The 56,574-nt window shown below is 63.8% G+C and carries 53 protein-coding genes and 1 tRNA gene; 31 read left to right on the top strand and 23 right to left on the bottom strand.

Features of this window, described 5'->3' with window-relative positions; translation table 11 throughout:
• Nucleotides 1–381: 381 nt before the first annotated feature.
• Nucleotides 382–738 carry a hypothetical protein gene (locus P9228_RS13930; RefSeq protein WP_278053919.1) on the bottom strand — a complete coding sequence of 119 codons (357 nt, stop codon included), beginning with the start codon at nt 736–738 and terminating at the stop codon, nt 382–384.
• Nucleotides 739–835: 97 nt separating this feature from the next.
• A complete protein-coding gene (locus tag P9228_RS13925; RefSeq protein WP_067004189.1) occupies nt 836–1,315 on the bottom strand; it encodes an MgtC/SapB family protein in 480 nt (159 codons plus the stop codon).
• Nucleotides 1,316–1,458: 143 nt separating this feature from the next.
• On the opposite strand from P9228_RS13925, the gene P9228_RS13920 reads away from it, so the two are divergent.
• A complete protein-coding gene (locus tag P9228_RS13920; RefSeq protein ID WP_164746634.1) occupies nt 1,459–1,626 on the top strand; it encodes a hypothetical protein in 168 nt (55 codons plus the stop codon).
• Between the two features lie 372 nt (nt 1,627–1,998).
• Here P9228_RS13920 and P9228_RS13915 read toward each other — a convergent pair whose 3' ends face one another.
• On the bottom strand, nt 1,999–6,840 hold the full coding sequence (locus P9228_RS13915; protein ID WP_278053918.1) for a winged helix-turn-helix domain-containing protein: 4,842 nt from the start codon (nt 6,838–6,840) through the stop codon (nt 1,999–2,001).
• 142 nt (nt 6,841–6,982) lie between these two features.
• Here P9228_RS13915 and P9228_RS13910 point away from each other — a divergent pair, with 142 nt between their 5' ends.
• Nucleotides 6,983–7,843, top strand: coding sequence for a DUF1194 domain-containing protein (locus P9228_RS13910; RefSeq protein WP_278053917.1), 861 nt, complete (start codon nt 6,983–6,985; stop codon nt 7,841–7,843).
• Nucleotides 7,844–7,987: 144 nt separating this feature from the next.
• Here the strand turns inward: P9228_RS13910 and P9228_RS13905 are convergent.
• Nucleotides 7,988–8,077 (bottom strand) — tRNA-Ser (locus P9228_RS13905).
• Nucleotides 8,078–8,480: 403 nt separating this feature from the next.
• Here P9228_RS13905 and P9228_RS13900 point away from each other — a divergent pair.
• From P9228_RS13900 to P9228_RS13885, 4 genes are all read left to right on the top strand, one after another.
• On the top strand, nt 8,481–9,107 hold the full coding sequence (locus P9228_RS13900; RefSeq protein ID WP_245434839.1) for a hypothetical protein: 627 nt from the start codon (nt 8,481–8,483) through the stop codon (nt 9,105–9,107).
• A 165-nt stretch (nt 9,108–9,272) separates the two neighbouring features.
• On the top strand, nt 9,273–9,593 hold the full coding sequence (locus P9228_RS13895) for a hypothetical protein (RefSeq protein ID WP_067002648.1): 321 nt from the start codon (nt 9,273–9,275) through the stop codon (nt 9,591–9,593).
• Between the two features lie 196 nt (nt 9,594–9,789).
• Nucleotides 9,790–10,779, top strand: coding sequence for a BMP family ABC transporter substrate-binding protein (locus P9228_RS13890; RefSeq protein ID WP_067325733.1), 990 nt, complete (start codon nt 9,790–9,792; stop codon nt 10,777–10,779).
• A gap of 70 nt (nt 10,780–10,849) precedes the next feature.
• A complete protein-coding gene (locus P9228_RS13885) occupies nt 10,850–11,305 on the top strand; it encodes a GNAT family N-acetyltransferase (RefSeq protein ID WP_278053913.1) in 456 nt (151 codons plus the stop codon).
• On the opposite strand, the gene P9228_RS13880 is transcribed toward P9228_RS13885, so the two are convergent.
• Nucleotides 11,300–11,707, bottom strand: a complete 408-nt coding sequence (locus tag P9228_RS13880) for a hypothetical protein (protein WP_095778792.1) — start codon at nt 11,705–11,707, stop codon at nt 11,300–11,302. The genes P9228_RS13885 and P9228_RS13880 overlap by 6 nt on opposite strands.
• A gap of 38 nt (nt 11,708–11,745) precedes the next feature.
• A complete protein-coding gene (locus P9228_RS13875) occupies nt 11,746–11,955 on the bottom strand; it encodes a SlyX family protein (protein WP_095826868.1) in 210 nt (69 codons plus the stop codon).
• A gap of 163 nt (nt 11,956–12,118) precedes the next feature.
• On the opposite strand from P9228_RS13875, the gene P9228_RS13870 reads away from it, so the two are divergent.
• The 6 genes from P9228_RS13870 to deoA are packed head-to-tail and all read left to right on the top strand — an operon-like array spanning nt 12,119 to nt 18,330.
• Nucleotides 12,119–13,651: an ABC transporter ATP-binding protein gene (locus P9228_RS13870; RefSeq protein ID WP_278053911.1), complete on the top strand. Its 1,533-nt coding sequence runs from the start codon at nt 12,119–12,121 to the stop codon at nt 13,649–13,651.
• Nucleotides 13,648–14,787, top strand: coding sequence for an ABC transporter permease (locus P9228_RS13865; RefSeq protein WP_278053910.1), 1,140 nt, complete (start codon nt 13,648–13,650; stop codon nt 14,785–14,787). Before P9228_RS13870 ends, P9228_RS13865 begins: the two co-directional genes overlap by 4 nt.
• Nucleotide 14,788: 1 nt before the next feature.
• Complete coding sequence (locus tag P9228_RS13860; protein WP_067002635.1) at nt 14,789–15,760, top strand: ABC transporter permease; 972 nt, start codon at nt 14,789–14,791, stop codon at nt 15,758–15,760.
• A 58-nt stretch (nt 15,761–15,818) separates the two neighbouring features.
• Nucleotides 15,819–16,211, top strand: coding sequence for a cytidine deaminase (gene cdd / locus P9228_RS13855; protein ID WP_067002633.1), 393 nt, complete (start codon nt 15,819–15,821; stop codon nt 16,209–16,211).
• Entirely contained in the window at nt 16,208–17,014 is an 807-nt protein-coding gene (locus P9228_RS13850) for a purine-nucleoside phosphorylase (RefSeq protein WP_278053908.1), read from the top strand. Before cdd ends, P9228_RS13850 begins: the two co-directional genes overlap by 4 nt.
• Nucleotides 17,014–18,330 (top strand): thymidine phosphorylase, encoded by a 1,317-nt coding sequence (deoA, locus tag P9228_RS13845; protein ID WP_067325762.1) that lies wholly within the window; start codon nt 17,014–17,016, stop codon nt 18,328–18,330. Before P9228_RS13850 ends, deoA begins: the two co-directional genes overlap by 1 nt.
• 8 nt (nt 18,331–18,338) lie before the next feature.
• On the opposite strand, the gene P9228_RS13840 is transcribed toward deoA, so the two are convergent.
• From P9228_RS13840 to P9228_RS13830, 3 genes are all read right to left on the bottom strand, one after another.
• Nucleotides 18,339–18,905 (bottom strand): TIGR02281 family clan AA aspartic protease, encoded by a 567-nt coding sequence (locus P9228_RS13840; protein WP_095800516.1) that lies wholly within the window; start codon nt 18,903–18,905, stop codon nt 18,339–18,341.
• A gap of 105 nt (nt 18,906–19,010) precedes the next feature.
• Nucleotides 19,011–19,640 carry a uracil phosphoribosyltransferase gene (gene upp / locus P9228_RS13835; protein WP_127246109.1) on the bottom strand — a complete coding sequence of 210 codons (630 nt, stop codon included), beginning with the start codon at nt 19,638–19,640 and terminating at the stop codon, nt 19,011–19,013.
• 119 nt (nt 19,641–19,759) lie between these two features.
• On the bottom strand, nt 19,760–20,734 hold the full coding sequence (locus P9228_RS13830; protein ID WP_095826745.1) for an adenosine deaminase: 975 nt from the start codon (nt 20,732–20,734) through the stop codon (nt 19,760–19,762).
• A 171-nt stretch (nt 20,735–20,905) separates the two neighbouring features.
• On the opposite strand from P9228_RS13830, the gene ubiE reads away from it, so the two are divergent.
• From ubiE to coaBC, 3 genes are all read left to right on the top strand, one after another.
• Nucleotides 20,906–21,682 (top strand): bifunctional demethylmenaquinone methyltransferase/2-methoxy-6-polyprenyl-1,4-benzoquinol methylase UbiE, encoded by a 777-nt coding sequence (gene ubiE, locus P9228_RS13825; RefSeq protein ID WP_127325050.1) that lies wholly within the window; start codon nt 20,906–20,908, stop codon nt 21,680–21,682.
• Nucleotides 21,683–21,695: 13 nt separating this feature from the next.
• Nucleotides 21,696–23,270: a 2-polyprenylphenol 6-hydroxylase gene (gene ubiB / locus P9228_RS13820; protein ID WP_278053906.1), complete on the top strand. Its 1,575-nt coding sequence runs from the start codon at nt 21,696–21,698 to the stop codon at nt 23,268–23,270.
• 73 nt (nt 23,271–23,343) lie between these two features.
• A complete protein-coding gene (gene coaBC, locus P9228_RS13815; RefSeq protein WP_278053905.1) occupies nt 23,344–24,816 on the top strand; it encodes a bifunctional phosphopantothenoylcysteine decarboxylase/phosphopantothenate--cysteine ligase CoaBC in 1,473 nt (490 codons plus the stop codon).
• On the opposite strand, the gene P9228_RS13810 is transcribed toward coaBC, so the two are convergent.
• From P9228_RS13810 to P9228_RS13785, 6 genes are all read right to left on the bottom strand, one after another.
• Nucleotides 24,813–26,240 (bottom strand): MFS transporter, encoded by a 1,428-nt coding sequence (locus tag P9228_RS13810; protein ID WP_278054078.1) that lies wholly within the window; start codon nt 26,238–26,240, stop codon nt 24,813–24,815. The two genes, coaBC and P9228_RS13810, sit on opposite strands and share 4 nt — an antisense overlap.
• A gap of 219 nt (nt 26,241–26,459) precedes the next feature.
• Nucleotides 26,460–26,936, bottom strand: coding sequence for a DUF992 domain-containing protein (locus P9228_RS13805; protein ID WP_095823451.1), 477 nt, complete (start codon nt 26,934–26,936; stop codon nt 26,460–26,462).
• 189 nt (nt 26,937–27,125) lie between these two features.
• Nucleotides 27,126–27,977, bottom strand: a complete 852-nt coding sequence (locus P9228_RS13800; protein ID WP_067002613.1) for a tetratricopeptide repeat protein — start codon at nt 27,975–27,977, stop codon at nt 27,126–27,128.
• A gap of 136 nt (nt 27,978–28,113) precedes the next feature.
• On the bottom strand, nt 28,114–28,377 hold the full coding sequence (gene rpsU / locus P9228_RS13795) for a 30S ribosomal protein S21 (RefSeq protein ID WP_040969057.1): 264 nt from the start codon (nt 28,375–28,377) through the stop codon (nt 28,114–28,116).
• A gap of 177 nt (nt 28,378–28,554) precedes the next feature.
• Nucleotides 28,555–28,941, bottom strand: coding sequence for an SET domain-containing protein-lysine N-methyltransferase (locus P9228_RS13790; protein WP_278053904.1), 387 nt, complete (start codon nt 28,939–28,941; stop codon nt 28,555–28,557).
• Between the two features lie 98 nt (nt 28,942–29,039).
• The gene (locus tag P9228_RS13785) at nt 29,040–29,798 is read right to left on the bottom strand and encodes an SDR family oxidoreductase (protein WP_278053903.1); all 759 of its coding nucleotides are present in this window, start codon (nt 29,796–29,798) and stop codon (nt 29,040–29,042) included.
• A 252-nt stretch (nt 29,799–30,050) separates the two neighbouring features.
• Between P9228_RS13785 and P9228_RS13780 the strand changes: the two genes are divergently transcribed.
• The 5 genes from P9228_RS13780 (at nt 30,051) to P9228_RS13760 (ending at nt 35,572) form a co-directional block, all read left to right on the top strand.
• Entirely contained in the window at nt 30,051–31,304 is a 1,254-nt protein-coding gene (locus P9228_RS13780; protein ID WP_067002609.1) for a sarcosine oxidase subunit beta, read from the top strand.
• Nucleotides 31,305–31,389: 85 nt separating this feature from the next.
• Entirely contained in the window at nt 31,390–31,686 is a 297-nt protein-coding gene (locus P9228_RS13775; protein WP_067002607.1) for a sarcosine oxidase subunit delta, read from the top strand.
• Nucleotides 31,683–34,691, top strand: coding sequence for a sarcosine oxidase subunit alpha (locus tag P9228_RS13770; protein ID WP_278053902.1), 3,009 nt, complete (start codon nt 31,683–31,685; stop codon nt 34,689–34,691). Before P9228_RS13775 ends, P9228_RS13770 begins: the two co-directional genes overlap by 4 nt.
• Nucleotides 34,684–35,268: a sarcosine oxidase subunit gamma gene (locus P9228_RS13765; RefSeq protein ID WP_278053901.1), complete on the top strand. Its 585-nt coding sequence runs from the start codon at nt 34,684–34,686 to the stop codon at nt 35,266–35,268. Before P9228_RS13770 ends, P9228_RS13765 begins: the two co-directional genes overlap by 8 nt.
• 85 nt (nt 35,269–35,353) lie before the next feature.
• A complete protein-coding gene (locus P9228_RS13760) occupies nt 35,354–35,572 on the top strand; it encodes a hypothetical protein (protein WP_278053900.1) in 219 nt (72 codons plus the stop codon).
• An 86-nt stretch (nt 35,573–35,658) separates the two neighbouring features.
• Here the strand turns inward: P9228_RS13760 and P9228_RS13755 are convergent, their stop codons facing one another.
• From P9228_RS13755 to P9228_RS13735, 5 genes are all read right to left on the bottom strand, one after another.
• Complete coding sequence (locus P9228_RS13755; protein WP_067325805.1) at nt 35,659–35,895, bottom strand: DUF680 domain-containing protein; 237 nt, start codon at nt 35,893–35,895, stop codon at nt 35,659–35,661.
• A gap of 160 nt (nt 35,896–36,055) precedes the next feature.
• Nucleotides 36,056–36,700, bottom strand: coding sequence for a TetR/AcrR family transcriptional regulator (locus tag P9228_RS13750; RefSeq protein WP_278053898.1), 645 nt, complete (start codon nt 36,698–36,700; stop codon nt 36,056–36,058).
• Between the two features lie 298 nt (nt 36,701–36,998).
• Nucleotides 36,999–38,036, bottom strand: coding sequence for a phosphotransferase (locus P9228_RS13745; RefSeq protein WP_278053896.1), 1,038 nt, complete (start codon nt 38,034–38,036; stop codon nt 36,999–37,001).
• A complete protein-coding gene (locus P9228_RS13740; RefSeq protein WP_277816115.1) occupies nt 38,033–38,518 on the bottom strand; it encodes a MaoC family dehydratase in 486 nt (161 codons plus the stop codon). The genes P9228_RS13745 and P9228_RS13740 overlap by 4 nt, the downstream gene beginning before the upstream one ends.
• 45 nt (nt 38,519–38,563) lie before the next feature.
• Nucleotides 38,564–39,379, bottom strand: coding sequence for an SDR family oxidoreductase (locus P9228_RS13735; protein WP_278053894.1), 816 nt, complete (start codon nt 39,377–39,379; stop codon nt 38,564–38,566).
• A 114-nt stretch (nt 39,380–39,493) separates the two neighbouring features.
• On the opposite strand from P9228_RS13735, the gene P9228_RS13730 reads away from it, so the two are divergent.
• The 3 genes from P9228_RS13730 to P9228_RS13720 all read left to right on the top strand — a co-directional run bounded on the left by P9228_RS13730 (nt 39,494) and on the right by P9228_RS13720 (nt 42,300).
• The gene (locus P9228_RS13730; protein WP_278053892.1) at nt 39,494–40,735 is read left to right on the top strand and encodes an acyl-CoA dehydrogenase family protein; all 1,242 of its coding nucleotides are present in this window, start codon (nt 39,494–39,496) and stop codon (nt 40,733–40,735) included.
• A gap of 5 nt (nt 40,736–40,740) precedes the next feature.
• Nucleotides 40,741–41,778, top strand: coding sequence for a zinc-binding dehydrogenase (locus P9228_RS13725; protein WP_278053891.1), 1,038 nt, complete (start codon nt 40,741–40,743; stop codon nt 41,776–41,778).
• 123 nt (nt 41,779–41,901) lie between these two features.
• Complete coding sequence (locus tag P9228_RS13720; protein ID WP_095781096.1) at nt 41,902–42,300, top strand: hypothetical protein; 399 nt, start codon at nt 41,902–41,904, stop codon at nt 42,298–42,300.
• A gap of 27 nt (nt 42,301–42,327) precedes the next feature.
• Here P9228_RS13720 and P9228_RS13715 read toward each other — a convergent pair whose 3' ends face one another.
• From P9228_RS13715 to P9228_RS13705, 3 genes are all read right to left on the bottom strand, one after another.
• The gene (locus P9228_RS13715; protein WP_278053890.1) at nt 42,328–45,459 is read right to left on the bottom strand and encodes an efflux RND transporter permease subunit; all 3,132 of its coding nucleotides are present in this window, start codon (nt 45,457–45,459) and stop codon (nt 42,328–42,330) included.
• Nucleotides 45,456–46,613, bottom strand: coding sequence for an efflux RND transporter periplasmic adaptor subunit (locus tag P9228_RS13710; protein WP_278053889.1), 1,158 nt, complete (start codon nt 46,611–46,613; stop codon nt 45,456–45,458). The genes P9228_RS13715 and P9228_RS13710 overlap by 4 nt, the downstream gene beginning before the upstream one ends.
• A 247-nt stretch (nt 46,614–46,860) precedes the next feature.
• Complete coding sequence (locus P9228_RS13705; RefSeq protein WP_067002767.1) at nt 46,861–47,691, bottom strand: MurR/RpiR family transcriptional regulator; 831 nt, start codon at nt 47,689–47,691, stop codon at nt 46,861–46,863.
• A gap of 146 nt (nt 47,692–47,837) precedes the next feature.
• Here P9228_RS13705 and P9228_RS13700 point away from each other — a divergent pair, with 146 nt between their 5' ends.
• The 8 genes from P9228_RS13700 to P9228_RS13665 all read left to right on the top strand — a co-directional run bounded on the left by P9228_RS13700 (nt 47,838) and on the right by P9228_RS13665 (nt 56,527).
• Nucleotides 47,838–48,656: an N-formylglutamate amidohydrolase gene (locus tag P9228_RS13700; RefSeq protein WP_127246100.1), complete on the top strand. Its 819-nt coding sequence runs from the start codon at nt 47,838–47,840 to the stop codon at nt 48,654–48,656.
• Between the two features lie 22 nt (nt 48,657–48,678).
• A complete protein-coding gene (locus tag P9228_RS13695) occupies nt 48,679–50,235 on the top strand; it encodes an amino acid permease (RefSeq protein WP_067002581.1) in 1,557 nt (518 codons plus the stop codon).
• 87 nt (nt 50,236–50,322) lie between these two features.
• The gene (locus P9228_RS13690; protein ID WP_278053888.1) at nt 50,323–51,693 is read left to right on the top strand and encodes a glutamine synthetase family protein; all 1,371 of its coding nucleotides are present in this window, start codon (nt 50,323–50,325) and stop codon (nt 51,691–51,693) included.
• Nucleotides 51,694–51,763: 70 nt separating this feature from the next.
• On the top strand, nt 51,764–52,174 hold the full coding sequence (locus P9228_RS13685; protein ID WP_095823439.1) for a hypothetical protein: 411 nt from the start codon (nt 51,764–51,766) through the stop codon (nt 52,172–52,174).
• The gene (locus P9228_RS13680) at nt 52,164–52,580 is read left to right on the top strand and encodes a type II toxin-antitoxin system VapC family toxin (RefSeq protein WP_095823438.1); all 417 of its coding nucleotides are present in this window, start codon (nt 52,164–52,166) and stop codon (nt 52,578–52,580) included. The genes P9228_RS13685 and P9228_RS13680 overlap by 11 nt, the downstream gene beginning before the upstream one ends.
• A gap of 24 nt (nt 52,581–52,604) precedes the next feature.
• On the top strand, nt 52,605–53,990 hold the full coding sequence (locus P9228_RS13675) for an aldehyde dehydrogenase family protein (RefSeq protein WP_067325854.1): 1,386 nt from the start codon (nt 52,605–52,607) through the stop codon (nt 53,988–53,990).
• Nucleotides 53,991–54,006: 16 nt separating this feature from the next.
• On the top strand, nt 54,007–55,179 hold the full coding sequence (locus tag P9228_RS13670; RefSeq protein WP_278053887.1) for an iron-containing alcohol dehydrogenase: 1,173 nt from the start codon (nt 54,007–54,009) through the stop codon (nt 55,177–55,179).
• A 241-nt stretch (nt 55,180–55,420) separates the two neighbouring features.
• Nucleotides 55,421–56,527 carry an ABC transporter substrate-binding protein gene (locus tag P9228_RS13665; RefSeq protein ID WP_095800499.1) on the top strand — a complete coding sequence of 369 codons (1,107 nt, stop codon included), beginning with the start codon at nt 55,421–55,423 and terminating at the stop codon, nt 56,525–56,527.
• Nucleotides 56,528–56,574 lie beyond the last annotated feature (47 nt).

Here is a 56,574-nt window from a genome sequence, read left to right as displayed (position 1 = left end):
CAACCGCGCCCTTGCCTATTGGTTCCGCCGCGCATTCGCGTTGCGCGCCGATCCGTTGTCTCGCCAGACGCTGACGACGTTCGGCTGCCTTCACACGCCGCAGGCCGCCGTTCTCGCCACGCGGCGGACCGGACGGTGCAAAAGTTCGCTTTTGTGGATCAAAGTAGCCCGGCCTGCCGGGCGGGGTTGGGGGCTTGACATACAGGCCGGGCCCTTACCCCGCGCAGCGGGGCAGAGTTCCATTATGCGCCGCGCTTGCGGCAACCGACATTAACATTTTCTAAGACTTGAAAAGCCCGTCGCAGCTAATGAGCGTAAGCGACGGGCTTTGTGCTGCCGAGACGGCTACGTCCCAACGGTAAACGACCGCTCCATAACAAGTCATGGCCGCGCAATCAGTTCCAATCTTGGACAGCCCACCCGAGGAACGTCACGACACCAGCGACGTTCCGGTAAATGGCAATCGACGATGATATCGAAAAGGCCAGGCGGCATGTTCACGAAGGCGAGCGGCACCTTCGCCTTCAGCACGAGTTGGTTGCCGACCTCAGCGATCAGGGATTGCCGACCGATGACGCCCTGCGCTTCCTCCAACTGCTTGAAGACATGCAGGCGATGCATCGGCAGCACTTGTCGCGGCTGCTGCGCAGAGCCGAAAATGGCTAGGAGGATTCCTGCCTTGTCGGGCCGGACCATGGGTGTCTGCACTTGATCTGGTGACAGGTCATGATCTGCCATGAGTGCGCCGGCCGAGACGATCGGAATCTGCAATTCAGCAAAACACTGTAACGCCGACAAGCGCAGGGACTGGACGCCCTGCCTCCAAATGCTCCGACTATTGCTTGTCCTTTGGGGCAACCTGCACCAGCTGCAAAAGCCCTAGCACGATCAGCGCCAAGACTGTGCCAAGAATTGCGATCTGCCAGAACCCGAGACCCACTGCCAATCCAATGGCACCGGCCAGCCACATTCCCGCGCCGGTCGTCAGCCCCTGAACTTCCCCTTTGGAGAAGAATATTAGCCCTGCAGCCAGAAATGCGACGCCGGCAGTTGTGGCTTCAATCAGGCGGATGGGGTCAATGGCTATCTCCTGGCCATCGAAGACGGGGAGATGGGTGATTTCGATGGCCAGGATGGCGATCAAGGCGGTTGCTAGACAGATCAGGATATGCGTCCTCAGCCCGGCCGGCCGGTTACGCCATTCACGCTCCATGCCGACGAGTGAGCCAAGAACCGCAGCCAGTAAAAGCCTGGCTGAAATTACGGAAAATGGCAGCCAGGTTTGCTGCCCGAAACGTTCAACAAGCTCATCCATGAGCGCCAGAACGTATCTGTGGGCTGCCCGGTTCCTTCCGCAGGACGCCGGGATGTCCTTGCAATGCATATCGCCGGCGAAGCGCCGGAACATTCGAGCTCAGCCCACGTTGGGTTCTGTTCGACTGACAGGGACACACCTCAATGGAACCCAAATCATCGCGCGATCTGCCCGGTCCTAAGCCCCGCAAGGACAAGGAACGGGAAAACCAAAAAGCTGCCGCGAAAACGCCTGACAAGACCAACGATTGGGACCGGAACCAGGTGCATGGCGAGGGCGAGAGCATCGGGATCGACAAGGACGAACCATAGGCCGATCCACACCCCAGAGCGCGCAATCTGAGCCGCCCACGATGCGGCTTGCCGCCATCCCGACTGTTGGAGTGCTGGCGAAGAGAGCGTCTTTCGAGTTCGCATCTAAATAATTGAAAAAATTTGGCTTTCGCGCCGGCTCGTTGCGCTGTTTGCTTCACGGTTGCCTTGGATGGCGACCGGCAAGCCTACCTGTCTGAGGTACAGACACGTCTCCATCCCAGTTTCTTATGAATTCGATCAGAATGCCCAACCCAGACCCGGAATGGCTGCTACGCACCCTCCACAGCGGACGAAGAAGATCGAAAACATGCTGCGGTATCGGCCTGGCATCGCAGATTGATCACAAGGGCTCTGACCCCGTTGTCGACCTCAGCCCGGACAAGTGCCAATTGCAGGGTCTTCAGGAAGGAAGAAGCTTCGCCGCTCGCAAGCGGTGAGTTCGCGAGGGACGGTGCGCCGGGCGAAGTCAATGAGGTCCCGGGACGTTTGGAAGACGCGAAGGATGCGGACATCTTTTTCGCCGGAAACAATTGCAACGCGGGTGCCGTCGGAACTGAAAGCTGCGCGTGTAAAGCCCAGTAGAATGGTTGCTTCGTCGTGGCTGCCGAGGACGGCAATCTGGCGTCCCGATTGCGTCGCCCAGAGCCGGACCGTGCGATCCTTCGAGGACGCGGTCACGACATACAAACCGTTGGGACTGAACTGGGCGCTGTCCACCGCGCCGCTGTGGCCCCTTAGAACGGCCCTTTCCAGTCCGCCAGCGACGCTCCAGATCCGGATGGTTCCATCGCGCGAGCCGGTCAGCAGCAACTGACCGTCGGGGCTCAAGGCGACGACCGTTACCGCGCCGGTGTGTCCCACTAGCGTTCTGACGCTTGCTCCGTCCGTGGTCGACCAAATGCGAGCCGTGTGGTCGAGTGAGCCCGTGGCGACGAGTTGACCGTCCGGGCTGAAGGCCGCTGCCGTGATGCGATCCTGATGCCCCACAAGAACCCTGAGCTCGGCTCCGCCCGTCGTCAAGAGGTGGCCCGCATTGTCTTCCCTGGCCGAGAGGATCAGATTTCCGTCAGGGCTAAGAATGGCCTGCGGTAGGTTGCTGCTCGTGTTAATGGCGGCTAGCTCGGTGCCGGTCGCCGCGTCCCACAGCTGCGCGGTGCCGTTCATCGATGCGCAGAGAAGCGATTTGCCGTCGCGACCAAACTGGATCTGGATCAGGCCGCGATGTGATCGGAACTGGGCGGTCTCGTGTCCCGTGGCCATATCCCAAACACGGACCTGCCCCCCAAGAGATGCCGTCGCGACGCGCCTTCCATCTGGGCTGAACGTCGCGCTTTGAACGATCTCATGTGTATCGAGCCGGATTGTCTCGCGCCCGCTCACGACATCCCACAGGTGCGCCGCGCTGTCGCCGCCGCCGGTCAGCAGGTGGACGTTGTCGGGACTGAAGACCGCGAAAGTCGGCCGATATTCATGTGAGAGCGCAGTCGTCAGCGCGCCGTCGACATCCCACAGCCGAGCAGTGCCATCGTGTGAAGCAGTGAGAAGAATGTTGCTGTCGACCGGGCTGAATTCCATATGCTCGACCAAGGATTCATGACCGGCGATCGTCGTCACCAACGAGGCGCGTTCAGCGTCCCAGATGCGGATCGGCCCATTGACCGAGGCAGTCGCCAGGAAGCGGTCGTCCGGAGTGAAAGCACCGTTCATCTCCACATCGCGTTCATCCGTATCGATGTCTGCCTTCAACCCCGAAACCTCTTGGCCTAGCACATGATCCAGCGTTCCCAACGCTCCATCCCAAATTCGGGCAGTGCCATCGATGGATACCGTGGCGATTCGCTGACCCCCATGACTGAAAATGACGCCGTTCAATTGCGTGTCGCTCTTGCTGCCGGCCAGCTTTGCGATCTCCGTTCCTTTCGACAAATCGAAAAGGCTGGAAGTGTCGCGGTGTGAATGCCAACCCCAGGGGCCGGCCAGCATCCGGCTTCCGTCCGGGCTGAACGCCAGGCTGTAGGGCCAGGAGGTCACTCGGATTGACCGCGTCAGCGCGCCGTCTGCGCTATTCCAGATCGAAACAAAATGCTTGCCTGCCGTCGCGAAGCTGCGGCCGTCTGAACTGAAAACAGCACGCGTATATGCGTCGCTTTTTACACCTAGGACTTTCTTTCCAGTCCGAGCATCCCAGAGCGTTGCATCGCTGTTCTCCCCCGCCGTCAGCACCTGGGTTCCATCCGGGCTGAAGATTGCCGTTGGATAGCTGCCTACCGGCCGCAGGATGAAGAGCTGTTCTCCCGAGACGGCGTCCCAGAGACGTGCAGTGCCGTCCCTCGCGGCCGTCAGGATACGGCTCCCGTCCGGGCCGAATTCAGCCCTCTCCAAGGCCTCTTCATGACCCTTTAGAACTGCAGTTTCGGCACCGCTGGAGATGTCCCAGACGGCTGCAGTCTTGTCGTAGGATGCGGTGACGATGCGATCGCCGCTCGGATTGAATGCCGCATCCGTCACGCCGGCGCCATGCCGGAAGATTTTGATCTGGTGGTGCGCCAGGAGAGCCTTGTAGAGGGCTGCTTCCGCCTCGAACAGATATGGCCGCTCGGATTGGTCTTTTGAGGGCAGCGCTTCAAGCGCCAACAGGATCGCAGCCTCGGTGCTGCCTGCCCCGGTGGACTGTTCCGAAAGGAAGGAGAGCGAAAGGAACTGATTTCGCATCGCCTGGTCGCGTTGCGACCTCGCTTCCTCCTGCGCCCTGAAGGCGACCAGCGCGCCTGCGCCCGCGATGAGAGCGAGCATTATCGCCACAATCGCTGCGTTGCGGGTACGTCGGGAAAGCCGGTTTGCTGCGGCCGCCGCCAGGCTCCGGCGCTCGGCTTCGCGCTCCAGGCGCTCGTGTTTTGCCTCTTCGGCGGCCTCGATCAGCGCTAGCGCTGCGTGCCGGTCCTTCTCCTCTTTCTGCCGATGGGCACGCAAAGACTCCTCGATGTACTCAAGGACATAATCGTCGATCTCCTCCCGTCTCGACAACATTAGTTCTTCGCCCTCCGCCAGACGTTTGCCGGACGGAAGGAGAAGCTCTCGATTCCTGCTTTCCAGGTGCCATCGGTGGGCATCAGCCCTGAGGCGTTCGCGCGTCTCGAGAAAATTCCGGTTTGCATTCACAATGTCACTTGCGCGCGGCCAGCGTCTCAACAGTGCTTCATGTGCAACGCGCACGAAGACACGCCCTGCGGCGTTCTCGTCGCTGACGAGGAGCCGCGCGTCGATCAGGGCCCTGACCAGCGCCGATCGCGCGGGAGTACCTGCGACTTCGGTGAGCAGGGCTGGACGTGCCGTCACGGTGTCATCGCTCAGACTTGCAGTTGTGAGGGCGCCCAGTACCGTCGGTAAGGCCTCCTGGATCTCGGGCGCCAGTAAATCCACGACTTCATCGGCGCGGCGCGCGATTGCGCCTTCGAGCCCGCCGAGCGCGCGATAATCCGCAAAGGTGAGAACGCGGCGCTGGCGGCCGGCCTGGTACAACGCGTCGAGCACAAACTCCAGAAGCGGCAATGATCCGGGATCGGCAGCTGCTGCCTCCTGCAGCACGTCATCGAGTCGCCCCAACTCGGCATTCTCCTCAAAGCGGAGTCCGGCAACGCCCGCCGGCTCACGGATGATCTGACCGATCTCCGGGCCAGTCGGCGGCAGGAGTTCGTAGCTGGAGAGGCCATCCTTGAGCGCCGAGAACCCCGGGACCTCGCCGCAACGGTGAAAAAAATCTGAACGGATCGCCGCGATCACCCAGGCCAGTCCGCTCGCGGCGAGCAGCGTCATGAGCCGCACGAGAGCCTCGCGCGTCGCCGGCTGCTTCTCCGTCGTGAACAGCTCCTCCAGCTGATCGATGGCGACAACCAATCTGATCTGCGAGCGGGCCGACCCAGCGGCTTTGCCAAGTGCCTGGCGAACCATCGCCAGCGCCCGATCCGGCGCGCTTCTGCAAAGCCGAGCGAGCTCCGCGGCTGTTACTTCGCAGGCCAGTTCCGGCACAGCAGCTTCGCTAAGCAGCGCCGCAGCCAGCACAGCGAATGAATCCGGTCCTTCGGAGAGGCGGATCAGGCAGCGGCGCCACAACGATATGCCCGCCACGGTTCCGGGCCGGATCAATGACGGCAGCAGGCCAGCGCGCAGGAGGGAAGACTTGCCGCAACCGCTCATGCCGTAGATTAGCAGGAATGCGGTGCCGCTTGCTGCCTGCTGCTCCAGTCTTGAAGTGCAGGCAGCAATCGCCCGCGCTCTGCCGAAGAAGAGATCGGCATCTTCGAATTCGAAGGCATCGAGACCGCGAAATGGCGACCTGACCGGTTCCTCTGAAGCAAGAGGTACGCGGTAGATGCGCAGGGCACGTGCGACGTCCTTCAGCTTCTGCTCGCCAAGCTCGATGAATTCCAGCGGGAGCCGGTCTCGAGCCTGGGCATGAACCGCTTCCGTGATGCAAATCCCGCCCGGTCGTGACAATGATTGAACATGGGCTGCGACCTCGACCGCCTCGCCCCCGAGGTGGTCGCCCTCGTCGACGACATAACCGAGGTGAAGCCCGATGCGGAAGCGCAGGCGCTTTGTCTTGGGAACTTGGCAATTCCGTCTGTCGACCTCATGCTGGATGTCGCTCGCACACCGCAAGGCCTCGACAGGGCCTGCGAATTCGGCGACCACGCTCTCTTCGGCGCTCGAGAACACGCGACCGGCATGTTGCACCAGCAGCCGATCGACGATCTGCCTGTACGGCCCGATTGGTACAGCAGCGCCCCGCTCAGCCTCACCTGGCGGCCGACCGTCAGCAGCCAGTTCGGCTGCCAGGATAGTGGCCATTCTTGGCCCGGCGCTTGAAGGACGGACCAGCCTGTAACCGCGCCGAGGCACCGTCTCCACAACAGCCTGCCGACCGTCATTGAGCGCCGCACGGATCTCGTGAATGCATTGCACAAGGCTGTCGTCGGTGACCGCGATCCCGTTCCAGACCGCCCTCATCAGCTCGTCCTTGGTGACGACGCGATCAGCGTTCTCCAGAAGGTGACGAAGCACCGCGAAGGTTTGGTGACGAAGTGCGATTGTGCTGTTGGATTTGTCGCGCAAGGTCTCGCTGCTCACGTCGACGGTAACGCCGTTGAGCACGAACATCGTGGGCGGCGAGCTACTCAAGCCGTTTCCCTCAAGCACGAAGCCGCAGTCCAATGTTTCGATCCTAGCACGGTTTCGCGCTTGCCATCATCATTCACATCGGGCGGGGAGCGCCGATTTCGGCAAATGATCGGAAGCCGTTCGTGACCCCGAGACGCCTCGGACCGACAATCGCAGCGTCAGCGAGAGGCTCACCATGGACGACGAAGTGCAGATTGCTCGAAGTGTGGGCGCAAGGCCGGTGCTCCGGCTCACAGGCGTGTGCCTGATGACCCTGTTCTTGGCAATGGCGCCCCAGGCTCACTCAACCGACCGTTCCCAGGACGGCCTGGTCGACGTCGATCTGCAATTGATCCTTGCAGTGGACGTTTCGCCGTCGATGAGCAAAGTTGAGCAAAGAGTGCAGCGCGACGGCTACGTCGACGCTTTCCGCCACGCGGACATTGCGGGGGCAGTCAAGTCGGGAGAGCGTGGAAGAATTGCAGTGCTCTATCTGGAGTGGGCAGGGCCAAATCAGCAAACCGTCATCGTGCCATGGACAATCGTCCAAAGTCGCGAGGACGCTCTCACTTTGGCAGACAGGCTCGCGGCTTTGTCGTTGACTGAAGGCCGCGGAACGTCGATTTCCGGCGCATTGTCTGCCGCGAATGATCTGTTCGCGAATAGTGGCTTGCGCAGCCCGCGCAGGGTTGTTGATATATCCGGCGACGGACCCAATAATGCGGGAGCACTCCTTGACCCCATCCGGCAGGTTCTTCTCGCGGAAGGCGTGACGATCAACGGGCTGCCTATCGCACTGCCCCGGATTGGCGGGGCCGACGGGTTCGCGAGGTATGGCCGTTCCAACCTGCAATCCTATTTCGAGCGCTGCGTCATTGGCGGACCAGACGCGTTTGCGATCGGTGTCACAGAGCCCGCCATGTTCGCCACCGCAGTCCGTCGAAAGCTGGTGCGTGAAATCGCCATGAACACGGATCTGGTGATCTACGCCACCTATACGGCGCGTTCAGACAGCACGACCGATTGCAACCTGATCGGTCAGCTGCCAGGGCGATAACGATCGGCGATAGCATGAGGGCTTGTGGGCGGGCCGCACGAAACGTCTTTCCGGCCACCTGCCTAACAGCCAAGTGCGGATGGCTTTGAGGTGTCTTCCCTCTTCGCTAACAGCTTGAAAATATCATAGTATTAGGAAAATTGATGGCGGAGAGAGCGGGATTCGAACCCGCGTTACGGTTTCCCGTAAACACACTTTCCAGGCGTGCGCCTTCAACCACTCGGCCACCTCTCCGTCTTGCATGTCGCGTCGGCCGGTTTCGCCGCGCGGGTTGGGGAGATGCATCTCCCTCGGGAAGGCCTCTCGGCCTAAATTTGAGGTGCCTTCAACCGGCAGGCAACCCTTTCCCGGCACCTCTAGCCGTCTAGGCAAAACAGGCGCGGGGCTCATCTAGTCGATCCGAAAGCGAATGCCAAGTCATTCCGTGGCTTTTGCCGTGGATGACACGGAAGCTGCCTCGGTGGCCTGCCATGCAGCCGAATGCTGTGCACAGGCCGGCCGGCGGAGTTTCCCGCGCTTGACTTCGGCTCTGGCCGCCTGTCGACTGCCTGAGGCGTTTGTTTTGTGCACTTCCGGACGGAAAACCACGACGCAGTTCCCGGAACTGCTTGGGCTTTGCGAGGGGCATCGTCCTGACATGGCATCGATCAACCAGCAGCCCGCGGGCCGGCCCGACAGCGGGCTCTCCTTCATCCCGGTGGCGTGGCTGATCATCGTGATGGCGCTTTCGGCCTATGGCCTGATCTCGAGCTGGCGGCTGATCGGCGACTTCAATCTGCCGGAAAGCGTGCTCTTCCTGATCTACGGCGGGCTGACCGGCGGCGTCGTGACCATTCTGTGGGGGCTTTACCTGCTCGGCCTCGCCTTCAACCGGTCGGCGCGTTTCCCGCGTCACTATACGATCTGGCAGGTCGCCATCATCCTTTGGCTCGTCGTGCGTCAGGCCTACACGCTTCTTGTGCCCGATTTCGTCTTCTCGGCCGAAGGGCTGGGCTTCACGGTGGCCGAGATCGCCATCGGCCTGCTCTGCATCTACCTCCTGCGGCGCGGCGCCGGCGCCGACACGGTGTATGCCAATCCCGAGGCCGTACGCCCGCCGCTCCTGGTCTCGCTCGTCGCCGCGTTGCTCGGCATCATCCTTGGCGGCGCCATCGGCGCCTGCATCGGATTTTTCGCGGGGTCGCTGATCGCCGACGCCACCCATATGAGCTGCTTCGAGGGCGCCTGCGGGTTTTTGCTGTCTTCATCGGCTTGGGCGGACTGATCATCGGAGCCGTCGGCGGCCGGATTTTCGCCATCTGGCGCGTCAACCGGCGCAAAGCGGCGCGGAGGGCCTAACTCAAAATCACGTGTCGCGATTGCGTGGCGGTTGTGCACGCTCTATGTCGTTTGGCGGGGCAGACGGGAGTGTTCCCGGGGAGTGCGTTGGATGCTGCGTTTCATCTTTCGGCTGGCGGCCATGGTTGCGTTGTCGATTTCTGTCATCATGGCGGTGATCGACACCACGCGCTCTGTCGCGGCGTCGGCGCTGGTCATGACGCCGCTCAACGCAAGCTGGCTGGCGGTATCGCCCGACACGCGCGCCGCGTTCGAGACCTATGTGCGCGCCAAGGCCAGTCCGCTGGTCTGGGACGGGATCATCGCCTGGGTGCTCGGCCAGCCGGGATTCGCCGTGTTCGCGGTATTGGCGTTCCTGCTCTACGCCCTCGGCTACCGCCGGCGGCGCCACGAATTCGCCCCGACCAACTGACGCGGACTCCGCCCGAAACGGTCGGCCTTCACGCTTTTTCCAACAGGTCAAAATTCCACGTGAATTTTGTTTCGGGCCGTGCCAGATTGGCCGCGAGCGGGAGGGGCATACACTTCCTGCCTGACGTCGCATGCCTGCCGGAGAACCGGGCAGGGTGTGCGGTGCAACGGAAAATAACCGACAGGGTGTGGATCACATGAAACGTATCGTTCTCGGCCTCCTGGCCGCAACCGCAATGGTTCTCCCGGCCTTCGCCGCGGATGTCCAGCCGGCCATCCTCTACGATCTCGGCGGCAAGTTCGACAAATCCTTCAACGAGGCTGCCTATAACGGCGCCGAGAAATTCAAGAAGGAAACCGGCGTCGCTTATGTCGAATTCGAAGTCTCCAACGCTTCGCAGCGCGAGCAGGCGCTGCGCCGCTTCGCCGAGGACGGCCGCAACCCGATCGTGATGGCCGGCTTTGCCTGGGAAGATGCGCTGAAGAAGGTCGCGGCCGAATATACCGACCTCAACTTCGCCATCATCGACGATGCCGTCGACCTGCCCAATGTCCGCTCGCTGGTGTTCAAGGAGAACGAAGGCTCCTACCTCGTCGGCATTCTGGCTGCGATGGCGTCGAAGTCGAAGAAGGTCGGCTTCGTCGGCGGCATGGACATCCCGCTGATCCGCAAGTTCGAATGTGGTTATGTCGGCGGCGCCAAGTCTGCCGGGGCCACCGAGGTCATCCAGAACATGACCGGCGATACCCCGGCCGCCTGGAACGACCCCGCCAAGGGCGGCGAGATCGCCAAGACCCAGATCGATCAGGGCGCGGACGTCGTCTATGCCGCGGCCGGCGGCACCGGCGTCGGCGTGCTGCAGGCGGCCGCGGATGCCGGCAAGCTCGGCATCGGCGTCGACTCCAACCAGAACGGCCTGCAGCCCGGCAAGGTGCTGACCTCGATGCTGAAGCGCGTGGACGTTGCCGTCTACACGGCTTTCATGGACGGCAAGAACGGGACCTTCAAAGGCGGCGTCGAAAATCTCGGCCTGAAGGAAGGCGGTGTCGACTACGCCATGGACGACAACAACAAGGCGCTGGTGACGGACGAGATGAAGGCGGCGGTCGAAAAGGCCAAGGCCGACATTATCGCCGGCAAGGTCCAGGTGCACGATTACACCACCGACAACAACTGCCCATATTGATCGGCAACTGAACGAGGCTTCTTAGACCGCCGGGCTTTTTGCCCGGCGGTTTGTTTTTGGGACCAGCATCATGCAACCGATTATCGAAGTCATGAGGGAGCGCGATGTCGAGACGATCGCCAAGCTGCGCCTGGCCGCCTTCTTTGAAGGCACCGGGCGGACGCTCGCAGAGGATATGGCGGGACTTCGCGGGCTGATCGCAGGCGACGGGTTCGAGGCGGCTGTCGTCGCCCGCCTCGGCGGCTCGCCGATCGGAAGTTGCCTCTTCGTCCGCAACGAGATCGACCCGGCGCATGATCTGACGCCGTGGCTCGCCGGGCTTGTTGTTGACGAGGCGTATCGAGGGCAGGGCGTTGGCACGGCGCTGGTCAGGGCCATAGAAGGCCACGCCGCGTCGGCCGGCGTTAACCGGCTCTATCTCTACACCTGGCAGGCACGATCTTTCTACGAAGCGCTTGGCTGGACTGCCACGGAAGCTTTCGAGCAGGAGGGCGAGCCGATGCTTTTGATGTCGTGCGCCCTATAGCGTGCCGGCGAGATAGCCCAGCGCGAAGGCGGCCGCCAGGGCGAGCGCGATAGCCAGGCCGAGCCGGCCGCCAAGGGAATGCAGGCCGACGCCATAAGGCTTGCGCTCGATCTTGTTGATCACGATCGGCTGCGGCTTCGCATCGCCCTTGTCCAGCCCGGCAAACCGCATTTGCGGCAATTCGCCAAGCCGGCGCTGCACAAGCTGCCAGCGCTCATCCGAAGCCGTGGCCGACGCTCCCTGTGGCTCCAAAGCACGCATGCGCTCGGCAAGCCGCAGCACCGCGTCGCGAAAGGCGGGATCGATCTCTAGGTCGCGCTCGGCGCGAGCACGCTCCCGTTCGTCCATCAGGCCGAAGACATAGTCGCCGGCCCTTGCGATGCGGTCTCCTTCACCGGCCATGACCGTTCTCCTCGAACTCGCTCGCTGACCCCGCAGGCTCAGTAGTGCGGCGGCTTGGTCACCGGCACGTCGGGAGCGGCCTGCTCCTCCAGGGCCAGGAACCGATCGGTAAGGGCGGCGAGCTTGCGTTCCATGCGCTCGATCACCGTCCACTGCTCGGCGATCTGGCCGGACAGTTCCTCGATCGTCTTTTCCTGCTCGGCGGCGCGGATTTCCAGCGTCGTCAGCCGATCGTCAGGCATCGTCATCATCCCGGTCTCTGTGAATGTGAAGCTCCCGGCCACCTTCGAAATTGACAAGCGCGGGGGGATTTGTCGAGAGTGAATGGCGTTCCGGCCAATTGGCACGGGCGGGGCATCATGCTAGGCATTTTGACCAAGCGATAAAAAAATAACGAGTGGGACAGGCTGCATGGCGCAAGCCGCAATCGAGCTCATAGGCATCAACAAGAGTTTTGGCGCCGTGCGCGCCAACCGCGACATCAACCTGGAAGTCACGCGCGGCACCATCCATGGCATTGTCGGGGAGAACGGCGCAGGCAAATCGACGCTGATGTCGATCCTCTATGGCTTCTACCAGGCCGACAGCGGCGAAATCCGCGTGGCGGGCAAGCCGGTGTCGATCAACACCCCAAACGACGCGATAGCGCTCGGCATCGGCATGGTGCACCAACATTTCATGCTGGTCGACAATTTCACGGTGCTGGAGAACGTCATCCTCGGCGCCGAGACCGACGCGCTGTTGAAGAGCAGCATCGCCAAGGCGCGCTCCGAGCTCGAACGGCTGGAGCGCGAATACGGCCTCGAGGTCGATCCCGACGCCATCATCGAGGAATTGCCGGTCGGCCTGCAGCAGCGCGTCGAGATCCTCAAGGCGCTCTATCGCGGCGCCGAGATCCTGATCCTCGACGAGCCGACAGGGGTTCTGACGCCAGCCGAGGCCGACCATCTGTTCCGCATCCTCAAGCAGCTGAAGGAACAGGGAAAAACGGTGGTGCTGATCACCCACAAGCTGCGCGAGATCATGGCCGTTACCGACACGGTCTCGGTCATGCGCCAGGGGACCATGGTGGCGACCAGGGTGACCAGGGAAACGACGGTCGGCGAGTTGGCCGAACTGATGGTCGGCCGGCGCGTGCTGTTGCGGGTGGAGAAGGGCCAGTCGGAGGCCGGTGCGACAAAACTCTCGGTCAAGAACCTGACGGTCAAGGATTCACGCGGCGTCACCATGGTCGACGACGTCTCCTTCGACGTGCGCGGCGGCGAGATCGTCGGCATCGCCGGCGTGGCCGGCAACGGCCAGTCGGAGCTGCTTGAGGCGATCTCCGGCATCCGGCACGCCGTCTCGGGCGAGGTCATGCTCGACGGCAAGCCAATCGACCTGACCGGCAAGGCCGATCCCGGCGAATTGCGCGACCGCGGTCTCGCCCATGTGCCGGAAGACCGCCACCATGTCGGGCTGGTGCTCGCCTTCGAGGAGCACGAGAACTCGATCCTCGGCTATCACGACGACGAGCGCTATCTCAAGGGACCGTTCCTCAACGTCGATGCCATCATGGCCGACGCGAAGGACAAGATCGAGAAATACGACATCCGGCCCGGCAATCCGCGGCTGAAGACCGCAAACTTCTCCGGCGGCAACCAGCAGAAGATCGTGCTGGCCAGGGAGATGGAGCAGGATCCCGGCGTGCTGATCGTCGGCCAGCCGACGCGCGGCGTCGACGTCGGCGCCATCGAATTCATCCACAAGCGGCTGATCGTCATGCGCGATCAGGGCAAGGCGGTGCTGGTCGTGTCGGTCGAGCTCGACGAGATCCGCTCGCTGTCCGACCGCATCCTGGTGATGTTCGCCGGCCGCATCGTCGGCGAACGCGGACCGGAAGCGACGGAAGGCGAGCTTGGCCTCTTGATGGCCGGTGTCGAGCACCAGGAGGCCGCCGAATGAGCACGCCTTACGCCAAGTTGCCGGCCTGGGCCGATTATGGGTTGATTCCGTTGATCAACCTGTCGGTTGCCTTCATCGTCGCGGGCTTCGTCGTCATGCTGGTCGGCGAAAATCCGTTCCGCGCCGCCGTCATCCTGGTCGAAGGCGCTTTCGGCAAGGGCACAGGCATCGCCTTCACCTTGTTCTATGCCACGACCTTCATCTTCACCGGGCTGTCGGTGGCGGTGGCGGCGCATTGCAGCCTGTTCAACATCGGCACCGAAGGCCAGGCCTATATCGGCGGCCTCGGCATCGCGCTCGTCTGCCTGAGCTTCGACAGCGTCCTGCCCTGGTGGGTGATCTTTCCGATGGCGATCGTCGCCGCGGCGGCGTTCGGCGCGCTCTGGGGTTTCCTCCCGGCCTACCTGCAGGCCAAGCGTGGCTCGCACATCGTCATCACCACTATCATGTTCAACTTCATTGCCGCCTCGGTGATGGTGTATCTACTGGTCGGTCCGCTGAAGCCGGTCGGATCGCAGGCCCCGCAGACACGCAATTTCCTGGCCGGCGCGGAATTGCCGAAGCTCAACTGGATGATCGAATTGTTCGGCGCCAAGATCCGCTCGGCGCCGCTCAACATCTGCTTCCTGCTGGCGCTGGCGATGGCGTTCCTGGTCTGGCTGCTGATCTGGCGCACCAAGCTCGGCTACGAGATGCGCACCTACGGCCATAGTCCGAAAGCGGCGCGCTATGCCGGCATTTCGGAAACCCGCATCATCCTCACCGCGATGATGATCTCGGGTGCGTTGGCCGGCATGATGGCGCTCAACCCCGTGATGGGCGACCAGCACAATGTGGCGATCGATTTCGTCTCGGGCGCCGGCTATGTCGGCATCGCGGTCGCGCTGATGGGCAGGCTGCATCCGGTCGGCATCGTGCTGGCGGCGATCCTGTTCGGCATGCTCTACCAGGGCGGGGCCGAGCTTGCCTTCGAGATGCCGGCGATCAGCCGCGACATGATCGTCATCATTCAAGGGTTGGTCATCCTCTTCGCCGGCGCGCTGGAGCATATGTTCAGGCCCTATATCCAGGCGCTGTTTGCATCGGTCAGCCCGAAATCGGTCGGCATGCAGGCGGTCAAGGGGAAGGGGGCCTGATATGGACAGTTTCAACGCGATCGTCCAGGTTCTGGATTCCACCATCCGCCTGTCGGTGCCGCTGCTGCTTGCCTGTCTTGCCGGCCTCTATTCAGAGCGGGCCGGCATCTTCGATATCGGTCTCGAAGGCAAGATGCTGGTCGGCGCCTTCGCCGGCGCTGCAGCGGCATCGGTCTTCCATTCGGCCTTTATCGGTCTCGGCACCGCCGTCCTGATCTCGGTCGCCTTCGCCATGGTGCACGGTTTCGCCTCGATCACGCATCGCGGCAACCAGATCGTCTCCGGAGTCGCCATCAACTTCGTCGCCGCCGGCTCGACCATCATCCTCGGCCAGGCCTGGTTCGAGCAGGGCGGCCGCACGCCGGCGCTGCAGCCGGGCGAGCGCTTCGAGGCGATCGTGTGGCCCGGCGCCGAAGCCGTTCGCGACGTGCCGATCCTCGGGCCCGTTTATGCCGAGCTGATCTCCGGGCATTCGATCCTGGTCTACTTCGCCTTCGCGATGGTGCCGTTCACCTGGTGGGTGCTGTTCCGCACCCGCTTCGGTCTCCGGATGCGCGCCGTGGGCGAAAACCCGGCCGCCGTCGACACCGCCGGCATTTCGGTCGCCTGGCTGCGCTACCGGGCGCTGATCTGCACCGGTATCCTTACCGGCGTCGCCGGCGCATATCTCTCCATGGTCCAGAATGGCGGCTTCGTGAAGGACATGACCGCGGGCAAGGGCTATATCGCGCTTGCCGCGCTGATCTTCGCCAAATGGAAGCCGGTCAACGCGATGTTCGCCTGCCTGCTGTTCGGCTTCCTCGACGCGGCATCGATCCGCTTGCAGGGCTCGCCGCTGCCGATCCTCGGGAAAGTGCCGGTGCAGTTCATGCAGGCGCTGCCCTATGTACTCACCGTCATCCTGCTCGCCGGCTTCATCGGCAAGGCGATACCGCCGCGCGCCGGCGGCGTGCCCTATGTCAAGGAACGCTGAGGCTCGGGCAGTCTCGGCAACCGGCAATTTGAACAAGATCGTGGGAGAGAAAAAGGAAATGTCGCATGATCTGTTCGAAGCGGCCAGGACGGCGATGGCCAAGGCCTATGCGCCCTATTCCAAGTTTCCCGTAGGCGCCGCGCTGCGCACCGAGGACGGTCGCGTCTTCACCGGCGCCAACATCGAGGTGGCGTCCTATCCGGAAGGCTGGTGTGCCGAGACCACCGCGCTCGGCCACTACATCATGGGCGGCGGCGGCAAGATCACCGAGATCGCGGTGATCGCCGAGCGCATGGCCAAATGCTCGCCCTGCGGCGGCTGCCGGCAGCGGCTGGCGGAATTCTGCCGGCCGGAGACGAAACTCTATCTCTGCGACAACACCGGCGTGGCCGAGACGGTCACCATGGGCGATATGCTGCCTTACGGCTTCAGGGGCGATATCCTGAAATGAAGGAAGCGCTGGATCATCTGGTCGAGAAACTGGACGGGCTGGCCCCGACCGCGGCGCTTGTGCTGGGCTCCGGCCTCGGTGGGCTGGTCGACCAGGTGGAGGACGCAAGGCGCATCCCCTATGCCGAACTGCCGGGCTTCCCGCGCAGCGGCGTCTCCGGCCACGCCGGCGAGGTGGTGGCAGGGCGTTTCGCCGGCACGCCGGTGCTGATGCTTTCCGGGCGCGCGCACTATTACGAGCACGGCAATGCCGCCGCCATGCGCCCGGCACTCGAGGTGCTTGCCGGCATCGGCATCTCGCATCTCATCCTCACCAACGCCGCCGGTTCGGTCGATCCCAAGATGGGACCGGGCTCGGTGATGATGATTACCGATCACATCAACTTCTCCGGCTCCAATCCGCTGATCGGAGAGCCGAGCGACCGCCGCTTCGTTGGCCTCACCGAGGCCTATGATGCCGGCTTGCGCAAGGCGATCGAGACGGCGGCGAAGGAGACCGGCACCGCGCTCCACCAAGGCGTCTACATGTGGTTTTCCGGACCATGTTTCGAGACGCCGGCCGAAATCCGCACGGCGCGCGTCATGGGCGCCAACGCGGTCGGCATGTCGACCGTGCCCGAAGTGATCCTGGCCCGCTTCCTCGGCCTCAAGGTCGCTGCCTGCTCGGTCATCACCAACCTTGCGGCAGGCATGACCGGGGCGGAACTCTCGCACCAGGAAACCAAGGACATGGCGCCGGTCGGCGGCGCGCGGCTGGCGACGATCCTGCGGCGCGTCTTCGAGGAAGGTTTGCCGGAAAGCTGATGCTCCCGCAGGAAATCATTCGGCGCAAGCGTGACGGCCACAAGCTCTCGATGCCCGAGATTGCGACCTTCATCGAGGGGATCACGGCCGGCACGCTCTCGGAGGGCCAGATCGGCGCCTTTGCCATGGCGGTGTTCCTCAAAGGCATGAGTCGCGAGGAAGCAGTGGCGCTGACGCTCGCGATGCGCGATTCTGGTGACGTGCTCGACTGGTCCGATTTGCCGGGACCGGTCACTGACAAGCATTCGACGGGCGGTGTCGGCGACAATGTCTCGCTGATGCTGGCGCCGATCGTCGCGGCCTGCGGCGCTTATGTGCCGATGATCTCTGGCCGCGGGCTTGGCCATACCGGCGGCACGCTGGACAAGATGGATGCCATTCCCGGTTACGTCAGCCGGCCGGATTTGGCGCGGTTCCGCAGGACGGTGCTCGAGACGGGCTGCGCCATCATCGGCCAGACCGCCGACCTGGCGCCGGCCGATCGCCGGCTCTACGCCATCCGCGACGTGACGGGCACAGTGGAATCGGTGCCGCTGATAACGGCTTCGATCCTGTCGAAGAAGCTTGCCGCCGGGCTCGGCTCGCTTGTGCTCGACGTCAAGGTCGGCAACGGCGCCTTCATGGAGAAGTCGCGCGATGCGGCCGCACTTGCGAACAGCCTGGTCGAGGTCGCCAATGGCGCCGGTCTGAAGGCTTCGGCACTGGTGACCGGCATGAACGAGCCGCTGGCCTCGGCAGCGGGCAATGCGGTCGAGGTGAAGAACGCGGTAGACTTTCTCACCGGCCGCTTCCGCGACCGCCGGCTGGAGGACGTCACGCTGGCGCTTGCCGCCGAGATGCTGCAATCGGCGGGAATTGTCTCGTCCAACCAGGACGGGATCAGGCGCGCGGCCGAGACGCTTGCCGGCGGCCGCGCGGCGGCGGTGTTCGCACGCATGGTGACGGCGCTCGGCGGCCCCGCCGACTTCGTCGAGAATCCGGAGAAATATCTGCCAAAGGCGGCAGTGGAATCGGCGGTCAAAGCGGCCGAGGACGGCTTCGTCACCGGGATCGCGACGCGCGAGATCGGGCTCGCCGTCGTTGCGCTGGGCGGCGGGCGCGTCCGTCCGGATGACAAGATCGATCATTCCGTCGGCCTCACCCGGCTGCTGCCTGTGGGCGCGGAGGTGCATGCGGGCGAGGCGCTGGCGCTGGTCCATGCGCGGACCGAGGCCGACGCCGAGGCTGCCGCCGTCGCGGTGCGCGCCGCCTATACGGTCGGTCACTCGAAGCCGACCGCAGAAAAGACGGTGCTCAGGCGGATACTGCCTCTGTAAAATCGCGCCTATTGAACGAGCAACAGCGCGCCGTCCTGCACTTCGTATTTCTGCAGCCGCTGCAGGAAGCTCATGCCGATCAGGTTGGTTTGCAGCGCTCGATCGTCGAGCACCACCGCCTGGACGTTGTCGAGGGAAATCTTGCCGATCTGCAGCCGGTCGACGGTGACCACGGCGGCCTTGATGGCGCCGTTCGCCGTGTTCACCTGTTGAGTGAAATCCGACTGGTTGAGCGAGATGCCGATCCGGCGCGCCGTCGATATGTTGATCGCGACCAGCGTCGCGCCGGTGTCGATCATGCCGTCTATCTGACGGCCGTTGAACTTGAAGGCGGAAGTGAAATGGCCGCGCTGGTCGGCATTGACCAGCACCTGGCGGCCGAGCGGCATCGGCGTCGCCGGCCTGGCTGGAACCGAAGCGAGATTGACGTCCGGCTGAGCCTCAGGCGGCGCCGGCTTCGAAGCAAACGCCGATCTCAGCAGGGTTTCCACCATCTGCGGGTTCGACTGATAGACGATCGGAATCGATGCCGAGCTTCCGACAAAGACGCCAAGGAGAAGAAGCTTGCGCAGCATGGATCGACCTTCGTGAAGGGTCGATCCTTAAGCCGACATGGTGTTTTCGGCTTTAACGCGCGCCGGAACCACGGCGTTTCGTAAACGAGCGGTTAAGAAAAGATCTCACTTGGTTCCGTACATGCGGTCGCCGGCGTCGCCGAGGCCAGGCATGATGTAACCCTTGTCGTTCAACTGGCGGTCGATCGAAGCGGTGAAGATCGGGACATCCGGATGCGCTTTGGTGAAGCGCTCGATGCCTTCGGGTGCCGCCAGCAGGCAAAGGAAGCGGATGTTGGTGGCGCCGCGCCCCTTCAGCTTGTCGATCGCCGCGATCGCGGAATTGGCGGTCGCAAGCATCGGATCGACCACGATCACCAGACGGTCGGCAAGGTCGCTCGGCGCCTTGAAGAAATATTCGATCGCGTCGAGCGTCTCATGGTCGCGGTAAAGGCCTATATGGGCGACGCGCGCCGCCGGCACCAGATCGAGCAGGCCTTCGAGCAGGCCATTGCCGGCCCGCAGCACGGAGGCGAAAACCAGCTTCTTGCCCTCCAGCGTCGGCGCTTCCATCTCCTCGATCGGGGTCTCGATCGTGGTGGTCGTCAGTTCGAGGTTGCGGGTCACCTCGTAGCCGAGAAGCAGGGAGATCTCGCGCAGCAGCCGCCTGAAGCCTGCCGTCGAGGTCTCCTTCTTGCGCATGATGGTCAACTTGTGCTGGACAAGGGGGTGGTCGACGACGGTGACGCCCTGCATGGTCTTCTCCAGTGAATGGTGAGTAGTGAATAGTGAATAGTGAGCCGGTTTGCGAGTCCTGATGGGCCGATGATTGGTTGGCACGCTGAAGCCGCAGGCAAACGTTCACCATTCACCATTCACCGGCCTTTGGGGTCGAGCCGGCTCATCAGCATCGCCTTGGTCTTCCGGTCGACGAAGGCCGCCTCGATGGCCGTCCTCGTGACGGCGGTAAGCGCCTTGTCGTCCATCGCGAAATGCTCGGCGGCGATATCGTATTCGCGCTTCAGCGAGGTCCAGAAATAGGGCGGGTCGTCGGAATTGAGCGTCACCTTGCAGCCGGCCGCGCGCAACGCCGGAAAAGGATGCGTGGCGAAACTATCGAACACCTTGAGCGCGATGTTGGAGCCGGGGCAGCATTCCAGCACCACGCCCTCGGCGGCGATGCGGCGAACGAGGTCCGGGTTCTCGATGGCGCGCACGCCATGGCCGATCCGCGATGGGCGGATATGGTCGAGCGCTGCCGCCACGCTTTCCCAGCCCATCAATTCTCCGGCGTGGATGGTGATGCCGAGGCCGGCCTCGCGCGCGATCTCGAACGCACGGACGTAGTCCTCGAAATCGCCGATGCGCTCGTCGCCGGCGACGCCGAAGCCGGTGACCAGCGGATGGCCGCAGCGCGCCGCAAAGCGCGCCGCCTGCTCGATCGCCTCGACGCCGACGTGGCGTACGCCGGTGACGATCATGCGCCCCTCGATGCCGGTCCTCGCCTTGGCGCGGGCCATGCCTTCGCCCAGCGCATCCGTATAGGCCTTGGGCGAAAGCCCGGCCTTTTTCGCGTGATCCGGCGACGTGAAGACCTCGGAATAGATGGCGCCGTCGCGGGCGAGGCTGGTGAGATAATGATCGGTTAGACGGGCGTAATCCTCCTCGGTGCGGAACAGGTCGGAAGCAAAATCATAGGCGGCGAGGAAAGACGTGAAATCGTGCCAGACGAAAGAGCCGTTCTGGATGTAGGGCGAAGGGTCCTTGCCGTATTTGCGGGCCTGGCTGACGACGAGGTCGGGCGCCGCTGCCCCTTCGATGTGGCAGTGCAATTCGGCTTTCAAGATCATGCGGCCATCCCGTGCGGTATTCTTCTGTCGTGGCGCCGATTCCGGGTAGAAAATCGTGGCAAACTCTTCCCCGACCCGTTCTGAAAGCGCGGCCGAAAACCGCGCCTTGGACAATAGCGCCCGCCCCATCGATCGGCTATGGTCCCGCCGGTTTTATGGCGGATCGAAATAATGTCAGTTGAGAGAACCACGGCCGCGGGCGGCATGGAAACCTCCTATGGTTTCAGGAAGGTTGGCGAGGGCGACAAGCAGTCGCTCGTCAATGACGTCTTTCACAAGGTGGCCAATCGATACGACCTGATGAACGATCTGATGTCGGGTGGGTTGCACCGGCTGTGGAAGGACGCGATGGTCGCGTGGCTCAACCCCCCGAAGCGGCCGGGCTGGAAGGTGCTCGACGTCGCCGGCGGCACCGGCGACATCGCCTTTCGCATCATCGAGGCAAGCCAGCGCCATGCGCATGCCACGGTGCTCGACATCAACGGCTCAATGCTCGACGTCGGCCGCGACAGGGCCGAAAAGAAAGGCCTCTCGGAAAACACCGATTTCGTCGAGGCCAATGCCGAAGCGCTGCCGTTCGAGGACGGAACGTTCGATGCGTATACGATCGCGTTCGGCATCCGCAACGTGCCGCGCATCGATGTGGCGCTGAGCGAAGCTTTTCGTGTGCTGAAGCGCGGCGGGCGCTTCCTATGCCTGGAGTTTTCCGAGGTCGACATGCCGCTGCTCGACAAGGCGTACGAGGCTTGGTCGTTCAACGCCATCCCCAAAATCGGCAGGGCGGTGACCGGCGACGACGAGCCCTATTCCTATCTGGTCGAATCGATCCGCAAGTTCCCCAACCAGCAGAACTTCGCCGCGATGATTGGTCGGGCCGGCTTCGATCGGGTCACTTTCCGCAACTATTCGGGGGGCATCGCGGCGCTCCATTCGGGCTGGAAGCTTTGAGGCAGGGCGTCCGATGACCAGCGTTGGCGCCGGCTTCCGGCTCGCCAGGGCCGGCTGGGTGCTGGTCCGCGAGGGCGTCGTCGCGGCGCTGCCCGGCGAAGAGCTTTCCGGTATGCCGAAGCTCGGCTGGCGGCTGGCGCGCGTGCTCACTCGCCGCCGCGCCCGAAGCCATCTGCGCGGCGACCGGCTGGCGCAGGCGGTGGTGCGGCTGGGGCCATCCTATGTGAAGCTCGGCCAGTTCCTCGCCACGCGGCCCGACGTCGTCGGCAACGACATGGCGGTCGACCTTGCGCTGCTGCAGGACAAGATGCACACCTTTCCGAGGGCGGAAGCGGTCGCGGCGATCGAAGCCTCGCTCGGGCGCAGGATCGAGGATCTCTACGCAACCTTCGGCGAGCCGGTCGCGGCGGCATCGATCGCCCAGGTGCACGGCGCCGAAGTCGTTCGCGACGGAAAGGCTTCACGGGTCGCGGTGAAGGTCATCCGCCCCGGCGTGCGCCATCGCTTCTTCCAGGATCTCGAGAGCTACTTCCTCGCCGCCCGCCTGCAGGAGAAGTACATCCCTTCCTCGCGCCGCCTGCGGCCGATCGAGGTGACCCAGACGCTGGCGCAGACCACCAAGGTCGAGATGGACATGCGGCTCGAAGCGGCCGCGTTTTCCGAGCTCGCTGAGAACACCAAGGATGATCCGGGCTTCCGCGTGCCGGCGGTCGATTGGGAGCGGACCGGCCGAGACGTGATCACCATGGAGTGGATCGACGGCGTCAAGATGAACGATCTGACCGGCCTTGCTGCCGCCGGTCACGACCTCAAGGCGATCGCAGCCAATCTCGTTCAGTCCTTCCTCAGGCATACGCTGCGCGACGGCTTCTTCCATGCCGACATGCATCCGGGCAACCTGTTCGTCGAACCGGACGGCACCATCGTTGCCGTCGATCTCGGCATCGCCGGCAGACTCGGCAAGAAGGAGCGGCGTTTTCTGGCCGAGATCCTCTACGGCTTCATCGTGCGCGACTACCGGCGCGTCGCCGAGGTGCATTTCGAGGCCGGCTATGTGCCGCGTCAGCACAATGTCTCGGCCTTCGCGCAGGCGATCCGCGCCATCGGCGAGCCGATCCACGGCCAGTCGGCCGACACGATCTCGATGGCCAAGCTTCTGACGCTGCTGTTCGAGGTCACCGACCTCTTCGACATGGCGACGCGGACCGAGCTGGTGCTTTTGCAAAAGACCATGGTGGTGGTCGAAGGCGTGGCCCGCACGCTCGATCCGGCGTTCAACATGTGGAAGACTTCGGAGCCGGTGGTCAGTGACTGGATCGCGGGCAATCTCGGCCCGCGCGGCGTGCTCTCGGACGCGCGGGACGCCGGCAAGGCCCTGGTCTCGCTGGCGAGGCAGGCGCCGGACATTGCGGTTCGCACCGAGCGGCTGTCGCGTGAGATCGACCTGATGGCGGAGCACGGCCTGCGCTTCGACGAGGCGACCGCGCGCGCGATCGGCAAGGCGGAGGCGCGCTACACCCGCTCCGGCCGCGTGGCGCTGTGGATCATTGCGCTGACGCTGATTTACATCGCGTGGCGGATTTTCTGACCGCCCGCCGCCTTGCTGCGGTTTGATTGCATTGCTATCATTGCCGGCGCTAGTTTGAAGCGGGTGCAATCAGATGGCCAGCATCACGATCCGCAACCTTGACGATGGAGTTAAGGACCTGCTGCGCCAATTGGCTGCCGAAAATGGCTGCTCGATGGAGGAGCAGGCCCGGGCGATGATCAGGGCGGCGGTTGAGGGCCGGGCAGGACAAGGCGACCGCATCGACCAGATCGAGAAGGCGTTGCGCGCGCTGACCGGCCCCGGCCAGCAAGCACCGCCTATCGCCGACATGCCCGGCAGGCCGTCAGTTCGCGGAACGCTCTCCGGCAAGCGCGTCCTTCTCGTCATCGGCGGCGGGATCGCCGCCTACAAATCGCTCGATTTGATCCGGCGCCTGCGCGAGCGCGGCGCTTCTGTCCGGGTGGTAATGACATCAGCTGCGCAGGAATTCGTCACCACGCTGTCCGTCGGCGCGCTTTCGGCCGACCATGTTTTCACCGAACTCTTCGACCGCAATGACGAGCACGATGTCGGCCACATAAGGCTGTCGCGCGAGGCCGATCTGCTGGTCGTGGCGCCGGCCACCGCCGACCTGATGGCGAAGCTCGCCAACGGCCATGCCAATGATCTTGCCTCGACGGTGCTGCTTGCGACCGACAAGAAAGTGCTGATGGCGCCGGCGATGAATCCGAAGATGTGGTCGCATCCGGCGACGCGGCGCAACCGGGCGACCTTGCAGAAGGATGGCATCGCCTTTGTCGGGCCGGCCAAGGGCGAGATGGCGGAAAGCAACGAGGCGGGCGAAGGCCGCATGGCCGAGCCGCTGGAAGTCGTGGCCGCGATCGAGGCGATGCTCGACGAGAAGCCGCAGCCGCTTGCGGGCCGCAAGATCATCGTCACCTCGGGGCCGACGCATGAGCCGATCGATCCGGTGCGCTACATCGCCAACCGTTCGTCCGGCAAGCAGGGCCATGCTATCGCGGCGGCACTGGCGAAGCTCGGCGCCGATGTCCGGCTCGTGTCCGGTCCGGTCAACATCGCCGATCCGGCCGGGGTGAAGACCACGCATGTGGAAACAGCGGCCGAGATGAAGGAAGCGGTCGAGAACCTTCTGCCGGCGGACGCGGCTGTTTTCGTCGCGGCCGTCGCCGACTGGCGCACCGCGAATGCCGCCGGTGAAAAGATCAAGAAGGTGGCAGGGAAGGGCCCGCCGTCGCTCAAGATGGTCGAGAACCCCGACATCCTGGCGGGCGTCGGTCATCATGCGCAGAGGCCCGGTCTTGTCGTCGGCTTTGCCGCCGAGACGCAGGACCTCATCGGCAACGCCGAGGCCAAGCTCAGGAAGAAGGGCGCCGATCTCATCGTCGCGAACGACGTCTCGCATGGGAGCGGCATCGGCCCTTCCGGCGTGATGGGCGGCGATCGCAACAAGGTGCGCATCGTCTCGCGCACGGGCGTCGAGGAGTGGCCGGAGATGGGCAAGGACGAGGTGGCGACACGGCTCGCCGCATCGATTGCCGAGCGGCTGAAAACGACAGTGGTTTAGCTGGCCGCTGCCTGCGGTCGCATTGGCGGCAGCGCGATCCGCAGCGCGGCGATGCAGCCGAGGATCCCAAGCGGCACGAAGGCGAGGAAGAGCCAGCCGGCCACGCCTGCAGCCGCGTCACGATTGAGGCCTTGCGAGAAGCCGCTGGCGTTGGCCACAATGCCGGCAACGGCCGCGCCCACCGCGTAGCCGATCCGCTGCATGGTCGGCACGGCGGCAGAAGCGATCGTCTGCTCGCCGTCACGGGCCGAAGCGACGATGACGCGCGTCAGGAACGGCCAGCAGACGCCGAAGCCGCCACCCTGCAGCAGAGCGCAGAGCAGGATCAGCGGGATCGAACCTGCGGGGATGGCATAGGCGAAACCGGCAAGACCGGAGGCGATCATCAGCGCGCCGACGACGATGATCAGTCTTTCGCGCTCCAGCGGCGCATTGGCGATGAGGATCGACAGGATCGACCAGGCGATGGATTCGGCAGCGATGATATAGCCGGTGGTCAGGATTGGGATGCCGTGCAGCGTGGTGAGCAGCAGCGGCCCGTAAATGGTGAACGTGCAGGTCGCTACCGAGAAGGCCGCAACCATCGTCATGCCTGAGCCAAGCGGCGAGCGCCATGAGAACAAAGGTGCCGGAAACAGGCGCGAGCGCGGCCTGCGGGCATCGATGCGGAAGAAAAGCGCCAGGCCGATCAGCCCGAGGGCCAGCAGCAGCGACGAGCGCAGCAGGGCGATGTCGATGCCGGCGGCAGCGATCAGCACGACGGCGATGGCGAGACAGGCAAGCGCCGGATAGGGAAAGGGCGGCGCCGTGCCGCTGCCCGCCTGCGGCCTCGTCGCCTCCGGCGTGTCCAGCACGATAAAACTCGCCAGCGCCATCGCCGCGCCGCCGACAGTGAAGACGCCAAAGGCCCAGCGCCATGACAGGAACTCGGTCATAACAGCGCCGAGCATCGGTCCGCTGAAGGCGGCGACGCCCCAGATCGCCGACATGATGCCGAAGAGCTGCGGCCAGATGTTGCGCGGAAAGAGACGCTCGACCGAAACGAAGGCGAGCGACACCAGCGCGCCGCCGCCAAGTCCCTCGACCAGCCGCCCGGCGAGGAAGAACGGCATGGAGGGTGCCGCCGCGCAGATCAGCGCGCCTGCCGCGTAGAGTAGGGCGGCGACCATCATGTTGGAGCGCAGCGCGACATAGCTCGCCAGCCGCCCGGCCGCGGCACCAGCGACGATGGCGCCGAGCTCATAGATCGCCAGCGACCAGCCAACGAGCTGCACGCCGGCCAGCTCGCCGACCATGGCCGGCATCACCGTCGCCACCATAGTCTCATTGGTGGCATGCAGCAGGATGCCGAGACTGACGAAGCAGAAACGCGCCAGGTCGCCGCTTGCCCACAGCGCTCGCCAGTCCACCTTGTTGCCGGCCACCTTGCCGCCGCCTGCTGCCGTCACGTCGATCTCCCGCTTGTTTTCCGCAACCTCATCCGCATTGCGAACGAAGCGCCAGATCCAGTTCGGCAGGGCTTGTAGAACCTCAAGCGCAGTTGAGCTCAAGAGGCTTTTTCGGCGATGTCAGCGAGCAGCGCGCCAAAAATTCGGCCCGGAACGAGCGTCCCGGGCCGTATCGGTGCTAACTGATTTGAAATTTCACTTATAGGAGTGGACGAGGTCCAGCGAAGCCACGGCAACAGCGAGGTTGACGCCGGTCTGTGCCTGGACGCTCAGCGGCTCGAGCATGAAGGCGCCGTCGAGACCACCGACCAAAAGATTGGCGCCGCCGCCGGTCACGACGCTCGCCTCCGCGTTGACGCCGTAATAGCTGCCGGCGAGATCGCCCGCGTCATGGTGGCGGGTGGCGGCGAGAACCGCCCAGACAAGCTGACCTTGATGCGTCCGGCCGATGTCGACGCCAAGCTTGGAGATCATGCCCGTATAGAGCTCGGCCGGACCGTGATGATAGGGGCGGAAGACGCAGGACACGCCCTTGTTGGAGGTGATGACGTAACCGGTGCCCCCGTCGATGGTGCAATCGAGCGTGCCGAGCCGGATCGTGCCGGCGCTGACCGGAGAAGCGAGGACCGTGGCGGCAAGCGCGGCGGCGGCACAGGCAAGTGTCTTGATCATCGGAAATGTCCTTTCGCAACAAACGGCCCCGGTTAAACGGTCGAGGTGCGAGGAGCGTTCCGCCCAAAACTTGGCGCGAGCATGGCGAGCCAAAGCATCGCCGTTGGCGGCTGACGGCCACATCGGCGTGTCAGCGCCGCAATAGACCCATCGCGGGCGACCGGACCCCCGGGCGGCCTTAGCTTCCGATCAGCTGGCGCCGGCCGAGGTGCGCGACAGGCCGTCCTTGGCGGGTTGGTAGTTCGGGTCGAGGTGGACAGCCTCGCGGTAGGACTTGGCCGCCCTTTCCTTGTCGCCGCGTCGCTCGTAGATCAGCGCCTGGTTGGCCCAGGCCTCGGCGTTCTTGCCGTCGAGCTTGATGGCCATGTTGAAGTCGGCGAAGGCGTTGTCCTCGTCATTCATGGCGAGATAGGACAGGCCGCGGCCGTTGTAGGGCTCGGCTGCGTCCGGCGCCAGCGAGATGGCGGTCGAGAAATCCTCGATGGCGAACTTGTGCTGGCCCTGGCTCTGATAGATCAGGCCGCGATTGTGGTAGGCGCGGGCGTCGGTCGTGTCGAGTTGGATCGCCTTCTGGAAATCGTTGAACGCGTCGTTGACGCGGCCGGCCTTGCGATAGAGATTGCCGCGGCCGATATAGGCGGCGTCGTAATTGGCGTTGATCTGGATCGAGCGGTTATAGTCGGCAAGCGCTGCTTGCTGGTTGCCGAGGAAACGCTGGATGAGCGCCCGGTTCGAATAGGCCTGATAGAAGTTCGGATTGAGCTGGATGGCGGTGTCGAAATCCTTGAGCGCCGCCTGGTACTGGCCGCCGCGGCCATAGGCCGAGCCGCGCACATTGTAGCCCTCGGGATCCTGAGGATTGCGCTGGATGACAGCCGACAGCGAGGAGATGTTCTCGGTCGAGCCTTGCGCCTTGTCGATATTGTTGAACTCCCCCGTCGGGGCGGTCTGGCATGCTGCAAGGGTCAGGCCCGAAAGCAGGGCCGCCGTCAGGGCGAAGCCGCGAAAAGCGGTTCTGCGCTCCACGGTAATTGCGTTCATCTCAGTCCTCACTGGCGCCGCGCCGTCAGGTCCGTTCCCTCTCCGAACCGGCTCGAACGCATAAACAAAAAGGTGGCGGCGATTCCGCATCGCGCCACCCTCGGTATCCTTCGAAAAGGACGAAAAATTGACGGTATCAGCGCGGCGAACGCGATGCGCCGGCAGCACCAGCCGGAGCCGGGCGCGGGGTCATCGGCAGCAGGCCTTCGCGCTGGGCGCGCTTACGGGCCAGCTTGCGGGCGCGGCGGACGGCTTCCGCCTTCTCGCGGGCACGCTTCTCGGACGGCTTTTCGTAGTGACCGCGCATCTTCATTTCGCGGAAAATACCTTCGCGCTGCATCTTCTTCTTCAGCGCGCGAAGCGCCTGATCAACGTTGTTGTCGCGGACGAGTACCTGCACGTGCAATCCTGTCTTCGGGTTTGAAATCTCAGGCAAGCAGCCCATAGCCGCATGCCTCCGCAGTGACCTGCACCGCGAATTGTGCCGGCTGATAGCAGAATCAGGCCGTGCTGTCCACCGTTGATTGCAGGAAACCACGATCGGAAGCCCGAGCGCCGTGCCTTGCCGGTCTGAGCCTTAGGCGGTCGCCAGATGCAGACGGGCGAAATCCTCAAAGAATTCGCCATAGTCGCAAGTGATTTCCTCGCCGGCCGCGATATCCCGGGTCGCTGTGGCGCCACCGTATTGGGAGAAATCCGTGTTCGGCCGCTCGGAATGGTTCATGAAGCGGCCATTGTCGACCTCATATACCATGAAACCCGGCTTGTCCGGGCTCGGATAGGCGTAGCGGTCGAGCAATTCCTTGAGATGCGGCGGCGCCTTCTCGTATTTCTGCATCGGGATCAGCCGGTCGAAATCGGGATCGAGCCGCCAGATGGAGGCGCCTTTCCTGACCGGCTCGGCGGCGAAAACACCGACGCCTTCGATAGCGCTCTGGGCGACATAGGTTCTGATCAGCAGCATCGTTCCGATCCGTTTTCGACGGGAAACCAAATCGTCAAAACGGACCGGAATGCAAGGCCCCGTCGCGCTATTTCAGCGGATGAGCATGGCTGCCGACGTCACGTCCGATTGATCGAGACGCCACCATCGGCAAACAGCGCCGCGCCGGTGGTGAAGCTTGAGGCGTCCGAGGCAAGGTAGAGCGCTGAGCGGGCGATCTCCTCGGGCCGGGCCACACGCTTCAAGGCATGCAGGTTTTCGACGAATGTCCGCGACTCCGGCGTCTTGAACGTCGCTGCGGGCGTGTCGGTGCCGCCGGGCAGCAGCGCGTTGACGCGCAGCCCTTTCGGGCCGTATTCGGCGGCCAGCACCTGCGTCAGCCCGATCAGCCCCGCCTTGGCGGCGGCATAGGCGGCCATGCCCGGCATGCCGGCGGTATAGCCGACGAAGCTCGAGGTGAAGATCAGCGAGCCGCCGCCGCGCTCCAGCATCGCCGGGATCTGGTGCCTGGCGGCGAGGAAGGCGCTGGTCAAATTGGTGTCGATCGTGTCGTGCCAAGTCGCCGGCGCCATCTCCGGAACCTGCGCCATCAAGCCGACGGCGCCGGCATTGTTGAAGGCAATGTCGAGGCCGCCGAAGCTTTCGACTGCAAGCTCGACCAGAGCCCTGGCATAGGCTTCGTCTCGGACATCGCCGGCGAGTGCAATTGCGGTTCCACCGGCCGTCTCGATTTCGCCGACGAGTGCATCGAGTTCGGCCCGGCGGCGCGCCGCGACGACGAGACTGGCGCCCTGCTCGGCGAACAGACTGGCCGTAGCGCGGCCGATGCCGGAACCGGCGCCGGTGACGATGGCGACCTTTTCGGTGAGTGCGAACATTTCACATCCTTTCTCTATGCCGGTCCAGCCGGTGGTGGGATGCTTGGTCGCAAATCGGCATTTCGGCAGCCACCCGAAAGCTGACTTGCCGATCGGAATGCAAGTTGTCGGGCATGCGCCGCGCAGCCGCGGCGCAAAACGGCAAGCGCCGTCGCAAACAGCGCAAGGGTGGCTACGCGCTTTCGCTAGTGATACACCACGCGCGCCGGGGATGCCCGGCCGAGATCCGCGATTTTTGGCGCGAGGCTGAACGTGAAGAAATACTCCGTATTCGCCATTGCCCGCGAGGCGATGCGCGGCCACAAGGGCTGGGAAGAGCAATGGACCTCACCCGAGCCGAAGAAGGAATACGACGTCATCATCGTCGGCGCCGGCGGCCACGGCCTGGCCACCGCCTATTATCTGGCGACCGAGCACGGCATCACCAATGTCGCGGTGCTGGAAAAGGGCTGGCTCGGCGGCGGCAACACCGGTCGCAACACCACCATCATCCGCTCCAACTATCTCTATGACGAAAGCGCCGGCATCTACGACCATGCGCTGAAGTTGTGGGACGGACTGAGCCAGGAGCTCAACTACAACGTCATGTATTCGGCGCGCGGCGTCATGATGCTCGCGCACAATGTGCATGACGTTCAGGTGTTCAAGCGCCACATCCATGCCAACCGCCTCAACGGCATCGACAATGAGTGGCTGACGCCGGAACAGGCGAAGGAGTTCTGTCCGCCGCTCAACATTTCCAAGGAGGCCCGCTATCCGGTCATGGGTGCCGCGCTGCAGCGCCGCGGCGGCACGGCCCGCCACGATGCGGTCGCCTGGGGTTATGCGCGCGGCGCCTCGGCGCGCGGCGTGCACATCATCCAGAACTGCGAGGTCACCGGCGTCAAGCGTGCGGCCAACGGCGCGGTCACCGGCGTCGAGACGACGCGCGGCTTCATCGGCGCCAAGAAGGTCGGCGTCGTCGCTGCCGGCCATTCGTCGGTCATCATGGATATGGCCGGCGTGCGCATGCCGTTGGAGAGTTATCCGTTGCAGGCGCTGGTCTCGGAGCCGGTCAAGCCGGTGGTGCCATGCGTCATCATGTCGAACACGGTGCACGCCTATATCTCGCAGTCGGACAAGGGCGAGCTGGTCATCGGCGCCGGCACCGACCAGTATATCTCCTATTCGCAAACCGGCGGCCTGCACATCCTGCAGCACACGCTCGACGCCATCTGCGAAATGTTCCCGATCTTCACCCGCATGAAGATGCTGCGCTCCTGGGGCGGCATCGTCGACGTGACCCCCGATCGCTCGCCGATACTGGCTAAGACGCCGGTCAAGGGCCTCTATGTCAATTGCGGCTGGGGCACGGGGGGCTTCAAGGCGACGCCAGGTTCGGGCAACGTCTTTGCCCACACCATCGCCAGGGACGACCCGCACCCTATCAACGCGCCCTTCACGCTCGAGCGCTTCCGCACCGGTCGTCTCATCGACGAAGCGGCGGCGGCGGCGGTGGCGCATTGATGATGGCCGAGATGGCCTGCCAGAAGCTTTGCGATCAACCGGCCGGCGCCCGCGTCAGCCATGGCGAATTGTAGGATCAACCTAGATGCTTCTCATCCGCTGTCCCTATTGCGAGGAAGAGCGCCCGGAACTCGAGTTCCGCAATGCCGGCGAGGCGCATATCGCGCGCCCGACCAACATTGCCGCCGAAAGCGAAGATGATTTCGAGAAATTCTTCTTCATCCGCTCGAACCCGAAAGGCGTCATCTATGAGCGCTGGCGGCATATCCATGGCTGCGCCCGCTTCTTCAACGCCGTGCGCGACACCGTCACCGACAAGTTCGTCATGACCTACAAGGCCGGCGAGCCGAAGCCCGCGAAGCTGCCTGGAGCCTCGAAATGAACGCGTCGTTCCGCATCTCCGGCGCCGGGCGTCTCAGCCAGGCCAAGACCGCCTCGTTCAGCTTCGACGGCAAGTCCTATCTCGGCATCGAGGGCGACACGCTGGCCTCGGCCTTGCTTGCCAACGGCGTCCATCTGGTCGGCCGATCCTTCAAATACCATAGGCCGCGCGGCTTCCTGTCGGCCGGCGCGGAAGAGCCCAACGCGCTGGTGCAGATCGTTCGCGACGACGCGCGCAAGACACCGAATGTGCGCGCGACCGTGCAGGAGCTCTATGACGGGCTCACCGCCAATTCGCAGAACCGCTGGCCCTCGCTCGCCTTCGATGTCGGCGCGGTCAACGACATTGCCTCGCCGATGTTCTCGGCCGGCTTCTACTACAAGACCTTCATGTGGCCGAAGTCGGCCTGGTTGAACTTCTATGAGCCGAAGATCCGCGCGACGGCCGGCCTTGGCGTTTCCCCCGACCGGCCGGATCCCGACCATTATGCGGCGCGCTACGCGCATTGCGACGTGCTGGTGCTGGGCGGCGGTGCGGCCGGCATCACTGCGGCGCTTGCCGCAGCCGAAACCGGCGTGCGGGTGATCCTCGCCGACGAGCAGGCCGAATTCGGCGGCAGCCTGCGCTTCGAGAGCGGCGCCAGGATCGATGGCGAGGACGGCTTTGCCTGGGCACAAGCCGCGATCGCCAAACTCAAGGCGATGGACAATGTCCGAGTGCTGTCGCGCACGACAGCTTTCGGGTACTACGCGCAGAACTTCGTCGGCCTGGTCGAGCGGGTCAGCGACCATCTCAAGAGCCCCGGCCGGGAGCTGGCGCGCGAGCGCCTGTGGCAGGTTCGCGCCAAGCGGGTCGTGCTCGCGACCGGCGCCATCGAGCGGCACATGGTGTTCGCCAACAACGACCGGCCGGGCGTCATGCTGGCATCGGCGGCGCGCACCTACCTCAACCACTATGGCGTGGCGGTCGGTAGGAAGGTCGGCGTCTATACGGCAAACGACTCGGCCTACGCGGCCGCGATCGACCTGAGGAAGGCCGGCGTCAATGTCGCTGCCATCGTCGACCTGCGCGACAACCCGTCGGGGGCGGTGATCGACGAAGCGAGGAGCCTCGGCATCGAGATCAATTTCGGTCGCGCCGTGGTTAGCGCCGGCGGCAAGCTGCGCGTATCGTCGATGACGGTGCAGCCGAAGAACGGCGGCGGCGAGCGCACGATCGCGGTCGACGCCATCCTGATGTCCGCCGGCTGGACGCCGTCGGTGCATCTGTTCTCGCAGTCGCGCGGCAAGGTCGCCTTCAACGAGGAGGCGCGACGCTTCGTACCGGGGACCTATGCGCAGGACTGCGTCTCGGTCGGCGCCTGCAACGGCACAGACGGTCTGGAGGCAACGGTCGACGAGGCCTATGCGGCAGGCGCCCAGGCGGCAAGGGACGCCGGCGGCAAGGATTCCAGCGGCAAGATGGGCAAGGGCACCAAGCCGAAGGTCGATGCTAGTGAAAGCTGGTCACGCGGCATGCTTGGCGCTGCGCCCGGCGCCGGGCCGGGCACCACGGTCAAGGCCTTCGTCGATTTTCAGAACGATGTCACCGCCAAGGACATTCGCCAGGCGGTGCATGAAGGCATGCACTCGATTGAGCACGTCAAGCGCTTCACCACCAACGGCATGGCGACCGACCAGGGTAAGACGTCGAACATGCACGGCCTGGCGATCGCCGCCGAGACGCTCGGCAAGCCGATCCCGCAGGTTGGTCTCACCACATTCCGCGCGCCCTATACGCCGGTCACCTTCGGCTCGATCGTCGGCCATGCGCGTGGCGCGCTGTTCGACCCGACGCGCCGCACGGCGACGCATGGCTGGGCGGCCGCCCAAGGTGCCGTGTTCGAGGATGTCGGCCAGTGGAAGCGCGCCTGGTATTTCCCGAAAGCCGGCGAGGACATGCACGCCGCTGTCAACCGCGAATGCGTCACGGTGCGCAAAGCGGCCGGCCTGTTCGACGCCTCCACGCTCGGCAAGATCGAGGTCGTCGGGCCGGATGCGGCGAAGTTCATGGAGCTGCTCTACACCAACCCGTGGGAGAAGCTGGAGCCCGGCCGCTGCCGCTACGGCATCATGCTGCGCGAGGACGGCTTCATCTATGATGACGGCGTCGTCGGCAGGCTGGCGCCGGACCGCTTCCATGTGACGACCACCACCGGCGGCGCGCCGCGTGTCATGCATCACATGGAGGATTATCTCCAGACCGAGTTCCCGCATCTCAATGTCTGGCTGACCTCGATCACCGAGCAATGGGCGGTGATCGCCGTGCAGGGGCCGAGCGCGCGGAAAATCATCGGACCTTTGGTCGAAGGTATCGACATGTCGGACGAGGCACTGCCGCATATGTCGGTGCGCGAAGGCAAGATCTGCGGCGTGCCGACGCGGCTGTTCCGCATGTCTTTCACCGGCGAGCGCGGCTTCGAGGTCAACGTGCCGGCCGACTACGGCGAAGCGGTGTGGGAAGCGCTGTGGGCCGAAGGCCAGAAGCATGGCGCGACCGCTTACGGCACCGAAACAATGCACGTGCTGCGCGCCGAAAAGGGCTACATCATCGTCGGCCAGGATACGGACGGCACGGTGACGCCGAACGATGCCGGTCTCGACTGGGCGGTCGGCAAGAAAAAGACCGACTTCGTAGGCATCCGCGGCATGATGCGCGCGGATCTCATCGCCAAGGGCCGCAAGCAACTGGTCGGCCTGAAGGCCAAGGATCCGAAGGTCGTGTTGGAAGAAGGCGCGCAGATCGTCGAGGATCCGAAACAGGCGATCCCGATGAAGATGATCGGCCACGTCACCTCCAGCTACTGGTCGGAGAACTGCGGGCGCTCGATCGCGCTGGCGCTGGTCGCCGGCGGCCGTGATCGCATGGGCCAGACGCTCTATGTGCCGATGCCGAACGGCACGATCGAGGTGGAGGTCACCGGCATGGTGTTCGTCGACGAAAAAGGGGAGCGCCTCAATGGCTAAGGCTACCGCCAAGACAAAAGCCGCCGACGCTTCAGCTGCCGTCGAACGGCGTCCGGCACTTGCCGGCCGCGCGGTGTCGGCACCGGGCGTCAAGGTCGAGATCCTGCCGCCGGCCGAACGCATCTCGCTGCGCGCGCCCGAAGCTTCCGTCGCCGCTCTCTCCAAGGCGCTCGCCGTGACGCTGCCGGCGAAGCCGAAGAGCTCGGCGGCGAAAGGCGGGCGCACCGCCTTATGGCTCGGGCCGGACGAATGGCTGGTCATCGACGATGCCGGCAACGATCCGCTCGCCGACTGCGCCACGGTCTCGGCGCTGCACTCCGCGGTCGGCATCTCGCATCGCAATGTGGCGATCTCGGTTGCCGGCCCGGCGGCCGCGGTGACGGTCAGTTCCGGTTGCCCACAGGACCTGTCGCTGGAGGCCTTCCCGGTCGGGGCAGCATCGCGCACCATTCTCGGCAAGTCCGAGATCGTGCTGCTGCGTACCGCTGAAGACACGTTCCGGGTGGAATGCTGGCGTTCCTTCTCGGACTATGTATTTACTTTGCTGTCGGAAGCGGCGAGCGACGCGGCGAACTGATCCTGCGCCAACCGGTCCGAAAGGGCCGGCCTCGGGGAACCTTCACCGGTCCGGGCCGTTTCTGCGGCTTGCGAGGAGACTGCCGATGCCGTCCAAATCCGCGCCGAAGACGCCCAAGAAGACAGAGGCGGTCCGTTCGCTGGAGCGGGATCGCGAGATCGAGGAAGAAGAGCTCGAGGAAGGCCTCGAGGACACCTTCCCGGCCAGCGATCCGGTGTCGATTACCAGCACCACCATCCCCGGCGGGCCGGCAAAGCCTGGCAGGGCCAAGACCTTGCCTGGAGTGAAGTCGCGCAAGAAGTAGAGCCGCCGCCGCAGTCAAATTGGGCTTCAGGCGAAACGAAACGGGCGGCCAAGCGCCGCCCGTTTTCGTTTGAGATTTGGCGCTGATTAGAGGCCCGGCACGAACCAAGGGTTCACGTCGATACCGAGCCGCGGGCCGTTGGTCGTCTGAGTGTTGGCGGCATCGGGCTTTTCCACCGAGCCGGTCGCGGCGCAGTCGAGCGCCTGATTGGTGTGAGTCTGGGTGCAGGCCGCAGGGGCGTGCTTGGCCGGCTGGCTCCCGCCAGCGAAAGCGGCGCCCGAGAAAGCCAGCAAGGCAGCGAGCGCGAGGATTGTCTTTTTCATCTTTCCGTCTCCAATCGTACATGTACGACACAACGTACATATACGGTTAATGGAGGCTGAATTCAAGAGGGAATTTGTACGCGTACGACAAATTAGCTTGAACCGAGTAACCGGCGTCGCAAATCAAGCGACCGGCGTTGTGTCAAGCCGGCGAAGCCGGTCAGCAGTTGACCGGTGTTTCGGTGAGCGGGGGTATGTCTTGCGCCGACAACGAGGCCAGCATGAAGTCGCACATCCGCTTCACATAGGCCTGGGGGTCGCCGAACGGATAGAAGGGAAAGGTGATCAGCAGCGAGATCGTGCCGTGGCCAACGGTCCACAGCATGGTGGCTATGGCGCGAGGGTCGCCTTTGAGCTTGCCGGCTGCGACGCAGGCCTCGACCCTGCTGATCAGCACCTTCATCGCCGGATTGCCCTGTTCCATGTCCTCGTAGCTCCGGCCTTCCGGCAGCCGGGTCTTCTCTGTCATGAAGACGGTGCGGTATTCATTGGGATTGCCGAGCCCGAAGGCGGCATACTCGGTCATCACAGCCCGCAGCGCCTCAACGGGATCGTCTGCCGGGTGCTCCTCGATGCGGCGGGCAAGCGTTTCGAACGCGTCCTCGGCGAGCGCGAACAGGATGTCCTGCTTATCGGCAAAATAGGAATAGACCGACATCGGCGCGTAGCCGACCCGCTTGGCAAGCTTGCGAATGGTAAGCCCTTCGTAGCCCTCTTCCTGCACAAGCTTGTGAGCTGCGTCGATCAGTTCGGAACGAAGCTCGGCTTTCTGTTTCTCGCGGCGTTTCTGAACGCTCAGCGGCAATTTCCGCCTGCCTTTATGGTTGGTTGCCTGACAAAATTATATACGCCGTACGGAAACGGACAAGGGAGCGGCCTGGTTCCCCAAGATACGCCCTAACGCTTTGTTCCTACTTAATTCCGAACAGGAAAGCCGCTACCCACTTTTTCCGAACTAGATCGCGCTAATGCCGCCGTCCAGCGCCTGCGCATGGCCGCGAGCCCTCAGTGGCGAAGGCTTTGGCCGCGCCGCTGCCGAGACCGCCTGTCGCACCGGTGATCAGCACCGTCGCTCCATCGAAACGGCCCGTAGCTTGGCTCCCTCAACTTTTCTTGTCAATCAGTTCCACCGCCAGCGCGGCGAGCAGCTTCACCGCCTCGCCATAGGTCCTGGCCTTTTCCGGGTTGGAGGCATTGCCGTCCAGCGCGCGGCGGTAGACACCCTGGCAGATCGCCGCCAGGCGGAAGAAGGAGAAGGCGAGGAAGAAGGTCCAGTTGCCGATGCCGTCGATGCCGCGCCGGCGGCAATAGGCGGCGACATAGGCCTCCTCGGAGGGCAGGCCGATCGAGGCGCGGTCGATGCCGTCTAGGCCGCGAAAGCCCGACGCATGCGGCAGCCGCCATTGCATGCATTGATAGGCGAGGTCGGCAAAAGGATGGCCAAGCGTCGACAGTTCCCAGTCGAGCACGGCGATGACCTTCGGCTCGTCCTTGGCGAAAATCATATTGTCCAATCGGTAGTCGCCATGCACCAGCGAGACCCGGCCGTCATCGGCCGGCATATGCGTCTCCAGCCAGGTCATCAGCCGATCCATAGCGGCTATGCTTTCGGTTTCGGAGGCGCGGTACTGACTTGTCCAGCGCGCGAACTGGCGCTGGAAATAGCTGCCGGGCTTGCCGAAATCGCCTAAGCCCACAGCCTCGACATCGACTTGGTGCAGGGCGGCGAGGGTCGCATTCATGGCGTCGTAGATCGCGGCACGCTCGTCATTGCCGGATGTATCCGGCAGCGACGGATCCCAGAAGATGCGCCCGTCGAGGAACTCCATGACGTAGAACATGCGGCCGATCGGCGTCGTCTCGCCTGAAAGATGGAGCATGCGCGGCACCGGCACGGAGGTCGTGCTCAGCGCCTGCATGACCCGGAATTCGCGGTCGACCTGATGTGCCGATTTCAGCAACTGCCCCGGCGGCTTGGCGCGCAGCACGTAGCGGCCGCTGGCGGCGGTCAGCAGATAGGTCGGGTTCGACTGTCCGGACTTGAATTTTTCGGCCGCGCAAAGCTTGGAAAAACCAGGCACATGCGCTTCGAGATAAGGCGCAAGCGCTGCTTGGTCGAGCGCGTTGGCGTCGCCGCTCATGCGGTCTCGGGCTGGCGCTCGATCAGCGTCAGGGTCAGCCAGCGCGCGGTGAGCGCCGGCTTCTTCGATCCTTCGATCTCGATGGTGACGTCGTGCGCCGTCTGCACCCATCCCGAAGGCCGCACCTTGACGTCGGCCAGCACGAAATGGGTGCGGATGCGCGAACCGGTCTTCACCGGCGCCAGGAAGCGCAGCGTGTCGAAGCCGTGATTGACGCCCATCTTGGTGTTTTCGATCGGCGGCATGGTCTCGAAGGTCATGGCCGACAGCAGCGACAGCGACAGGAAGCCGTGCGCGATGGTGCCGCCGAACGGCGTCTCGCGCGCGGCGCGTTCCGGATCGCAATGGATGAACTGGTGATCGTCGGTGGCGTCGGCGAACTGATCGATCATGCGCTGCGTCACCGTGCGCCAGGGCGACACGCCGACTTCCTTGCCGACGCTGGCCAGAAGCGTATCGAGACTGATCGGTTCCACGCTCATGTCCTCCGCACCCCGCCCGGATCGCGATTGCTTGAACCGGGCGTCCTACTCCTTGAACAATGTCATCCCGTGCTGCACCGACTGGCCGCCGTCGATCGGCAGGATGGCGCCGGTGACATAGCTTCCGGCACGGCTGCACAAATAGAGCGTTGCGCCGGCAATGTCATCCGCCACGCCGATGCGGCCGAGCGGAACATGGCTGCCGACACGTTTCGCCTGCTCCTCCGTGGCGGTGGCAAAGGCCGTCATCCGGCTCTGGAAGGGACCGGGCGCAAAGGCGTTGACGGTGATGCGGCGGGCGGCGAATTCGATCGCCAGCGTGCGCGTCAGGTGATGCACCGCAGCCTTGGAGGCGGTGTAGGAATAGGCATCGTCGGCCAGCGGCTGCGTGCCCATCACCGAGCCCAGATTGATCACGCGGGCCGGGTCATCGTCGCTTGCTGCGGCATCGAGCAGCGGCAAAAGCTCGCGCGTCAGATGGAAGACGGCGGTGACGTTGACGCCGAACACCTTGGTCCAGGCGTGGTAGGGAAACTCTGCGAGCGGCGCGCCCCAGGAAATGCCGGCATTGTTGACCAGGATGTGCAGCCGGTCCGTTCGGACCTTCACCTCGGCAACCAGCGCGGCGATGCCCGCTTCGCTGGACACGTCGCCGGCAAACCCCTCGGCCCGACCGGAGCTGCCCTGCGCGTTGATCTCGTCGGCGACCCGCACACAGTCCTCGCCCTTGCGCGAGGCGATCATCACAGTGGCGCCGGCCTGCACCAGTCCGGTCGCCACCATGCGGCCGATGCCTGTTGCGGCACCGGTCACAAGCGCGGTCTTGCCGACGACCGAGAACAGCTTGTCGAGATAGCTCATCCTAATTCCTCCCGCGCGCCTCGTCCCGGCCGGAACCGAAGGACTCGCGTTGACAAGGCTAGCCGAAGTACGGTCATCCTTGCCACGGATAAAGAAGCGAAAGGGTCGGAACCGATGGCGGACATGAACCTCGGCATGACCGAGCGGCTGAAGCCGATCCATCAGCTCGTGGCCGCGATGGTGCGCGACGAGATCGCACCGCTCGGCGAGGAGTTTCTCGCCGAGGTCGGCAGAAACGGTGACCGCTGGACTTACACGGCCAGGCAGACTGAAATCCTCGAAGGGCTGAAGAAGACGGCGCGGGAGTGCGGGCTGTGGAACTTCTGGCTGACCGATTCCAAGCGCGGCTACGGCCTGTCGACGGTCGAATATGCCTATCTGGCGGAGGAGATGGGCAAGGCGCATCTCGGCGCAGAGACCTTCAACTGCTCGGCGCCCGATACCGGCAATATGGAAGTGCTGGAGCGCTACGGCTCGGAAGAGCACAGGCGGCAATGGCTGGAGCCGCTGCTCGAAGGGAAGATCCGCTCGGCCTATCTGATGACCGAGCCGGACGTCGCCTCATCCGATGCCACCAATATTTCGATGCGCTGCGAGCGGCAGGGCGACGACTATGTGCTTAACGGCGAGAAATGGTGGGCGTCCGGGGCCGGCGATCCGCGCTGCGCCATCTATATCGTCATGGTGAGGACCGGCTCGGACGAGGAGCCGCAGCATCGCCGGCATTCGATGATCCTGGTGCCGGCAGAGAGCGAGGGGATCACCAAGCTCCGGCCAATGCAGGTCTATGGCGACGACGACGCGCCGCATGGCCATATGCATCTAAGGTTCGAGGATGTGCGGGTGCCGGCGGCGAACCTGATCCTCGGCGAGGGCAGGGGCTTCGAGATCGCGCAGGGACGGCTTGGGCCAGGCCGCATCCATCATTGCATGCGTGCGATCGGCCAGGCCGAGATGGCGCTGGAGATGCTGTGCCAGCGTTCGGTGCGGCGCGAGGCGTTCGGCCAATCGCTGGCAAAGCTCGGCGCCAATTTCGACATCGTCGCCGAATGCCGCATGGAGATCGAGATGGCGAGGCTCCTGTGTCTGAAGGCAGCTTGGATGATCGACCAGGGCGATGCACGCGCTGCGGCCCCTTGGATCAGCCAGATCAAGGTGGTAGCGCCGCGCGTCGCGCTCAAGGTCACCGACGAGGCGGTGCAGATGTTCGGCGCGCAAGGCATCAGCCAGGACACGCCGCTCGCCCGCTCGTGGACGCATCTGAGAACTCTGCGATTGGCCGACGGGCCGGACGCCGTGCACCGGCGGCAGGTGGCGCGCGCCGAGCTCAGGAAATACACCCAGGAGAAGATCTGACCGCCATGACGCTTCCATCGGAAATGCGAGGCTTGCTGCTTGTCGGCGACGGCTACAGCAAAACGCCTTCGGCCAGCGTGCGGGAGGCGATGGAGCCTTATTTGAAGCCCGGCAGCATCGCCGTGCCGGCGCCTGGTCCGACACAAGCGCTGATCAAGGTCAGTCTCGCCTCAATCAACCCGTCCGATATCGCCTTCATCACAGGGCAATACGGCCAGCCCCGTGTGCAGGGCCGGCCGGCCGGATTTGAGGGCGTCGGAATCGTGGCCTCGACTGGCGACGATCCATACGCAAAAAGCCTTGCGGGCAAGCGCGTCGCCTTCGCCACCGGCGTGTCGAACTGGGGCGCCTGGGCAGAATACGCGGTCGCCGAGGCGGCTTCCTGTATTCCACTGCTCGACACGGTGCGCGACGAGGACGCCGCGGCGATGATCGTCAATCCGCTGACCGCCTTAGCCATGTTCGACATCGTCAAGCAGGAGGGTGAGAAGGCTTTCATCATGACTGCCGGCGCCAGCCAGCTCTGCAAGCTGATCATCGGGCTGGCGAAAGAGGAGGGTTTTCGGCCGATCGTCACCGTGCGCCGCGACGAGCAGATCCCGTTGCTGAAAGAGCTGGGCGCCGCCCATGCGCTCAACGAGAAGGCGGCGGATTTCGAGGCCGCGCTGCGCGAGGTGATGAAGGCGGAGCAGCCCCGCATCTTCCTGGACGCAGTCACCGGACCGCTTGCCTCGGTCATCTTCAACGTCATGCCGAAGCGCTCGCGCTGGATCGTCTATGGGAGGCTCGACGCCGAGGCGACTGTCATCCGCGAGCCCGGCCAACTGATCTTCCAGCACAAGCGCATCGAAGGCTTCTGGCTGGCCGAATGGATGCGGCAGTTCCGCGACCGGCTCGGCCCGGCGGTGCTGGAGGCGCAGAAGAGGTTTTCCGACGGGCGCTGGTCGACGGATGTGACGGCGGTGGTGCCGCTGGACGAGGCCATGGCCAGGCTGTCGGACGAGCTGGTCAAGCCGAACGGCAAGGTGTTTGTTAAGCCCTGATCAAAATAACTCGAGGTCGCGTCTATGAGGCTACGGTGGTTTGTCGGGTTCGTCTTGGTGTCAATGGCAGGTACATTTACTGCCGAGGCCGCCGACAAGTTCCCGCCCATTTGGCGCAAGTCGATGACCAATGATCCGGGTACGAACTATTTTCTCAATAAATATTCGGCCTCTTTGAATGATCCAGCATCGACCGCAATTAGAAATATCATGCTGGCGCGCGTCGTCGGCTCTGAATGCCAGTCATCGCGGCTCAGCAAGGCCAAGGTCAGGGCCTATCGCGATAGCATGCTCGGCTCGCTTTCGTCGGATGCATTGAAAGCGGCTGCATTCGCAGCCGGCAGCGAATTGCGCAACTTCGACTATGAAACGCTCGCGCATCTTTGTGCCGGCATCGATTATCAGTTTGGGCCGAAAGGAGTGCTCATAGCGGGTGCCGTTTCGTCAGGCAAAGGCGAGCCAAGATATTCCTACGATCAGCGCAATCCATACATTCGGCTGCCCGAATTCACCGGCAAGTAGCTGAGCTGCCTGGCTCGTGCTCGTCCACTATTCCGCCGGCTCGACATTGGCATAGGCGGCTTGCTCGAGTTCGCGCTTCACGCGGGCTTCCTCATGCGCCTTGGGCGTGACGAAGCGGCCGAGCAAGAGATAGGCGACAGGGGTCAGGAAAAGCGTGGAGACGGTCGCCAGGCCAAGGCCGCCGACGATCACCCAACCGAGCGCCACGCGCGCCTCGGCGCCTGCGCCCGAAGCCAGCACCAGCGGCACGCCGCCGAGCACGGTGCAGATCATCGTCATCATCACCGGGCGAAGGCGAATGGTGGCGGCCTCTTCGATCGCCTCGCGCACGCCAAGCCCGCGGTCGCGCAGCTGGTTGGCGAACTCGACGATCAGGATGCCGTTCTTGGCCATGACCCCGACCAGGAGGACCAGGCCGATCTGGCTGTAGGCATTGAGGCTGGTGCCCGACAAAAGCAGCGCGAAGATGGCGCAGGCGAGCCCGAGCGGCACTGTCGCCATGATGATGACGGCGCTGACGAAGCTCTCGAACTGGGCCGCCAGCACCAGAAGGATGATGACCAGCGCGAAACCGAAGATGGTCGCCATGGCGCTGTTGCTCTCGCCGAGCGTCGCCGCCTCGGCCAGCGGCACGATCCGCGCGTCCGACGGCAGCAGCGGTGTTGCGATTTCCTCGGCGCGCGTCAGCGCATCGCCGAGCGCGAAGCTGCCGCCCAGATTGGCGGTGATCGCCACGGACGGCTGCTGCTGCTCGCGAGTGAGGGACGGCGGCACGGCGCGCTCGGTCAGCGTGGCGATGGTCGACATCGGCACGAAGCGGCCGTCCGACGTTTTCAGAAAAATGTTTTCCAGATCGGTCGGATCGTTGATTGGATTGGTGGTCGAGACCAGCTTCACACCATAGCTGCGGTCGGCGATGTAGACGTCGACGACATCGTTGCCGTCGAGCATTGCCTGCAGCGTGTCCGCAAGCCCGGTGATGTCGATGCCGAGGTCGGAGGCGCGCTCACGGTCGATGGCAACGGCAAGCTGCGGCTGCGTAAGGTCGACGGAAAGTCGCGGTGCTTGGAAGCGCGGATCCTGCCGCATCTCCTCGACGATCTGCACCGCCGCCGCGCTTAGCGCCTTGCGGTCGTTGCCGACCAGGGCGAATTGCAGGCCGCTGCCGGCGCCACGGATGCGAAGGCTGTTGGGCTGAACCGGGAAAACGCGGACGCTTGGCACCTGCTTCGTCAGGCGGCTGATCTCGGCCATGATCTCCTGCTGGCTGCGCGTCCGCTCGTCCCACGGCGCCAGCGTCATCACCATGAAGCCGCTGTTGTAGGCGCCGTTGTTGCCGGCATTCGCGAAGGTGCTGCGGATCTCGCCGGAATCGCGCAAAGGCTGGATCAGCCGCTCGATCTTGCGCATCTGCTCGGTGGTATAGTCGAGGCTGACTCCTTGCGGCGCGTTGATGCGCAGCAAAACGACGGCGCGGTCTTCGGTCGGCGTCAGCTCCTGACGTATCGTGCCGAACAAAGTGAAGGCGGTGCCAGCGAAGAGCATAGCGACGAGCACTACGATCCAGGGGGCGCCGAGGCAGGCATGCAGGCAGCGCTTGTAGAGCCGATGCAATGCGCCGCCGATGCGAGCGCCCACGCCGCTGCCACCTTCGTGGTGAAGAGAGGCGCTGGTCAGCATGCGCGAGGCGAGCATCGGGCAGAGCGTCAGCGCCACGACGCAGGAGAGCAGTACCGACATCGCCAGCACGAAGCCGAACTCGCGAAAGAGCCCGCCGGTCTGTCCCGGCAGGAAGGAGATCGGCACGAAGACGGCGACCAGGGTCAGCGTCGTGGCAACGACGGCGAAGAAGACTTCCTGGGTGCCGAGCACGGCGGCCGCGCGCGGCCCCATGCCCTCGTTGCGGCGGCGCACGATATTTTCGAGCACGACGATGGCGTCGTCGACGACGAGGCCCGTCGCCAGAACCAGCGCCAGCAGCGTCAGGATGTTGATGGAAAAGCCGGCGAGGTAGATCGCGGCGATGGTGCCGATCATGGCGACCGGCATCGACAGGCCCGGGATCAGCGTCGCGCGCCAGTCGAGCAGGAAGGCGTAGATGACGATCAGCACGATCGAGACGGAAAGCGCGAGCGCGATCTCAACCTCGTGCACAGCGCCGTTGACGAAGACGGCATCGTCGCTGGTGACCTTGATCGACATGCCTTGCGGAAGGTTTGCCTGGAGCTTCTCCACGGCGGCCCTGACGCCGGTCGATATATCGAGCGTGTTCGATTCCGCCTGGCGGATGATGCCGAGGCCGATGCCGGTTTTGCCGTCGGAGCGCAATGAGGTCTGGCCGATGTCGGGGCCGAGCGTCACGGTGGCGACGTCGCGGATGCGCGTCGCGCCGCCGATGACGATGCTCTCGAATTCCTCCGGCGTGGTCACGTCGGCCGTCGTGCGCACGACGAGGTCCTGGTTTGTGGTGGTGATCGAGCCGGCCGGGGAATCGAAGGCGACGGAGGCGAGCGCCTTGCGCAAATCCGCCACGGTGAAGCCGTGGCTTGCCAGCTTGTTCTGGTCGACGTCGATGCGGAAGATTTTGTCGCGGTCGCCGGATACCTGGACGTCGGCGACCCCTGGAACGGCGGCGAGCTCGTCCTCGATGCGGTCCTGGACCAGCACCGTCATGTCCTGCACCGACATGGTGTCGGACGTGACCGCCAGCCGCATCACCGGGTCGGAATTGGCGTCGGCCTTGACGATGCGCGGCGCATCGGCGGTCTCGGGCAGTTGGTTGGTGATGCGGCTGACGGAATCGCGGACATCGGAGGCGGCTACATTGAGATCGACGCCGTCGTTGAACTCGATGGTGACGCGGCTCTGGCCGAAAGATGAAGTCGACGAGATCGACTTGACACCCGAGACGCGCGCGACGGCGCCCTCGATCGGGTCGGTCAACTCGCGGTCGACGGTTTCGGCGGCCGCGCCCTCGAAGGTGGTGTTGACGGTGATGACCGGGCGGTCGACATCCGGCAGTTCGCGGATTTCGACGCCCCAGAAGGCTGCGAGGCCGGCGACCGCGATGAGCGTGTTGAGCACGAAGGCCATGACCGGCCTGCGGATGAAGAGCGCGGTCAGGCCCGATCCCGCGGTCTGGTCGCCGGTGGCGCTCATGAGCCTTCGGCCGCGGTGGCGCGGTCCTCGCCGGCGATCCGGACGTCGCCGCCTTCGCTGACACTCTCCGTGCCTTCGGTCACCACCATGTCGCCGCTCTCGACGGGAGCATCGATCAGCACCGTCTCGGTGTTGCGCTGGATGATGCGCACCGGCACGCGCTTTGCCTTGCCGTTTTCGACGGTCCAGATATAGGCGCCGTCGGTGCCCCACTGGATGGCCAGTGGGCTGACGGCCGGATAGGTGTCGCCGGGGAATTTCATGGCGATCTGGAACGACATGCCGGCGCGCAGCGAATCCGCCGGGTTGGCGATCGTCGCCTTGACGAGCAGCGTGCGGCTGTTCTCGTCGATATGGTTGTCGATGGCCGAAACCGTGCCGGAATAGACCTGGTTGGGGTTGGCCAGCGGCGTGGCCGACAATCGGTGTCCGACCTTTACAGCGGCGGCGAAACGCTCCGGCACCCAGAAATCGACCAATATGCTCGAGCGGTCGTCAAGCGTGGCGATCGCCGACTGGCTGGTGACATAGTTGCCGGCGGCGATCGGCAGGATACCGACAGTGCCTTCGATAGGCGCGACGACCGAGCGGCGCTCGAGCGCGAGCTCGGCATCGCGCAGCGCCAGCTTGGCATTGGCGAGCGCCACCTCGGCATCCGCGACGGCAACTTGCGTGGCGGCATTGGAGGCTCGCAGAGACTTGACCCGGTCGAGCTTCGCCTGGGCATCGTCGAGCGCGACCTTGGCACGGTCGCGCGCAATCACTTCCGTCTCCGAATCGAGCCTGGCGATGACATCGCCTTTTTCGACATGGGTGCCGGACTGCACCGGCAGTTCGGTCAGGCGGCCGGAAGAGTATGGATTGACAGTGACTGTCGCATTGGCGCGGCCGGTCCCGATCGCCTGAAGCCTGTCGTTGATGGTGGCGGTGCCGGCAGGGGAGGCGACAATGGTCACGATCTGGCCGGCGCGATTGCGACCGGACCGGACAGAACCGCTCTCGATGCTTCCCGTGGCGGGGGGCGTCGCCGCAATCGCCCAGTCCATACCCCAGCGTGCCAATACCTCAGGCGCGCCGGGATAGAAGCGCGCCCAGGCGGCCGCAGCGGCAACCACGATCACCAGCGCAAGAACAATCTGTTTCCAGCTCGACATTGACACTCCAGCGGCAGAATCGTCCGCCGGTTCCAAGTGGAAGCAGGCTGAGCGACGATACGGCGTGAGAGCGATACCGGCCACGCCACATCATAATATCAGCACTTTTATGGCAATTATCACGCAAACGTGCACATTAAATCTCGGTAACGTGAAGCGGGATCATCGCTTCGGTCCCACCTTTTGCCGCAATTTGGGGGACGCCGGCCGCCATTCGGTTAAAGGAAAACCGAACGGACGGAACTGCCTAGCGCAGGCTCTCCAGGTCGCGGATGCGCTTGGCGCCGGCGGCTTCGAGCTGCCTCGTGACCGCGCCGATTAGCGTTTCGGCGACGACAAAGAGGGCGGCGGACGAATCCCAGGCCGAAGGCACGGCGGTACGCCCGGCGATCACATGGCGGGCGAAGCGGGCGATCGGCGAGAGCCACTGATCGGTGAAGAGCACGATCTGGACGCCGCGCTGGTGCGCCTTCTCGGCAAAGCGGAGCAGACTTTCCTGGTAGCGCCTGATGTCGAAGATAACCAGGACGTCGCGCTTGCCCATGTCAATCAGCCGGTCGCGCCAGATGCTCTCCTGGCCGGCGAGGTGGTAGACGTCTGGCTGGATGATGGCGAGATGGGCTGCCATGTAGCGCGCGAGCGGATCGGTGAAGCGGCCGCCGATCAGAAAGGTCTTGCCGCGGCGCTCGGCAAGCCGTGCGGCAATGTCGGCCAACTGCTTGTCGGTAAGGTGCCGGAACGTCTCGCGCATGTTGTCGAGCGTCGCCTCCAGCATCGGCGAAACGGCGCCGCCATTGGCGGGCGACGCCGAGTTGAGCGTGCGAGAGGCCGGCGACTGCAATTGCGCGGCCAGTTCATCCTGCAGCGCCGACTGGAATTCGGGATAGTTCTGGAAACCCAACCTGGCGACGAAACGCAGAATCGTCGGTGAGGAGACTCCCGCCGCGGTCGAGAACTCGGCCACGGTCTTCAGCCCGGTCAGCGGATAGTTGGCAATCAGCGTCTGCGCGGCGCGGCGCTCGCCTGCCGGCATGGTGCCGATGCGGTCCGAAATCAGTTCGGCAATACTGGAGATCATCGTTTTCCCCACCCTTTGACCCGGTCGCCGCCGTTTTCGGAATTCCGCGTTTGACAAAGCCGCGTAAACTGTATGAAATCATTCGCAGGGGCGCAATGAGGCAAATTACGTAACATAAGATACAGCGCTCCCGAGGGGACGGCAGTATGGACAAAGCACGGCGCGCCAGCCTTGCACCGTCGGAGACCGTGAGGGTGACCAACCCCGGCGGCTCGAGCCCCTTCGTCCTCACCTGCGATCACGCCTCGAACTTCCTGCCCGCCGAATTCGGAACGCTCGGGCTGCCCGCCGAGGATCTCTCCCGGCATATCGCCTGGGATCCGGGCGCGCTGCCGGTCGCCAGCCGGATGGCCGACGCGCTCGACGCCACGCTGGTCGAAACCCGCATCTCGCGCCTGGTGATCGACTGCAACCGCCCGCTCGACGCGCCGGACCTCGTGCCGCCGGTCAGCGAGGCGACGGCCATTCCGGGCAATTCGAATCTCTCTGGCAAGCAGCGCGCGGAGCGGATCGATCTCGCGTGGCGTCCGTTCCACGACTCGATCGCTGAGATCATCGAGCAGCGGCTGGCGCTCGGGCAGGAAACGCGCCTGGTGTCGGTGCACTCCTTCACGCCGGTTTATAAGGGCAGGAGCCGTCCCTGGCATATCGGCATCATCCATGACGACGATCGCCGGCTGGCAGCGCCGCTGATATCGGCGCTCAAGCGGCTGTCCGGCGTCACCGTTGGCGTCAACGAACCCTATTCGCCGGCCGACCGCGTCTATTTCACGCTGGAACGGCACGCGCGCTCGCGCGGCCTTGCCTGCGCGATGATCGAAATCCGCAACGACGAGATCTCCGGCGAGACCGGGCAGCGGAAATGGGCGGATCTGCTCACAGGCATATTCTCGAATCTGGAGCCCGAGGAGGCCAGGGGCTCCCGACAACGCGCAATGGGAAAGTCAGTACAGTCGGCCAGCTAAGAAACCACAGGGGACTTCCAACATGGCAGCAAATGACTACACCGAAGTCGACAAGGCTGAGGACATACAAGTCCTCCACAGCATGGGCTATGCCCAGGAACTGGAGCGGCGCCTCAGCCGCTTCTCGAATTTCGCGGTTTCCTTCTCCATCATCTGCATCCTGTCCGGCGGCATCAACTCGCTGGCGCAGGCGACCTCCGGCGCCGGCGGCATCGGCATCGGCATCGGCTGGCTGGTGGGCTGTTTCGTGTCGCTCACCTTCGCGGTCGCCATGTCGCAGATCAGCTCGGCCTATCCGACGGCCGGCGGCCTCTATCACTGGGGCTCGATCCTCGGCAATCGCGGCACCGGCTGGGTTACCGCCTGGCTCAACCTGCTTGGCCTGATCACCGTGCTCGGCGCCATCAACGTCGGCACCTGGACTTTCTTCGTCGGCGCTTTCGGGCCGGCGCTGGGCATTGAAAACAACCTGACCACCCAGACGATCTTCCTGGTCATCATCACCGGTGCGCAGGCGCTGATCAACCATCTGGGCATCAAGCTGACGGCAAAGCTAACCGACTTTTCGGGCTATCTGATCTTCTTCGGCTCGATCCTGATCGCGGTGGTCTGCCTGCTCTCGGCCGAGACCTGGGACTTCAGCCGCCTCTTCACCTTCCACAACTACTCAGGCGATGCCGGAGGCGGCGTGTGGCCGCAGGTCTCGAACGCCTGGGTCTTCGCGCTGGGCCTCCTGCTGCCGATCTATACGATCACCGGCTATGACGCCTCGGCGCACACGTCGGAGGAAACCATCAAGGCGGCTTCTTCCGTGCCGCGCGCGATGGTCATGTCGGTCATCTGGTCGGCGCTGTTCGGCTACCTGTTCCTGGCTGCCTTCGTGTTGATGATCCCGAACATGGACGAGGCCGCCAAGCAGGGCTGGAACGTGTTCTTCTGGGCCTTCGACCAGCGCGTCGGAACCGGACTGAAGGAGTTCGTCTATCTCGTCGTGTTCCTGGCACAGCTGCTGTGCGGCCTTGCCACCGTCACGTCGGCCTCGCGCATGATCTTCGCCTTCTCGCGAGACGGCGGCCTGCCCGGCTCGGCAGCGCTTTCCAAGGTCAGCCCGACCTATCGCACGCCCGTGGCGGCGATCTGGACAGCCTCGATCCTGTCGGTGCTGTTCGTGTGGGGCTCGTCGGTGGTCTCGGTCGCCGGCACCTCGGCCTACACGATCGTGGTGTCCTGCACCGTCATCTTCCTGTTCCTCTCCTTCACCGTGCCGATCGTGCTCGGCATGATGGCCTGGGGGACGCCGAAGTGGGACAAGATGGGGCCGTGGAACATGGGCCGCGGCATCTTCATGCTGTTCGGTCTGCTCTCGATCGTGTCGATGATCCTGATCTTCGTCATCGGCATCCAGCCGCCGAACGACTGGGCGCTCTACATCACCGTCGGCTTCTTCATCCTGACGGCGGTCGTCTGGTTCGCCTTCGAGCGCAACCGCTTCCAGGGGCCGCCGCTCGGCGACATCATCGCGGCGCGCCAGGCGGCGATCAAGGCGGCAGAGCAGGCGGTCGGCGAGACCGGCCACTGACATCGGACATCATGGCCCTGGCCGGCGTCACGCCGGCCAGGGCTTCGTTTCTCCCTTTCAATCGACAAGTGTTGGAGTGCCAAAGGAATGGCCGGGAATTTCTCGTTCGATCAGTTGAAGAAAGCGGTCTCGAACGGCGAGGTCGACACGGTGCTGGCCTGCATCGTCGACATGCAGGGCCGGCTCGCGGGGAAGCGCTTCCTGGCCCAGTATTTCGTCGATTCCGCGCATGGCGAGACGCATGGCTGCAATTATCTGCTGGCCTGCGACATCGATATGGAGCCGGTGCCGGGCTACAAGGCGGCGAGCTGGTCGAAGGGTTATGGCGACTTTGTCATGAAACCCGACCTGTCGACGTTGCGGCGCGTCCCATGGCTGGAGAAGACGGCGCTGGTCATCTGTGACGTGCTCGATCATCACGACCATGAGGACCTCGCGCATTCGCCGCGCGCGATCCTGAAGAAGCAGGTCAAGCGCCTGAGCGAGCGCGGCTATATCGGCTACTTCGCCTCCGAGCTCGAATTCTACCTGTTCAGCGAAACCTATGAATCGGCGCGCAGCAAGCACTGGCAAGGGCTCGACAGCGCTTCGCCCTATATCGGCGACTACCAGATCGGCATCACCACCAAGGAAGAAGGCGTCATGCGCCGGCTCCGCAACGAGATGGAGGCAGCCGGTATCCCGATCGAAAATTCCAAGGGCGAGTGGGGTCCGGGCCAGGAAGAGATCAATGTGCGCTATGCCGAGGCGCTCGAGATGGCGGATCGCCACGTCATCCTGAAGAACGGCGCCAAGGAGATCGCCGATTCCGAAGGCAAGGCCATCTCCTTCATGGCCAAGTACAATTACGGGCTCGCCGGCAATTCCAGCCACATCCACAATTCGCTGTGGAGCGCCGACGGCGGGACGCCGCTGTTCTTCGACAAAAACGCCGAATGGACGCTGTCGAGCCTCGGCCAGCAATGGGCGGCCGGCCAGCTCAAATACGCCAAGGAGTTCACCTGGTTCCTGGCGCCGTACATCAACTCCTACAAGCGCTTCCAGGCCGGCACCTTCGCGCCGACCAAGATCATGTGGAGCGAGGACAACCGCACGGCGGGATTCCGGCTGTGCGGCGAGGGTACCAAGGGCATCCGCATGGAATGCCGCATCGGCGGCGCCGATCTCAACCCCTATCTCGCCTTCGCCGCGCTGATCGCGGCCGGTCTCGCCGGCATCGACGAGAAGCTGGAGCTGCAGAAGCCGTTTGTCGGCGACGCCTATCAGGCGTCGCAACTGCCGGAAATCCCGAAGACGCTGCGCGATGCCACCGAGACGCTGGAAGGCTCCACGATGCTGAAGCAGGCCTTCGGCGAGGAGGTGATCGAGCACTATGTCCACACCGCCCGCTGGGAGCAGTTCGAATACGACCGCCGTATCACGGATTGGGAACTGCACCGGGGGTTTGAACGCTACTAAAGCTGTAATCGACGTTGACTGAACCTAACTAAAGCTGCAGTCTTGGCTGGTTGAGTTCGGGAACGTGAGAATGGGAAAGTATTCGCCTTTGCGTTCGTATCTTATGGCTCAAACCGGCGAGCGGGTTCCGATGTCGTTCAGCGACATCGAGAAGCTGCTTGGCGAAAAGCTACCGGCGTCCAAGCAGTATCCGGCTTGGTGGAGCAATAACCCCAGCAACAATCCAATGACAAAGGAGTGGCTGGCCGCGGGGTTCCAGACTGAGTCCGTCAATATAGCGGGCGAAAATCTGGTCTTTCGGCGCGTTCAGCCAGGTTCCGGCACTGCAAAGGGGTTCGGCGAATCGGCTCAGGCCGAGATCGGCGGGACACCGACACGGCACCCGATCTTCGGCTGCATGAAGGGAACGCTTACTATCCTCCCAGAGGTCGATCTGACGGAGCCTGTCGAGCAGGATTGGGGCAAGGTCTATGAAGACTGAGAACCTTCTGTTGGACACTTGCGCGGTCATCTGGATTTCGCAGGACGAACCGATAGCCGATGCGGCGACAACGGCTATCAGCAAGGCTCCTCAGTCCGGCACGCTGAACGTATCGGTCATGACGGCATGGGAGATGGGCATGCTGGTGTCGAAGGGCAGGTTGCCGTCCACGAAGACGCCCGACCGTTGGTTCGACGAGTTCGTTGAGGCGGCGGCCGTCACAGTGGAAGGGGTGACGCCACGTATTCTCATCGCGGCCTCCTACCTCCCAGGTGTCGTTCACAGCGATCCAATGGATCGAATTCTGATAGCGACCGCGCGGGAGCGCGATTTGACTATCGTAACCCGTGACAAGGCCATTTTGGCCTATGCCGCGCATGGTCATGTCAGAGCCATCGCCTGCTGAAAGAGTCAATTTGGAGACGTCTTCTTGGATACCGTAAAACTTAAATCACCCATCGATGGCTCGATCTATGCCGAGCGGCCGGTCGCGACGGATCAGGCGATCAACGCGGCGGTAGAGCGCGCCAGGGCGGCGCAGGAGAAGTGGGCCGAGACACCGGTCGCGGAGCGCGGCAAGTACATGCTGGCCATGCTGGAAGCGCTGGTCGGCATCAGCGACGAGATCGTGCCCGAGATCGCCTGGCAGATGGGGCGGCCGGTGCGCTATGGCGGCGAGTTCGGCGGCGTCAAGGAACGCACCAGCTACATGGTCGAGATCGCGGAAGCTGCGCTGAAGCCGATCATGGCCTCCAATCCGAAGGACGGCTTTCGCCGCTATGTCAAGAAGGTGCCGCTTGGCGTCGTGCTGGTGATCGCGCCGTGGAACTATCCTTATCTCACCGCGGTCAACACGATCGTGCCGGCGCTGATGGCCGGAAGCGCGGTCATCCTCAAGCATGCGGCGCAGACGCTGCTGGTCGGCGAGCGCTTCCAGCAGGCGTTCGACAAGGCGGGCCTGCCGAAAGGCCTGTTCCAGAATCTGGTCATGAACCACGACCAGACCGAAAGGCTGCTCGGCTCGGGCAAGATCGATCATGTCAACTTCACCGGCTCGGTTGCCGGCGGCCGCGCCATCGAGAAGGCCGCGGCCGGCACCTTCATGACGCTCGGCCTCGAGCTCGGCGGCAAGGATCCGGCCTATGTCCTTCCCGACGCCAAAATGGACCATGCGGTCGCCAATTTGGTCGACGGCGCCTTCTACAATTCCGGCCAATGCTGCTGCGGCATCGAGCGCGTCTATGTGCACGAAAAGGTCTATGACGAGTTCGTCGAGGGTTTTGTCGCCGAGACCAGGAACTATGTCGTCGGCAATCCGCTGGAGCAGGCGACGACCATGGGTCCGATGGCGCAGGCACGCTTCGCCGACCTGATCCGCGAGCAGAAGGCAGAGGCGCTGCGCAAGGGCGCCAAGGCGCATATCGCCATGAAGGTGGAAAACGACAGGCCGGGCTCGCCCTATCTGGCGCCGGAAGTGCTGACCGGTGTCGACCACCAGATGAGCGTCATGCGCGAGGAAAGCTTCGGCCCGATCGTCGGCATCATGAAGGTGCGCGACGACGAGGAAGCCATCGCGCTGATGAACGACAGCCCCTATGGGCTGACGGCCTCGATCTGGACGCGCGACACCGAGCGCGCCGTGGCGATCGGCGACCGGGTCCAGACAGGCACCGTGTTCATGAACCGCTGCGACTATCTCGATCCGGCGCTGGTCTGGACCGGCGTCAAGGACACCGGCAAGGGCGCGGCGCTGTCCGCCATCGGCTACGACAACCTGACCCGGCCGAAATCCTATCACCTGCGCGAAGCGATCTGAATTCGAAAGACAATCCATGTCCAAGCTCACCTCCAAATGGAACTACCCCACCACCGTCCGCTTCGGCGCGGGGCGCATCAAGGAACTGCCGGACGCGCTGGCTGCGTCAGGCATCAAGCGCCCGCTTTTCGTGACCGACCCGGGCCTGGCGAAGCTGCCCGTCGTCGCTTCGACACTGAAGATCCTCGACGATGCCAATGTGCCTTATGGCGTCTTTTCCGAGGTGAAGCCGAACCCGGTCGAGTCCAACCTGATCGCCGGCATCGCCGTGTTCAAGAAAGGCAAGCATGACGGGGTCGTCGCTTTCGGCGGCGGCTCGGCGCTCGACCTCGGCAAGCTGATCGCCTTCCAAGCCGGGCAGACGCGTCCGGTATGGGATTTCGAGGACATCGGCGACTGGTGGACGCGCGCCAACTCGGATGCGATCGCGCCGATCATCGCGGTGCCGACCACGGCGGGCACCGGTTCCGAGGTCGGCCGCGCCGGCGTCATCACCAATGAAGAGACCCACACCAAGAAAGTCATTTTCCACCCGAAGCTTTTGCCGGCGATCGTGATTGCCGATCCGGAGCTGTCGGTCGGCATGCCGCCCTTCATCACGGCCGGCACCGGCATGGACGCGCTCGCCCACTGCCTCGAAGCCTATTGCGCTTCGGGCTATCATCCGATGGCAGACGGCATCGCCGTGGAAGGCATCCGGCTGGTGTTCGAAAACCTGCCCAAGGCCTTCGCCAACGGCAAGGATCTGGTCGCCCGCGCGAATATGATGAGCGCGGCCGCGATGGGCGCGGCCGCCTTCCAGAAAGGGCTGGGCGCCATCCACTCTCTGTCGCATCCGATCGGCGCGCTCTACGACACCCATCACGGCATGACCAATGCGGTGTTCATGCCCTATGTCCTCGCCTTCAACCGCGATGCGATCGAGGATCGCATCGCGCGGCTCGCCGCCTATTGCGGCATCAAGGGCGGCTTCGATGGCTTCGCAAAAGCCGTCATCAAATTGCGCAAGGAGCTCAAGGTGCCGCATGCGCTGCCCGGCCTGATCAAGGACCTCGACATGGACAAGAACCGCAAGACACTGATCGCCGACATGGCGGTGGTCGATCCGACCGCCGGCGGCAATCCGGTCAAGCTCACCAAGAAAGGGGCGCTTGCTCTGCTCGAAAATGCCATCGTAGGGTCTGTGTAAACCAATTTGCAGCGGAAAGTTGATCTGGAAACGAGGGGAAAGGAAAGGGCAACGGGCGGAATGCAAGGAGGAGAATAATTAGCCGGAAAAAGAATCGCGAAGCGATTGCTACAGCCGGTTAAAGAGAGTTTACTTTTTCGTGTTGCGGGGTGCCGCTTTCACAAAGCTTTCATCTGGCTGTCACACGAAAACGATACCGCATCGCAGGCGTCCAATGGCGTCAGTTCAACGGAGAGAACACATGTTCAAATTCACGGGGAAAGTGCTTTCCCTTTCGGCCGCGGCGCTGTTTGCGTCGACGGTGATTTCGTCCGCCGACGCGATGGACGATCTCGTCAAGGCGGCGAAAGCCGAGGGCCAGCTCACCACCATCGCGCTGCCGCACGACTGGTGCGGCTATGGCGACGTCATCGCCGGCTTCAAGGCGAAGTATCCGGAGATCACCGTCAACGAGCTCAACCCGGATGCAGGCTCCGGCGATGAGATCGAGGCGATCAAAGCGAACAAGGACAACAAGGGCCCGCAGGCACCTGACGTCATCGACGTCGGCCTGTCCTTCGGTCCGTCCGCCAAGAAGGACGGCCTGATCCAGCCTTATAAAGTCTCGACCTGGGATTCCATTCCGGACAGCGCCAAGGACGCTGACGGCTACTGGACAGCCGACTATTATGGCGTGCTCTCGTTCCAGGTGAACAAGGATCTGGTCAAAGAATCGCCGACCGACTGGGCCGACCTGCTGAAGCCTGAATTCGCCAACTCGGTTGCCCTTGCCGGCGATCCGCGCGCTTCGAACCAGGCTATCCAGGCCGTCTACGCCGCCGGCCTTGCCAGCGGTGCTGCCGCTGGCGAAGCCGCAGGCACTGCCGGGCTCGAGTTTTTCAAGAAGCTCAATGCCGCCGGCAACTTCGTGCCGGTCATCGGCAAAACCGCGACGCTCGCCCAGGGCCAGACGCCGATCCTCGTCACCTGGGACTACAACGCGCTCTCCGGTCGCGACACGCTGAAGGGCAATCCCCCCGTTGACGTCATTGTGCCGAAGACCGGCGTTGTCGCCGGCGTTTACGTGCAGGCGATCAGCGCTTACGCGCCGCATCCGAATGCGGCCAAGCTTTGGCTGGAATATCTCTACTCCGACGAAGGCCAGATCGGCTGGCTGAAGGGCTATTGCCACCCGATCCGCTTCAACGATCTCGCCAAGAACGGCAAGGTTCCGGCGGATATGCTGGCGAAGATGCCTCCGGCCGAGTCCTATGCGGCCGCGGTGTTTCCGACGCTCGATGAACAGGGCAAGGCGAAAGAAGCCATCACCAAGAACTGGGACGCCGTTGTCGGCGCCAATGTGAAGTAAGCATCAATATGGTCCGGGCGGCCCGATGGCTGCCCGGACTCCTTCCC

Source organism: Mesorhizobium sp. WSM4898, assembly GCF_029625845.1.
Lineage (GTDB): Bacteria > Pseudomonadota > Alphaproteobacteria > Rhizobiales > Rhizobiaceae > Mesorhizobium.
Note: the sequence above shows the minus strand (reverse complement) of the source record. Positions and strands in the feature narration are given on the sequence as shown.

Excerpts from the sequence above, each read along its gene's own strand:
- P9228_RS13930 (WP_278053919.1), bottom strand. The coding sequence starts at position 738 with ATGGCAGATCATGACCTGTCACCAGATCAAGTGCAGACACCCATGGTC.
- P9228_RS13925 (WP_067004189.1), bottom strand. The coding sequence starts at position 1,315 with ATGGATGAGCTTGTTGAACGTTTCGGGCAGCAAACCTGGCTGCCATTT.
- P9228_RS13920 (WP_164746634.1), top strand. The coding sequence starts at position 1,459 with ATGGAACCCAAATCATCGCGCGATCTGCCCGGTCCTAAGCCCCGCAAG.
- P9228_RS13910 (WP_278053917.1), top strand. The coding sequence starts at position 6,983 with ATGGACGACGAAGTGCAGATTGCTCGAAGTGTGGGCGCAAGGCCGGTG.
- P9228_RS13900 (WP_245434839.1), top strand. The coding sequence starts at position 8,481 with ATGGCATCGATCAACCAGCAGCCCGCGGGCCGGCCCGACAGCGGGCTC.
- P9228_RS13895 (WP_067002648.1), top strand. The coding sequence starts at position 9,273 with ATGCTGCGTTTCATCTTTCGGCTGGCGGCCATGGTTGCGTTGTCGATT.
- P9228_RS13890 (WP_067325733.1), top strand. The coding sequence starts at position 9,790 with ATGAAACGTATCGTTCTCGGCCTCCTGGCCGCAACCGCAATGGTTCTC.
- P9228_RS13885 (WP_278053913.1), top strand. The coding sequence starts at position 10,850 with ATGCAACCGATTATCGAAGTCATGAGGGAGCGCGATGTCGAGACGATC.
- P9228_RS13880 (WP_095778792.1), bottom strand. The coding sequence starts at position 11,707 with ATGGCCGGTGAAGGAGACCGCATCGCAAGGGCCGGCGACTATGTCTTC.
- P9228_RS13875 (WP_095826868.1), bottom strand. The coding sequence starts at position 11,955 with ATGACGATGCCTGACGATCGGCTGACGACGCTGGAAATCCGCGCCGCC.
- P9228_RS13870 (WP_278053911.1), top strand. The coding sequence starts at position 12,119 with ATGGCGCAAGCCGCAATCGAGCTCATAGGCATCAACAAGAGTTTTGGC.
- P9228_RS13865 (WP_278053910.1), top strand. The coding sequence starts at position 13,648 with ATGAGCACGCCTTACGCCAAGTTGCCGGCCTGGGCCGATTATGGGTTG.
- P9228_RS13860 (WP_067002635.1), top strand. The coding sequence starts at position 14,789 with ATGGACAGTTTCAACGCGATCGTCCAGGTTCTGGATTCCACCATCCGC.
- cdd (WP_067002633.1), top strand. The coding sequence starts at position 15,819 with ATGTCGCATGATCTGTTCGAAGCGGCCAGGACGGCGATGGCCAAGGCC.
- P9228_RS13850 (WP_278053908.1), top strand. The coding sequence starts at position 16,208 with ATGAAGGAAGCGCTGGATCATCTGGTCGAGAAACTGGACGGGCTGGCC.
- deoA (WP_067325762.1), top strand. The coding sequence starts at position 17,014 with ATGCTCCCGCAGGAAATCATTCGGCGCAAGCGTGACGGCCACAAGCTC.
- P9228_RS13840 (WP_095800516.1), bottom strand. The coding sequence starts at position 18,905 with ATGCTGCGCAAGCTTCTTCTCCTTGGCGTCTTTGTCGGAAGCTCGGCA.
- upp (WP_127246109.1), bottom strand. The coding sequence starts at position 19,640 with ATGCAGGGCGTCACCGTCGTCGACCACCCCCTTGTCCAGCACAAGTTG.
- P9228_RS13830 (WP_095826745.1), bottom strand. The coding sequence starts at position 20,734 with ATGATCTTGAAAGCCGAATTGCACTGCCACATCGAAGGGGCAGCGGCG.
- ubiE (WP_127325050.1), top strand. The coding sequence starts at position 20,906 with ATGTCAGTTGAGAGAACCACGGCCGCGGGCGGCATGGAAACCTCCTAT.
- ubiB (WP_278053906.1), top strand. The coding sequence starts at position 21,696 with ATGACCAGCGTTGGCGCCGGCTTCCGGCTCGCCAGGGCCGGCTGGGTG.
- coaBC (WP_278053905.1), top strand. The coding sequence starts at position 23,344 with ATGGCCAGCATCACGATCCGCAACCTTGACGATGGAGTTAAGGACCTG.
- P9228_RS13805 (WP_095823451.1), bottom strand. The coding sequence starts at position 26,936 with ATGATCAAGACACTTGCCTGTGCCGCCGCCGCGCTTGCCGCCACGGTC.
- P9228_RS13800 (WP_067002613.1), bottom strand. The coding sequence starts at position 27,977 with ATGAACGCAATTACCGTGGAGCGCAGAACCGCTTTTCGCGGCTTCGCC.
- P9228_RS13790 (WP_278053904.1), bottom strand. The coding sequence starts at position 28,941 with ATGCTGCTGATCAGAACCTATGTCGCCCAGAGCGCTATCGAAGGCGTC.
- P9228_RS13785 (WP_278053903.1), bottom strand. The coding sequence starts at position 29,798 with ATGTTCGCACTCACCGAAAAGGTCGCCATCGTCACCGGCGCCGGTTCC.
- P9228_RS13775 (WP_067002607.1), top strand. The coding sequence starts at position 31,390 with ATGCTTCTCATCCGCTGTCCCTATTGCGAGGAAGAGCGCCCGGAACTC.
- P9228_RS13770 (WP_278053902.1), top strand. The coding sequence starts at position 31,683 with ATGAACGCGTCGTTCCGCATCTCCGGCGCCGGGCGTCTCAGCCAGGCC.
- P9228_RS13765 (WP_278053901.1), top strand. The coding sequence starts at position 34,684 with ATGGCTAAGGCTACCGCCAAGACAAAAGCCGCCGACGCTTCAGCTGCC.
- P9228_RS13760 (WP_278053900.1), top strand. The coding sequence starts at position 35,354 with ATGCCGTCCAAATCCGCGCCGAAGACGCCCAAGAAGACAGAGGCGGTC.
- P9228_RS13755 (WP_067325805.1), bottom strand. The coding sequence starts at position 35,895 with ATGAAAAAGACAATCCTCGCGCTCGCTGCCTTGCTGGCTTTCTCGGGC.
- P9228_RS13745 (WP_278053896.1), bottom strand. The coding sequence starts at position 38,036 with ATGAGCGGCGACGCCAACGCGCTCGACCAAGCAGCGCTTGCGCCTTAT.
- P9228_RS13740 (WP_277816115.1), bottom strand. The coding sequence starts at position 38,518 with ATGAGCGTGGAACCGATCAGTCTCGATACGCTTCTGGCCAGCGTCGGC.
- P9228_RS13735 (WP_278053894.1), bottom strand. The coding sequence starts at position 39,379 with ATGAGCTATCTCGACAAGCTGTTCTCGGTCGTCGGCAAGACCGCGCTT.
- P9228_RS13730 (WP_278053892.1), top strand. The coding sequence starts at position 39,494 with ATGGCGGACATGAACCTCGGCATGACCGAGCGGCTGAAGCCGATCCAT.
- P9228_RS13725 (WP_278053891.1), top strand. The coding sequence starts at position 40,741 with ATGACGCTTCCATCGGAAATGCGAGGCTTGCTGCTTGTCGGCGACGGC.
- P9228_RS13720 (WP_095781096.1), top strand. The coding sequence starts at position 41,902 with ATGACCAATGATCCGGGTACGAACTATTTTCTCAATAAATATTCGGCC.
- P9228_RS13715 (WP_278053890.1), bottom strand. The coding sequence starts at position 45,459 with ATGAGCGCCACCGGCGACCAGACCGCGGGATCGGGCCTGACCGCGCTC.
- P9228_RS13710 (WP_278053889.1), bottom strand. The coding sequence starts at position 46,613 with ATGTCGAGCTGGAAACAGATTGTTCTTGCGCTGGTGATCGTGGTTGCC.
- P9228_RS13705 (WP_067002767.1), bottom strand. The coding sequence starts at position 47,691 with ATGATCTCCAGTATTGCCGAACTGATTTCGGACCGCATCGGCACCATG.
- P9228_RS13700 (WP_127246100.1), top strand. The coding sequence starts at position 47,838 with ATGGACAAAGCACGGCGCGCCAGCCTTGCACCGTCGGAGACCGTGAGG.
- P9228_RS13695 (WP_067002581.1), top strand. The coding sequence starts at position 48,679 with ATGGCAGCAAATGACTACACCGAAGTCGACAAGGCTGAGGACATACAA.
- P9228_RS13690 (WP_278053888.1), top strand. The coding sequence starts at position 50,323 with ATGGCCGGGAATTTCTCGTTCGATCAGTTGAAGAAAGCGGTCTCGAAC.
- P9228_RS13685 (WP_095823439.1), top strand. The coding sequence starts at position 51,764 with ATGGGAAAGTATTCGCCTTTGCGTTCGTATCTTATGGCTCAAACCGGC.
- P9228_RS13680 (WP_095823438.1), top strand. The coding sequence starts at position 52,164 with ATGAAGACTGAGAACCTTCTGTTGGACACTTGCGCGGTCATCTGGATT.
- P9228_RS13670 (WP_278053887.1), top strand. The coding sequence starts at position 54,007 with ATGTCCAAGCTCACCTCCAAATGGAACTACCCCACCACCGTCCGCTTC.
- P9228_RS13665 (WP_095800499.1), top strand. The coding sequence starts at position 55,421 with ATGTTCAAATTCACGGGGAAAGTGCTTTCCCTTTCGGCCGCGGCGCTG.